The 57,092-nt window shown below is 72.2% G+C and carries 51 protein-coding genes and 7 tRNA genes (2 of these 58 cut by a window edge); 44 read left to right on the forward strand and 14 right to left on the reverse strand.

Annotated features, from left to right (window positions below; genetic code table 11):
* The 8 genes from ABT232_RS13545 to ABT232_RS13580 form a co-directional block, all read left to right on the forward strand.
* Positions 1–207, forward strand: partial view of a methionine ABC transporter ATP-binding protein gene (locus tag ABT232_RS13545; RefSeq protein WP_351839775.1) — the end only. The gene continues 837 nt to the left of window position 1, outside the view; 207 of the gene's 1,044 nt are visible here — the last part of the coding sequence; the start codon falls outside the window, past its left edge; its stop codon occupies positions 205–207.
* Positions 204–941 (forward strand): methionine ABC transporter permease, encoded by a 738-nt coding sequence (locus ABT232_RS13550; protein ID WP_351839777.1) that lies wholly within the window; start codon positions 204–206, stop codon positions 939–941. Before ABT232_RS13545 ends, ABT232_RS13550 begins: the two co-directional genes overlap by 4 nt.
* Positions 942–1,003: 62 nt before the next feature.
* Positions 1,004–1,831 carry a MetQ/NlpA family ABC transporter substrate-binding protein gene (locus ABT232_RS13555; RefSeq protein WP_351839779.1) on the forward strand — a complete coding sequence of 276 codons (828 nt, stop codon included), beginning with the start codon at positions 1,004–1,006 and terminating at the stop codon, positions 1,829–1,831.
* Between the two features lie 139 nt (positions 1,832–1,970).
* Positions 1,971–2,609 (forward strand): GNAT family N-acetyltransferase, encoded by a 639-nt coding sequence (locus tag ABT232_RS13560; protein ID WP_351839781.1) that lies wholly within the window; start codon positions 1,971–1,973, stop codon positions 2,607–2,609.
* 99 nt (positions 2,610–2,708) lie between these two features.
* Positions 2,709–3,920 carry a precorrin-6y C5,15-methyltransferase (decarboxylating) subunit CbiE gene (gene cbiE, locus ABT232_RS13565; protein WP_351839783.1) on the forward strand — a complete coding sequence of 404 codons (1,212 nt, stop codon included), beginning with the start codon at positions 2,709–2,711 and terminating at the stop codon, positions 3,918–3,920.
* A gap of 346 nt (positions 3,921–4,266) precedes the next feature.
* Positions 4,267–8,328 (forward strand): nicotinate-nucleotide--dimethylbenzimidazole phosphoribosyltransferase, encoded by a 4,062-nt coding sequence (gene cobT, locus ABT232_RS13570; RefSeq protein WP_351839785.1) that lies wholly within the window; start codon positions 4,267–4,269, stop codon positions 8,326–8,328.
* A 138-nt stretch (positions 8,329–8,466) separates the two neighbouring features.
* Positions 8,467–9,699, forward strand: a complete 1,233-nt coding sequence (gene cobA / locus ABT232_RS13575; protein WP_351839787.1) for a uroporphyrinogen-III C-methyltransferase — start codon at positions 8,467–8,469, stop codon at positions 9,697–9,699.
* A gap of 59 nt (positions 9,700–9,758) precedes the next feature.
* On the forward strand, positions 9,759–10,577 hold the full coding sequence (locus ABT232_RS13580) for a TrmH family RNA methyltransferase (protein ID WP_351839789.1): 819 nt from the start codon (positions 9,759–9,761) through the stop codon (positions 10,575–10,577).
* A gap of 6 nt (positions 10,578–10,583) precedes the next feature.
* Here the strand turns inward: ABT232_RS13580 and ABT232_RS13585 are convergent, their stop codons facing one another.
* A complete protein-coding gene (locus ABT232_RS13585) occupies positions 10,584–12,158 on the reverse strand; it encodes a serine/threonine-protein kinase (RefSeq protein WP_351839896.1) in 1,575 nt (524 codons plus the stop codon).
* Between the two features lie 571 nt (positions 12,159–12,729).
* On the opposite strand from ABT232_RS13585, the gene ABT232_RS13590 reads away from it, so the two are divergent.
* The 3 genes from ABT232_RS13590 (at position 12,730) to ABT232_RS13600 (ending at position 15,148) form a co-directional block, all read left to right on the forward strand.
* The gene (locus tag ABT232_RS13590) at positions 12,730–12,936 is read left to right on the forward strand and encodes a hypothetical protein (RefSeq protein ID WP_351839790.1); all 207 of its coding nucleotides are present in this window, start codon (positions 12,730–12,732) and stop codon (positions 12,934–12,936) included.
* An 860-nt stretch (positions 12,937–13,796) separates the two neighbouring features.
* Positions 13,797–14,768 (forward strand): phosphotransferase family protein, encoded by a 972-nt coding sequence (locus ABT232_RS13595; protein WP_351839792.1) that lies wholly within the window; start codon positions 13,797–13,799, stop codon positions 14,766–14,768.
* Positions 14,769–14,863: 95 nt separating this feature from the next.
* On the forward strand, positions 14,864–15,148 hold the full coding sequence (locus tag ABT232_RS13600) for a TFIIB-type zinc ribbon-containing protein (RefSeq protein WP_351839794.1): 285 nt from the start codon (positions 14,864–14,866) through the stop codon (positions 15,146–15,148).
* 53 nt (positions 15,149–15,201) lie between these two features.
* On the opposite strand, the gene ABT232_RS13605 is transcribed toward ABT232_RS13600, so the two are convergent.
* The 5 genes from ABT232_RS13605 to ABT232_RS13625 all read right to left on the reverse strand — a co-directional run bounded on the left by ABT232_RS13605 (position 15,202) and on the right by ABT232_RS13625 (position 15,679).
* Positions 15,202–15,276: transfer RNA gene (locus tag ABT232_RS13605), tRNA-Val, on the reverse strand.
* Positions 15,277–15,329: 53 nt separating this feature from the next.
* A tRNA-Val gene (locus ABT232_RS13610) sits at positions 15,330–15,401 on the reverse strand.
* A 20-nt stretch (positions 15,402–15,421) separates the two neighbouring features.
* A tRNA-Val gene (locus tag ABT232_RS13615) sits at positions 15,422–15,493 on the reverse strand.
* Position 15,494: 1 nt separating this feature from the next.
* Positions 15,495–15,568: transfer RNA gene (locus tag ABT232_RS13620), tRNA-Cys, on the reverse strand.
* A 38-nt stretch (positions 15,569–15,606) separates the two neighbouring features.
* Positions 15,607–15,679, reverse strand: a tRNA-Gly gene (locus ABT232_RS13625).
* Positions 15,680–15,858: 179 nt separating this feature from the next.
* Between ABT232_RS13625 and ABT232_RS13630 the strand changes: the two genes are divergently transcribed.
* The 3 genes from ABT232_RS13630 (at position 15,859) to ABT232_RS13640 (ending at position 18,633) form a co-directional block, all read left to right on the forward strand.
* Entirely contained in the window at positions 15,859–16,902 is a 1,044-nt protein-coding gene (locus ABT232_RS13630) for a chorismate-binding protein (RefSeq protein ID WP_351839795.1), read from the forward strand.
* Positions 16,899–17,720, forward strand: a complete 822-nt coding sequence (locus ABT232_RS13635) for an aminotransferase class IV (protein WP_351839797.1) — start codon at positions 16,899–16,901, stop codon at positions 17,718–17,720. The genes ABT232_RS13630 and ABT232_RS13635 overlap by 4 nt, the downstream gene beginning before the upstream one ends.
* An 88-nt stretch (positions 17,721–17,808) precedes the next feature.
* Positions 17,809–18,633 (forward strand): GNAT family N-acetyltransferase, encoded by an 825-nt coding sequence (locus tag ABT232_RS13640; protein WP_351839798.1) that lies wholly within the window; start codon positions 17,809–17,811, stop codon positions 18,631–18,633.
* Positions 18,634–18,658: 25 nt separating this feature from the next.
* On the opposite strand, the gene ABT232_RS13645 is transcribed toward ABT232_RS13640, so the two are convergent.
* Positions 18,659–19,180, reverse strand: a complete 522-nt coding sequence (locus ABT232_RS13645) for a DsbA family protein (RefSeq protein WP_351839800.1) — start codon at positions 19,178–19,180, stop codon at positions 18,659–18,661.
* A gap of 214 nt (positions 19,181–19,394) precedes the next feature.
* Here ABT232_RS13645 and ABT232_RS13650 point away from each other — a divergent pair, with 214 nt between their 5' ends.
* Positions 19,395–19,838: a hypothetical protein gene (locus ABT232_RS13650; RefSeq protein ID WP_351839802.1), complete on the forward strand. Its 444-nt coding sequence runs from the start codon at positions 19,395–19,397 to the stop codon at positions 19,836–19,838.
* Positions 19,839–20,010: 172 nt separating this feature from the next.
* Complete coding sequence (locus tag ABT232_RS13655; protein ID WP_020138043.1) at positions 20,011–20,163, forward strand: hypothetical protein; 153 nt, start codon at positions 20,011–20,013, stop codon at positions 20,161–20,163.
* Positions 20,164–20,229: 66 nt separating this feature from the next.
* Here the strand turns inward: ABT232_RS13655 and ABT232_RS13660 are convergent, their stop codons facing one another.
* Positions 20,230–20,790 (reverse strand): CGNR zinc finger domain-containing protein, encoded by a 561-nt coding sequence (locus tag ABT232_RS13660; protein ID WP_351839804.1) that lies wholly within the window; start codon positions 20,788–20,790, stop codon positions 20,230–20,232.
* Between the two features lie 443 nt (positions 20,791–21,233).
* A complete protein-coding gene (locus ABT232_RS13665) occupies positions 21,234–21,647 on the reverse strand; it encodes an SsgA family sporulation/cell division regulator (protein ID WP_004002642.1) in 414 nt (137 codons plus the stop codon).
* Positions 21,648–21,838: 191 nt separating this feature from the next.
* On the opposite strand from ABT232_RS13665, the gene ABT232_RS13670 reads away from it, so the two are divergent.
* The 7 genes from ABT232_RS13670 (at position 21,839) to ABT232_RS13700 (ending at position 29,384) form a co-directional block, all read left to right on the forward strand.
* Entirely contained in the window at positions 21,839–22,294 is a 456-nt protein-coding gene (locus ABT232_RS13670) for a TIGR02611 family protein (RefSeq protein ID WP_351839806.1), read from the forward strand.
* 78 nt (positions 22,295–22,372) lie between these two features.
* Positions 22,373–22,444 (forward strand) — tRNA-Val (locus ABT232_RS13675).
* Positions 22,445–22,930: 486 nt separating this feature from the next.
* Positions 22,931–24,094, forward strand: coding sequence for an extracellular solute-binding protein (locus ABT232_RS13680; RefSeq protein WP_351839898.1), 1,164 nt, complete (start codon positions 22,931–22,933; stop codon positions 24,092–24,094).
* Between the two features lie 14 nt (positions 24,095–24,108).
* Positions 24,109–25,065, forward strand: coding sequence for a carbohydrate ABC transporter permease (locus ABT232_RS13685; RefSeq protein WP_351839808.1), 957 nt, complete (start codon positions 24,109–24,111; stop codon positions 25,063–25,065).
* Positions 25,062–25,937, forward strand: coding sequence for a carbohydrate ABC transporter permease (locus ABT232_RS13690; RefSeq protein ID WP_351839809.1), 876 nt, complete (start codon positions 25,062–25,064; stop codon positions 25,935–25,937). The genes ABT232_RS13685 and ABT232_RS13690 overlap by 4 nt, the downstream gene beginning before the upstream one ends.
* Positions 25,938–25,947: 10 nt before the next feature.
* A complete protein-coding gene (locus ABT232_RS13695) occupies positions 25,948–26,547 on the forward strand; it encodes a hypothetical protein (protein ID WP_351839811.1) in 600 nt (199 codons plus the stop codon).
* A 101-nt stretch (positions 26,548–26,648) separates the two neighbouring features.
* Positions 26,649–29,384: an exo-rhamnogalacturonan lyase family protein gene (locus ABT232_RS13700; protein ID WP_351839813.1), complete on the forward strand. Its 2,736-nt coding sequence runs from the start codon at positions 26,649–26,651 to the stop codon at positions 29,382–29,384.
* A gap of 93 nt (positions 29,385–29,477) precedes the next feature.
* Here ABT232_RS13700 and ABT232_RS13705 read toward each other — a convergent pair whose 3' ends face one another.
* Positions 29,478–31,802: an SCO7613 C-terminal domain-containing membrane protein gene (locus ABT232_RS13705; protein ID WP_351839815.1), complete on the reverse strand. Its 2,325-nt coding sequence runs from the start codon at positions 31,800–31,802 to the stop codon at positions 29,478–29,480.
* Between the two features lie 102 nt (positions 31,803–31,904).
* Here ABT232_RS13705 and ABT232_RS13710 point away from each other — a divergent pair, with 102 nt between their 5' ends.
* Both ABT232_RS13710 and ABT232_RS13715 read left to right on the forward strand, forming a co-directional pair.
* Positions 31,905–32,351 carry an SRPBCC family protein gene (locus tag ABT232_RS13710; protein ID WP_351839817.1) on the forward strand — a complete coding sequence of 149 codons (447 nt, stop codon included), beginning with the start codon at positions 31,905–31,907 and terminating at the stop codon, positions 32,349–32,351.
* A 39-nt stretch (positions 32,352–32,390) separates the two neighbouring features.
* Positions 32,391–32,462 (forward strand) — tRNA-Val (locus tag ABT232_RS13715).
* 47 nt (positions 32,463–32,509) lie between these two features.
* Here the strand turns inward: ABT232_RS13715 and ABT232_RS13720 are convergent.
* On the reverse strand, positions 32,510–33,238 hold the full coding sequence (locus ABT232_RS13720) for a 3'-5' exonuclease (protein WP_351839819.1): 729 nt from the start codon (positions 33,236–33,238) through the stop codon (positions 32,510–32,512).
* Between the two features lie 167 nt (positions 33,239–33,405).
* On the opposite strand from ABT232_RS13720, the gene ABT232_RS13725 reads away from it, so the two are divergent.
* From ABT232_RS13725 to thrS, 3 genes are all read left to right on the forward strand, one after another.
* Positions 33,406–33,972, forward strand: a complete 567-nt coding sequence (locus ABT232_RS13725) for a DUF4365 domain-containing protein (protein ID WP_351839821.1) — start codon at positions 33,406–33,408, stop codon at positions 33,970–33,972.
* Complete coding sequence (locus ABT232_RS13730) at positions 33,969–35,183, forward strand: hypothetical protein (protein WP_351839822.1); 1,215 nt, start codon at positions 33,969–33,971, stop codon at positions 35,181–35,183. The genes ABT232_RS13725 and ABT232_RS13730 overlap by 4 nt, the downstream gene beginning before the upstream one ends.
* A 90-nt stretch (positions 35,184–35,273) precedes the next feature.
* Entirely contained in the window at positions 35,274–37,250 is a 1,977-nt protein-coding gene (thrS, locus tag ABT232_RS13735; RefSeq protein WP_351839824.1) for a threonine--tRNA ligase, read from the forward strand.
* A gap of 10 nt (positions 37,251–37,260) precedes the next feature.
* On the opposite strand, the gene ABT232_RS13740 is transcribed toward thrS, so the two are convergent.
* A complete protein-coding gene (locus tag ABT232_RS13740) occupies positions 37,261–37,932 on the reverse strand; it encodes a potassium channel family protein (protein ID WP_351839826.1) in 672 nt (223 codons plus the stop codon).
* A 67-nt stretch (positions 37,933–37,999) separates the two neighbouring features.
* On the opposite strand from ABT232_RS13740, the gene ABT232_RS13745 reads away from it, so the two are divergent.
* Entirely contained in the window at positions 38,000–38,560 is a 561-nt protein-coding gene (locus tag ABT232_RS13745; protein ID WP_351839828.1) for an HIT family protein, read from the forward strand.
* Positions 38,561–38,643: 83 nt separating this feature from the next.
* Here the strand turns inward: ABT232_RS13745 and ABT232_RS13750 are convergent, their stop codons facing one another.
* A complete protein-coding gene (locus tag ABT232_RS13750) occupies positions 38,644–40,299 on the reverse strand; it encodes an AbeC-like domain-containing protein (RefSeq protein ID WP_351839830.1) in 1,656 nt (551 codons plus the stop codon).
* Positions 40,300–40,483: 184 nt separating this feature from the next.
* Positions 40,484–42,682, reverse strand: a complete 2,199-nt coding sequence (locus ABT232_RS13755; protein WP_351839832.1) for an elongation factor G-like protein EF-G2 — start codon at positions 42,680–42,682, stop codon at positions 40,484–40,486.
* A 227-nt stretch (positions 42,683–42,909) separates the two neighbouring features.
* Here ABT232_RS13755 and pgsA point away from each other — a divergent pair, with 227 nt between their 5' ends.
* From pgsA to ABT232_RS13830, 15 genes are all read left to right on the forward strand, one after another.
* Positions 42,910–43,674 carry a phosphatidylinositol phosphate synthase gene (pgsA, locus tag ABT232_RS13760; RefSeq protein ID WP_351839900.1) on the forward strand — a complete coding sequence of 255 codons (765 nt, stop codon included), beginning with the start codon at positions 42,910–42,912 and terminating at the stop codon, positions 43,672–43,674.
* The gene (locus ABT232_RS13765; RefSeq protein ID WP_351839833.1) at positions 43,671–44,579 is read left to right on the forward strand and encodes a phosphatidylinositol mannoside acyltransferase; all 909 of its coding nucleotides are present in this window, start codon (positions 43,671–43,673) and stop codon (positions 44,577–44,579) included. Before pgsA ends, ABT232_RS13765 begins: the two co-directional genes overlap by 4 nt.
* Positions 44,576–45,745 carry a glycosyltransferase family 4 protein gene (locus tag ABT232_RS13770; RefSeq protein WP_351839835.1) on the forward strand — a complete coding sequence of 390 codons (1,170 nt, stop codon included), beginning with the start codon at positions 44,576–44,578 and terminating at the stop codon, positions 45,743–45,745. Before ABT232_RS13765 ends, ABT232_RS13770 begins: the two co-directional genes overlap by 4 nt.
* Positions 45,746–45,984: 239 nt before the next feature.
* The gene (locus ABT232_RS13775) at positions 45,985–46,527 is read left to right on the forward strand and encodes a LemA family protein (protein ID WP_351839837.1); all 543 of its coding nucleotides are present in this window, start codon (positions 45,985–45,987) and stop codon (positions 46,525–46,527) included.
* Positions 46,528–46,685: 158 nt separating this feature from the next.
* Positions 46,686–47,600, forward strand: coding sequence for a pyridoxal 5'-phosphate synthase lyase subunit PdxS (gene pdxS / locus ABT232_RS13780; RefSeq protein WP_351839839.1), 915 nt, complete (start codon positions 46,686–46,688; stop codon positions 47,598–47,600).
* A gap of 7 nt (positions 47,601–47,607) precedes the next feature.
* Positions 47,608–48,219, forward strand: coding sequence for a pyridoxal 5'-phosphate synthase glutaminase subunit PdxT (gene pdxT / locus ABT232_RS13785; RefSeq protein ID WP_351839841.1), 612 nt, complete (start codon positions 47,608–47,610; stop codon positions 48,217–48,219).
* A 48-nt stretch (positions 48,220–48,267) separates the two neighbouring features.
* A complete protein-coding gene (locus tag ABT232_RS13790) occupies positions 48,268–49,020 on the forward strand; it encodes a YebC/PmpR family DNA-binding transcriptional regulator (protein WP_351839843.1) in 753 nt (250 codons plus the stop codon).
* Positions 49,021–49,159: 139 nt separating this feature from the next.
* Positions 49,160–49,699, forward strand: a complete 540-nt coding sequence (gene ruvC / locus ABT232_RS13795) for a crossover junction endodeoxyribonuclease RuvC (protein WP_351839845.1) — start codon at positions 49,160–49,162, stop codon at positions 49,697–49,699.
* A complete protein-coding gene (gene ruvA, locus ABT232_RS13800; protein ID WP_351839846.1) occupies positions 49,696–50,301 on the forward strand; it encodes a Holliday junction branch migration protein RuvA in 606 nt (201 codons plus the stop codon). Before ruvC ends, ruvA begins: the two co-directional genes overlap by 4 nt.
* Positions 50,302–50,428: 127 nt before the next feature.
* Entirely contained in the window at positions 50,429–51,502 is a 1,074-nt protein-coding gene (ruvB, locus tag ABT232_RS13805) for a Holliday junction branch migration DNA helicase RuvB (protein ID WP_351839848.1), read from the forward strand.
* 163 nt (positions 51,503–51,665) lie between these two features.
* Positions 51,666–52,142, forward strand: a complete 477-nt coding sequence (yajC, locus tag ABT232_RS13810) for a preprotein translocase subunit YajC (protein WP_351839850.1) — start codon at positions 51,666–51,668, stop codon at positions 52,140–52,142.
* 132 nt (positions 52,143–52,274) lie between these two features.
* Entirely contained in the window at positions 52,275–54,050 is a 1,776-nt protein-coding gene (secD, locus tag ABT232_RS13815; protein WP_351839852.1) for a protein translocase subunit SecD, read from the forward strand.
* Between the two features lies 1 nt (position 54,051).
* Positions 54,052–55,161 (forward strand): protein translocase subunit SecF, encoded by a 1,110-nt coding sequence (gene secF / locus ABT232_RS13820; protein WP_351839854.1) that lies wholly within the window; start codon positions 54,052–54,054, stop codon positions 55,159–55,161.
* Complete coding sequence (locus ABT232_RS13825; protein WP_351839856.1) at positions 55,158–55,697, forward strand: adenine phosphoribosyltransferase; 540 nt, start codon at positions 55,158–55,160, stop codon at positions 55,695–55,697. Before secF ends, ABT232_RS13825 begins: the two co-directional genes overlap by 4 nt.
* Positions 55,698–55,891: 194 nt before the next feature.
* On the forward strand, positions 55,892–57,092 hold the start of the coding sequence (locus ABT232_RS13830) for a RelA/SpoT family protein (protein WP_351839858.1). It continues 1,370 nt past the right edge of the window; only the first 1,201 of its 2,571 coding nucleotides appear in the window; its start codon is at positions 55,892–55,894; its stop codon lies beyond the right edge, outside the window.

Here is a 57,092-nt window from a genome sequence, read left to right on the forward strand (position 1 = left end):
CGCACCTACAACATCGACATCTCGATCCTCGGCGCCGCCATCGACACCGTCGGCGGCCTCCAGGTCGGCCGGATGCGCATCGAACTGCCCGGCCGCTACGAGGACAACGTCGTGCCGATCGGCTTCCTGCGCGAGCAGGGCCTGCAGATCGACGTCGTGGGCCCTGAGGGCGACGCGCCCGTACTGGTGAAGGAAGGTGCCAAGTGACCTGGTCCGAGATGCAGCCCCTGCTGGAGCAGGCCTGTACCGAGACGCTGATCATGGTCGGCTGGTCCACCCTGATCGCGGTGGCCCTCGGCCTGCCCATCGGCGTCCTGCTGGTCCTCACCGACCGGGGCGGACTGCTCCAGAACACCGTGGTGAACAAGCTCATCGGGCAGATCGTGAACATCGGCCGCTCGATGCCGTTCATCATCCTCATGGTCGCCCTGATGGACTTCACCCGGCAGATCACCGGCACCACCATCGGCAGCGAGGCCGCGATCGTGCCGCTCGCCATCGGCGGCATCCCGTTCTTCGCCCGGCTCGTCGAGACGGCCGTCCGCGAGGTCGACCACGGACTCGTCGAAGCCGTGCAGTCCATGGGCGGCAACACCTGGACCATCGTCCGCAAGGCCCTCGTCCCCGAGGCGCTGCCCTCGCTGATCGCCAGCACCACCACCACGATCATCGCCCTCATCGGCTACTCCGCCATGGCCGGCACCGTCGGCGGCGGCGGCCTCGGCGACCTCGCGGTCCGCTACGGCTACCAGCGCTTCGAGACCGGCCTGATGTGGGTGACCGTGGCGATCCTCGCCGTCGTCATCGCCGTCATCCAGTTCGCCGGCGACTACGCCGCCCGCTCCCTGCACCGCCGCGGCGGCCGCTCCGGCCCCGCCCCCAAGCTCCGCCTGCTCAAGGCCAAGGAGCCCGCGACCGCCGACATCGGCAGGACCGCGTAACCCCACAGACCCCCCGTCCACCCACGACGGGGCCGCTCCACCCATAAGGAAAGGCACTTTTCGTGCGTAACACCGCCAAGATCACCACCGCTGTCCTCGCCGCCGGAGCCCTCACCTTCGGGCTCACCGCCTGCGGCTCGGACAAGGACGCCGCCTCCGACACCTCCGGACCGCTGGTCGTCGCCGCGACGCCCGTCCCGCACGCCGAGGTCCTCACCTACGTCAAGGACAACCTCGCCGAGAAGGCCGGCCTCGACCTCGAGGTCAAGGAGTTCACCGACTACGTCACGCCGAACACGGCGACCGAGGACGGCTCGGTGGGCGCCAACTACTTCCAGACCGAGCCCTACCTCGAGGACTTCAACAAGAAGAACGGCACCCACCTGGTGTCCGTCGCCTCGGTGCACCTGGAGCCGCTCGGCCTGTACTCCGAGAAGGCCGACAAGGTCGACGGCCTGAAGAACGGCGCGACCATCGCCGTCCCCAACGACACCGTCACCGAGGCGCGCGCCCTCCAGCTCCTCGCCGCGGACGGCCTGATCACCCTCAAGGACGGCGTCGGCACCGCGGCCACCACCGCCGACATCACCAAGAACCCGAAGAACCTCAAGTTCAAGGAGCTGGAGGCGGCCCAGACCCCCCGCTCCCTGAAGGATGTCGACGCGGCCGTGATCAACGGCAACTACGCGCTGGAGGCCGACCTCGAGCCGGCCAAGGACGCCCTCGTCCTGGAGTCGCCCGAGAACAACCCGAACGTCAACCTCCTCGTCGTCAAGGAGGGCAACGAGGACGACCCGCGCGTCAAGAAGCTCGCCGAGCTGCTGACCTCCCCCGAGGTCAAGAAGTTCATCGAGGACAAGTACGCGGGCTCCGTCATCGCCTCCTTCTGACCCGCCGTCCCGCACACCACACCGCACCACCGGGTCCACTTCCTCACCAGTGGACCCGGTGGTGCGGTTCGGTGCTTTCATGCTGCATGCTGGGCAGTTCAGCAGGCCCTGACGGTCACACAGGTTACGGAGCGGCGCCATGACGAGCACCTTCCCCAACATCTCCATCAGCACGGAGCGGTTGGTCCTGCGCCCCTTCGAGGAGCCGGACGCCGAGGCCTTCACCGAGATGATGAACGACGAACTCGTCGTCGCCTGGACCTCCGTACCGCACCCCTACACCGAGGCCGACGCCCGCGCCTGGATCACCTCGCTCGCCCCCGCCGAACGCGCCGCGGGCCGCGGCATCGTCTTCGCCGTCACCGAGTTCCTGACCCAGCGTCTGGTCGGCACCGTGCACCTGCGCAACACCGACTGGCGGGTCCGCTCCAGCGAACTCGCCTACGTCATCGCCCCCTGGGCCCGCGGCGAGGGCTACGCCTCCGAAGCCGCCCTGGCCACCGCCCAGTGGCTCCTGCACGACCAGCGGTTCGAGCGGCTGGAACTGCGCACGGCCGCCGACAACACCGCCGCCCAGCAGGTCGCCCAGAAGATCGGCTGTATCAGCGAGGGCATCCTGCGCGGCGCCTGGATAGCGCGCGCCCGGACCGCGGCCGGGGCCTGGACCGACGCCCGCACCGACGTCATCCTCTGGAGCCTGCTGCCGGAGGACCTGGCCGGCGTCGCCGAGGAGCTGGCCGACACCAGCGGTTTCGCCGCCTACTCCGACTGGAACTGATCCCACCGGCGAGGCCACCCGCCGCGCCCGTGCTCCCACCAGGTACGCTCACGGAGCCCGCACCGACGACCTGCGCAAACCCACGGGAGACTGACGACGATGGCCGACCGGGTCACGGTGATCGGCTGGGACGGCTCTCCGCTGACCGCCGCGGCACGCTCCGCCCTCGGCGCCGCCACCCTGGTGGCCGGTGCCGCCCACCACCTCGCACTGCCCGAGGTGCCGCCCACCGCCGAGCGCATCCGCCTCGGCAGCGTCGCCCTCGCCGCCCGCCGCATCGCCGCCCACCGCGGCACGGCCGTGGTGTTCGCCGACGGCGACCCCGGATTCTTCGGCGTCGTACGGACCCTGCGCGCACCCGAGTTCGGCCTGGAGGTCGAAGTCGTCCCCGCGGTCTCCTCGGTCGCCGCCGCCTTCGCCCGCGCCGGCATGCCCTGGGACGACGCCCAGGTGGTCGTCGCCCACCCCCGCACCCTGCGCCGCGCGGTCAACGTCTGCCGCGCCCACACCAAGGTCGCGGTGCTCACCGCACCCGGCGCCGGCCCCGCCGAACTCGGCCTCCTGCTGGACGGCGTCCACCGCACCTTCGTGATCTGCGAGGAACTCGGCACCGCCCGCGAACAGGTGAGCGTCGTCACCTCCGACAAGGCCGCCGACCACACCTGGCGCGACCCCAACGTCGTCATCGTCATCGGCGGACGCGGCAGCGCGGCCGAGGGCGGCGGCTGGCTCGCCGGCCGCGACCCGGGCACCGGCCCCCGCGGCTGGACCCTGCCCGCCGAGGCCTACGAGGCCGAACTCGGCGAGGGCGAGACCGAACCGCTGCGCGCGGCCCAACTCGCCCGGCTCGGGCCGCGCGTGGGCGACCTGGTGTGGGACATCGGCTCCGGCTCCGGCGCCTTCGCCGTCGAGGCAGCCCGGGCCGGCGCCGCCGTCATCGCCGTCGACCGCGACCCCGCCGCCTGTGCCCGCGCGGAGGCGGCCGCCCGCCGCTTCGGCGTCCAGCTCCAGGCCGTCCAGGGCATCGCCCCGCACGTCCTGGAGAACCTGCCCGAACCGGACGTCGTCCGGGTCGGCGGCGGGGGAGCGGCCGTGGTCTCCGCGGTCGCCGACCGCCGCCCGCAGCGCATCGTCACCCACGCCGCCACCCGCGACGCCGCCGAACTCGTCGGCCGGGATCTGACCGAACACGGCTACCGCGTCGAGTGCGCGCTGCTGCAGTCCGTGGAGTTGGACACCCGCCACTGGACGGAGACCGAGCGGAGCGTTGCGTTCCTGCTCAGCGGGGTTCTCCCGGATCGCGCCCCGTGATCCTGTTGTCGTACCGCGCGCGGTAGGCTGGCCGATCGCTGCACCGCACTCGGACGTCCGGCGCCCTGCCGTTCAATGTCCGGCAGGCGCGCCCTTTTTGGGACGGGTGTGGTACGGCAGAACCGGAGGACGCGCAACGTGGCGCAGTCCACAGTGTGCCGTCGTGGATCGAGCTGTCCTGACGGCGGAACGACCGGGACAATGCCACTGAATGGCTTTGTCGCCTTTTCCGGGCGGGCCGTTCGTGCCGCAGGGCACGCACGCTCGTTCTTCACTGCGGGGCGGTCGGTGCGCCGTTCCGGGTGAGCTGGTCGTAGAAGCATCAACCGATGGGCGAGGGGTACGCATGACCGACACCGGCCAGGTCCCGGGCGAGGGGCTGCCGGAGAACGCAGGCATGGTGGAGCAGCCGGGCGCCCCCGCGCCCGGCGCGTACACCTACCTCTCCGAGACACCCGCCGAGGACGAAGACCTGCTGCTGCCCGGCGCCCAGGGCGCATGGGGCCACGAGATGGCCCCGCCCGCCCCGGAGCCGGTCGTCGAGGCCGTCCACGAACCCGGCCCGCACGAGCTGTCCGGCCGCGACAGCGGCTCCGTCGACCTCAGCGGCGTCCGGCTGCCCGGCCCCACCCCGCCGCAGGCCCCGACCACACCGATCCCGCCGGTGACCCCGCGCCGCCCCCTGCACCTCGGCCCGCCCATCCCCGACGCCTCCGCCAGCCCGGTCCGCTCCCTCGCCGACCGCGGCCCCGCGGGCGCGCCGGTGCGCCAGCCGGGCTCCCCGGCCGCCGGCCCCGAGTACCTCGACGTCCCGCGCGAGGCCCAGCCGCAGGAGGCGGCGGTGCAGCACGCCGCGCCGCAGGGTGCCGTGCCGTGGGGCGGCCCGGCCCCGGCGCCGGTCGTCGCCGAGGCCATCCCTGCCGAAACGGTTGTCCCGGCGCCCGCGCAGCCCGAGCCCGCGGGCGCGGCCGAGGCGACCATGGCCCGCCTCGCGACCCAGGCGGCCGTGACGGCGCCCGCCGCCCCGACCCCGCCGGAGGCCGTCGCCGAGGCCGTTGCCGAGCCCGAGCCCGAGCCCGAGCCCGAGGCCGTCCAGGCCGGAGATGCCGCGGTCGCGCCCGTGCCGGCGGACGGCGTTGCCGAGCCGGAGGCGGCGCAGGTTCCCGCCCCGGAAGCCGCGGTGTCCGAGGGCGAGCAGCCTGTGACTCCGGTGGCCGGCGGTCCGGAGGCTGCCGGTCCGGAGGCTATGGGTCCGGATGCTGCCGGTCCGGTTCCGGTCGAGGCGGTTGGCGTCCCGGAGACGGTCGCCCCTGAGGGTGTCGCCCCTGAGGGTGTCGGTCCGGTTCCGGCCGAGGCCGTCGCGGAGCCGGTGCCCGTCGGCCCCGAGGGCGCGCAGGCGCCGGTCGACCCGGCCGCCGACCCGCAGGCCATAGAGGTGCCGGCCGACGTGATCGGCGGCCCGGAAGCGGTACAGGTTCCGGCTGACGCCCCCGTGCTCCCGGAGGCCCCGCGGGCAGAGCAGATCCCCGCCGAGCCGGTTGCCGTGCCGCCGCAGGCCGTGCGGGCTCCGGTGGACCCGGCGGTCGCCCCGGAGGCCGTGGCCGTGCAGGAACCGGTGGACTCCACCGACCCTGCCGCCGCTGAGGCCGCGCCCGTGCCCGCGCCGGTTCCGGCCGAAGCCGTCGTGAGCCCGGAGCCCGCCGCCGAGGCCCAGGACGTCATCGCCGTCGCGCCGGAGGCCGAGGTCGAGGCCGAGCAGGCCGCCGCCGCCCCCGCTGTCCTCCCGGACGCCGAGCAGATTCCCGCCGCCCCGGTCGCCGAAGCCGGGCAGGCCCCGGCCGAGCCGATCGCCGAGACCGCCGCTTTCGAGGAACCCGCGCAGTTCGACGAGCCCGCCCCGATCGTCGACCCGGCTCCGGTCGTCGACCCGGCTCCGGTCGTCGACCCCGCGCCGGTCGTCGACCCCGCTCAGACCGTCGAGCCCACCGAGTTCGTCGCTCCGGCTCCGGAAGCCGTGCGGCCCTCGACCGTCGAGCCCGTTCAGGGCCCGGTCACGGTGCCGGTCGCCGTGCCGGACGCCCCCGAGGCGGCCCCCGCACCCGAGGCCGTCCAGGTCCCGGCGGCCCCCGAGACGGCCGTACCCGAGGCGCCGCGGGCCCCCGAAGCAGTCGTGGCGGAAGCCCTTCCCACGCCCGAGGCTCCCGAGGCCCACCTTCCCGCCCCGCAGCCCGTGGCTGCCGAGCGCATCGCCCCGGAGCAGCAGCAGGCCCCCGAGGCCACGCAGCCCGGTGAGCCCGCTGCCACCGTCACCGACGCGCCGGACGCCCCCGAGTTCCCGGCACCCGCGGACGCGGTCGTACCCATGCCCGCCGACGCGGTCGCTCCCGCCGAGGCCGTGGCGGAGCAGGGCGGCGCGGACCAGCCGCTCGGCGAGTTCGTCCCGGTGGCGGGCGCGGTCCCGACCGCCCCGCACCTCGCGCCGACCCCGCCGCACACCGTCGTCACGCTGCCCGCTCCCCGGGAGGCCGAGGCCGCGGCCGTGGCCGCCGCGGCGGACGAGCAGGCGGACGTGGCACTCGTACAGCAGGCCGACGACCTGGACACCCGGGCCGCCGACCAGGAAGACCAGGAAGAAGAAGGCACGGCCCCCGTGGCAGAAGCACGACAGTCCACCGGCCCGGCCGCGCCCGCGTACGACGACGCCGAGCGCGAGGCCGTACTGAAGGTCATGCGCGAGCGCCGTGACATCCGCAACGGCTTCCGCAGCGACCCGATCCCGCACGAGGTGCTGCTCCGCGTCCTGGAGGCGGCCCACACCGCGCCCTCCGTGGGCCACTCGCAGCCGTGGGACTTCGTCGTCATCCGGTCCGCCGACACCCGTCGGGCCATGCACGAACTGGCGATGCGCCAGCGCGACGCGTACGCGAAGTCGCTGCCCAAGGGCCGCGCCAAGCAGTTCAAGGAACTGAAGATCGAGGCCATCCTCGACACCCCGGTGAACATCGTCGTCACCGCCGACCCGACCCGCGGCGGCCGGCACACCCTCGGCCGCCACACCCAGCCGCAGATGGCGCCGTACTCCGCCGCCCTCGCGGTGGAGAACCTGTGGCTCGCCGCCCGCGCGGAGGGCCTCGGCGTCGGCTGGGTCAGCTTCTTCGACGAGCGCGAGATGGTCCGCGCCCTCGGCCTGCCCGAGCACCTGGAGGTCATCGCCTACCTCTGTGTCGGGTACGTCGACGAGTTCCCGGACGAGCCCGAGCTGATGCAGGCCGGCTGGTCCAAGCGCCGCCCGCTGTCCTGGGTGGTCCACGAGGAGACGTACGGCCGCCGCGCACTGCCCGGCGAGGAGCCGCACGACCTGCTCGCCGAGACCGTCGCCCAGATCCGCCCGCTGGACGCCAAGGCGCTCGGCGAGGCGTGGGAGCGGCAGAAGCGCATGACCAAGCCGGCCGGTGCCCTCGGCATGCTGGAGATCATCTCCGCGCAGCTGTGCGGTCTGTCCCGCCAGTGCCCGCCGCCGATCCCGGAGCCCGCGGCCGTCGCGATCTTCGCCGGTGACCACGGGGTGCACGCCCAGGGCGTCACGCCCTGGCCGCAGGAGGTCACCGCCCAGATGGTGGCCAACTTCCTCGGCGGGGGAGCGGTCTGCAACGCCTTCGCCAACCAGGTGGGCGCCGAGGTCTGCATCGTCGACGTCGGTGTCGCCGCCGACCTGCCGGCCACCCCGGGCCTGCTGCCCCGCAAGATCCGCCCGGGCACCGCCGACATGACCACCGGCCCCGCGATGACCCGCGAGGAGGCCAAGCAGGCCATCGAGGTCGGCATCGAGACCGCCCGCGACCTGGTCGCGGCCGGGAACAAGGCACTGCTGACCGGTGAGATGGGCATCGCGAACACCACCGCGTCCGCCGCCCTGATCTCCGTCTTCACGGACACCGACCCGGCCGAGGTGACCGGCCGCGGCACCGGCATCAACGACGAGACCCTGGCCCGCAAGACCGAGGTGGTCCGCCGCGCGATCGAGGTCCACCAGCCGGACCCGGCCGACCCCATCGGTGTCCTCGCCGCGATCGGCGGCCTGGAGCACGCCGCGATGGTCGGCCTCCTCCTCGGCGGCGCGTCCCTGCGTACGCCGGTGATCCTGGACGGTGTCAGCGCCGGTGCCGCGGCCCTCGTGGCCCGCGCCATCGCCCCCGAGGTGCTGGCCGCCTGCATCGCGGGCCACCGCAGCGCCGAGCCCGGCCATGTCGCCGCCCTCAACAAGCTGGGCCTGCGCCCCCTGGTCGATCTGGACCTCCGCCTCGGCGAGGGCACCGGCGCCCTCCTCGCGCTGCCGATGGTCCAGAGCACGGCCAGGGCGATGCACGAGGTCGCGACGTTCGATTCGGCGGGCGTCACCGAGAAGTAGGCGCCGCCCGGGGGCGGTCCGGTGTTCAGCCATCGGACCGCCCCTGCCGCCTGCCCCGTCCGCACTCTAAAATCCGCACGTCAGGGCTGCTCCGATGCCGAAGCGCCCCCGCACGCCCGCACGAGGAGCCGTCCCCTCATGGCCGAACACCCCGCCTACCCCGTAGGCCTCCGCCTCTCCGGCCGCAGGGTCGTCGTCCTCGGCGGCGGCCAGGTGGCGCAGCGCCGCCTCCCGGCCCTCATCGCGGCCGGCGCCGACATCCTTCTCGTGTCCCCGGAGGCCACGCCGTCCGTGGAGGCGATGGCGGACGCCGGCGAGATCACCTGGCAGCGCCGCCCGTACGCCGAGGGCGACCTCGCCGACGCCTGGTACGCGCTGATCGCCACCGGTGACACCGAGGCCAACACCCGCGCCTCGGCCGAGGCGGAGCGCCACCGTGTGTGGTGCGTCCGCTCGGACGACGCCGACGCCGCCACCGCCTGGACCCCGGCCACCGGCCACAGCGAGGGCGTCACGGTCGCGGTCCTCACCACCGACACGAAGTCCCGTGACCCGCGCCACACCGCCGCCGTCCGCGACGCGGTCGTCGAGGGCCTGCGCGACGGCACCCTCGTCGCCCCCCACCACCGCACCCGCACCCCGGGCGTCGCCCTGGTCGGCGGCGGCCCCGGCGACCCGGACCTCATCACTGTCCGCGGCCGCCGGCTGCTCGCCGAGGCCGACGTCGTCATCGCCGACCGCCTCGGCCCGCGCGACCTGCTCGCCGAACTGCCGCCGCACGTCGAGGTGATCGACGCGGCGAAGATCCCCTACGGCCGCTTCATGGCCCAGGAGGCCATCAACAACGCCCTGATCGAGCACGCCAAGCAGGGCAAGTCGGTCGTACGTCTCAAGGGCGGCGACCCCTACGTCTTCGGGCGCGGCATGGAGGAGCTCCAGGCCCTCGCCGAGGCCGGCATCGCCTGCACCGTCGTCCCCGGCATCTCCAGCTCGATCTCGGTCCCGGGCGCGGCCGGCATCCCGGTCACCCACCGGGGCGTCGCCCACGAGTTCACGGTGGTCAGCGGCCATGTGGCCCCCGACGACGACCGCTCCCTGGTGGACTGGGCGTCCCTCGCGAAGCTCACCGGCACCCTGGTGGTGCTCATGGGCGTCGACAAGATCGGCAAGATCGCCGACACTCTCGTCGCGCACGGCAAGTCCCCCGAGACCCCCGTCGCCCTGGTGCAGGAGGGCACGACGGCCGCGCAGCGCCGCGTCGACGCCACCCTCGCCACGGTCGCCGAGACGGTCCGCGTCCAGGAGGTCAAGCCTCCGGCGGTCATCGTCATAGGTGAGGTCGTCGGCGTCGGTCCGGCGCCGACGGTGTGACGCGACAGCGCAACCCGGCGGCACCCCATCGTTCCCCCACAGCAAGGCAGTGTCACCCCGTGGCCGATCTCATCACCGTCGACGACCCCGACGATCCGCGCCTGTCCGACTACACCGGCCTGACCGACGTCGAGCTGCGCCGCAGGCGCGAGCCCGCCGAGGGCCTGTTCATCGCCGAGGGCGAGAAGGTCATCCGGCGGGCCAAGGACGCCGGGTACGAGATGCGGTCGATGCTGCTCTCCGCCAAGTGGGTCGACGCCATGCGCGACGTCATCGACGAGCTCCAGGCCCCCGTCCACGTGGTCAGCCCGGAGCTCGCCGAACGCGTCACCGGCTACCACGTGCACCGCGGAGCGCTCGCCTCCATGCAGCGCAAGCCGCTGCCGACGGCCGCCGGACTGCTCGGGACCGCCCGCCGCGTGGTCGTCATGGAGGGCGTCAACGACCACACCAACATCGGCGCCATCTTCCGTTCGGCGGCCGCGCTCGGCATGGACGCGGTGCTCCTCTCCCCGGACTGCGCCGACCCGCTCTACCGCCGCAGCGTCAAGGTCTCCATGGGCGCGGTCTTCTCCGTCCCGTACGCCCGCCTGGACAGCTGGCCCAAGGACCTGGAGACGGTCCGGGAAGCCGGCTTCACCGTCCTCGCCCTCACCCCGGACGAGAAGGCCGAGACCCTGGACGAGATCGCCCCGCACCGCATGGACCGGGTGGCGCTGATGCTCGGCGCGGAGGGCGACGGCCTGACCGGGCGGGCCCTGGCCGCCGCCGACGCACGGGTGCGTATCCCGATGTCCCACGGCGTGGACTCGCTCAACGTGGGCGCGGCGGCAGCGGTCGCCTTCTACGCGGTGGCGACGGGCCGCCCGCAGGCGTGACGGCCCCTACTCGGCCCCGAAGGACGGATCGAGGTTCGCGTCGAAGGTCGACTCGAGGGTCGACTCGAACCGCTCGGACATGAGCTGCCCGTCGCCCAGCGGGCGATAGCCGGCCGTCTGCTCCCGATCCGGTTGCCGGACCTGCACCTGCTCCTGTCCGCGCCGCTCCGGCCCGCCTCCCGGCTGGTCGCCGAGCCCGCGGGCCGGGCCCTGGCAGCCCTGCACCACGGCGATACCGAGCGCCACGAGCAAGGTCACCACGACGAACACGAACAACCGCTGCCGCAGCAACCGGGGATTGGCCGGCCGCAGCCCGGTCCCGGTCCTCCGGGGCCGCCCGGCACCGCCGCGCGACACGGGCCGGCTGCCCGTGCCGGAACGGGTCGTGCTGCCCGGCCGGGTCCCACCGCGCGGGGCGGGAGTGTTCCGCGGCACGGGGGTGTTGCGGGGGGCCGGCGTGTTCCGGGGCGCCGGTGTGTTCCGCGAGGCGGGCGTGGGCCGAGAGCCGGACCGGGACGCGGGACCGCCGCCGCGGGACGGCAGGGAACCCCGTGACGGGCTCCCGCCCCGCACCGGCGCCGGACCGCGAGCCGCCCCCGCACCCCGAGGCAGGGGCGTGCCGGGGGCGCCGGACGGACCGGGGCGCCGCTGGGACTGCTGGCGCTGCTGGTCGGGGTTGGTGTCGGCGAGCCGACCGGTCGGCAGGTCCGCCTCGCCGCCGCGCGGCGCGGGCGGGCGCCCGTCGAGCAGCCCCTGGGCCTCACGGGCCGCGATCTCCTTCAGCCGCAGCGACAGATCGAGGGTGCTGGGCCGCTCCTCGGGGTCCTTCGCCAGACAGGCCCGCACCAGCGGGGCCAGGGCGTCCGGGACGCCGTGCAGCTGCGGCTCCTCGTGGACCACGCGGTAGAGCATCACCTCGGAACTGCCGTGCCCGAAGGGAGAGTCGCCGGTCGAGGCGTAGGCGAGCGTGGCACCCAGCGAGAACACGTCCGTGGCCGGTGTGACCGCGGCGCCGCGCACCTGCTCCGGGGCGAGGAAGCCGGGGGAGCCGACCGCGGTGCCGACATGGGTGAGCGTCGAGGCGCCGGTCGCCCAGGCGATACCGAAGTCGATGATCCGCGGACCCTTGGGGGAGAGCAGGATGTTCGACGGCTTCAGGTCCCGGTGCACCACCCCGGCCTCGTGCACGGCGACCAGGCCCTCCGAGAGCGCGGCCCCGACCGCGGCGACGTCGGCGGCGAACAGCGGGCCCTCGTCGGCGACCTTGTCGTGCAGGGACGGACCGGGCACGTACTGCGTGGCGAACCAGGGACGCTCCGCGTCGAGATCCGCCGCGACCAGCCGGGCCGTGCACCCGCCGCGGATCCGGCGGGCCGCCGAGACCTCGCGGGCGAACCGCGAGCGGAACTCCTGGTCCTCCGCCAGATCGGGCCGGATCACCTTCAGCGCGACCCGCTGCCCCTTCTTGTCGGAGCCCAGGTAGACAACGCCCATCCCGCCCGCGCCGAGCCGTCGGTGAAGCTTGAACGAGCCGACGACGCGCGGGTCCTCGCGCCTCAGGCGCATCATCGCCATGTTCATCCCCGCTGCCCGGTCCGTGTGACGAGCCACAGCTTACGTTTCCCCGGCCGCCTGCGCGCAGAGGCCGCGCCCTCTCGCCCCGATCGATTGTCAGTGCAGGGTGCGAGACTTGAAAGGCGGTCAGAGAGGGCACGCACAGGGCGACTTCACGCCCGGCCACCCCCCAACCCGCCCTTCCGAAAGGGAGATTGAACCCAAGGACCGCACCCCCGCGAAGCCGTCCCCCGCCGCTGCCGCCCCGACCGCCACCCCACCGGCGACACCCTCGCGCCCCCGCCCACCCGACGTGATCGAAGTCACCGGGTGATCGAGGGGGACGGCTCGGAAAAGCAGGGACACACCGGGCGTCCCCTCCGGGAAGACCCCGAGACGTAGGACCCGCTCTCCACCCAGGGGAGTACTCGGCAGCTCATGGCTCATCCTCCGGGAGGCCAGGCAATCGGTACGAGGGCATGACGTCCCGCGCGCCTCCCACGCCTAGATTTGAGGACAAGCGGCGGGTGCAGCACTCGTCCCCCGAGGTCAGACACCCGCCGCTGCCACAACAACTGAGCAGGTCAGGAGAGGGACCATGGCCCACACGGCATCGCGGACACTGATCCGCACGGGACGCAAGGCCTACGGCGCCGCGTTCCGCCCGCGCCGCACGGGCCGCCGCCACCCGCTGGTGGCCACGGCCATGGCCCTTCCTCTGGCGGTCCTGCTCCTCGTCGTCTTCGACGGCTGGGAGACAGTGGCCACACAGGCGTCGTCCGTGGGAGTGATGCTGGGGCGCTGAGCGGCGACCCCAGGCCCGGAAGAGCGGTCCGGGCGGGGACATCCACCCATAACCCCGTGGGGACGGGGGTGCGGCGGACGGCAAAAATGCCGGCGCAGCTGGGGAGCTGCGCCGGCATTGCTCTTCCTCCACACCGAGCGCCCCCGGGCCCCCGGCCGCCACGTCCCCACCTCACGACCCCAAGCCCTCGCCCGACGCGTCCGCGCCAAGCCTCGCCACGTGCTCTTCTCCGGGGCGTTCGGGGTGAACCTGCCGGCCCATCGTGGCCAGGACACCGCGAGGCCTACGCCCTGTCCGATGCGTCCCCGGCGAGCCCCGCCGCCCGATGCGTCCCCCAGGCCGGCGCATCCACCCTGCTAACCGACTGGCTCAGCCGCCCCGGCTCCGCATGTCCGTTCGGCGGAAAGGCGTCGCTGTCGTGCGCGGCCGTACGCAGGTGCCGCCCGTCCGGCGCGTCCCCGGCGAGCCCGTCCCGGCACCCACGTCCCTGTCCCGCGCACTCGCCCGTCTCGGGCGACGGCCCCCTCCCTGCACGTCCACTCGCGGAGGTGCACCGACGCCCTGCTCAGACCTGCACGGCTGCCACCCGTCCCCCTCGCTCAACCGGCGAAGCGGCACCACGAGGCCTGGCGCACCTCACCCTGCCGAGGCAGCCTCGCCAACCCGGCACAGCCGCCACCCCGCACCGCGCGTCCGCCCCGCTACGCCTCTCTCCTCTCCTCTCCTCTCCTCTCCTCTCCGCCGGCGCCGCACCACCGCCCCGCTCGCCCAACGAACCCAGCCACCCTCACCCCCCACTCCTGGGCCCCCGCCCCGCCCCGACATACCCTCACCCACAACACCCCCACCCCAAGGGACCCATGACGACGACCGCGCCGACACCGCCGACGACGCCGCCCCCCGCTCCGCTGCTCGCCGCCCTGACCGCCAAGGCGCGTGCCGTCGCGCACCCCCGGCAGGGGGCCTGCGTGTGCCGTGCCGGAGGCGTCCGCACGCTCGCCGACCGGGACGACGCGACCGTCGTACGCCACGCGGACACCGTCGCCAAGGCCCATGCCCCCGGCACGGACGAGCAGCACCTGGCCGCCCGCCTGGCCACGGCCGCGCACCTGCCCGGCGTCCTGCTGCCCCCGCTCGACCCGTCCCCGGTGACCCTGCACGGCCGCCCGGTCACCCTGTGGCCCTACGGCACACCCGTGGACCCCGACCACCCGGACGCCGCCCCCTGGGAGGCCGCGGGCACGCTCCTCGCGCTGCTCCACCGCGCTCCCGCCCCGCCGTCGACCGAGCTGCCGCCCATGCGTGGCCCGGCGAAGGCCGCCCGCGCGGTGGACCGCCTCGAGCAGGCCGGCCCGCACCCCGCCACGCCCACCGTCCTGCGAGCCTGGTCCACCCTTCCCGCCTGGGCCCGCGCCGAGGCGCCGATGCCGGACACCACCACCGTCTGCCACGGAGACCTCCACCTCGGCCAGCTGGTCCGTCATCCGGCCCCGGACGGCCGGTGGCTGCTGATCGACGTGGACGACCTGGGCGTGGGCGTGCCGGCCTGGGACCTCGCCCGCCCCGCCGCCTGGTACGCCTGCGGGCTGCTCCCGCCCGACGAGTGGACCCGCTTCCTGACTGCCTACCGTGCCGCCGGCGGCCCGGCGGTCCCCGCGGCCGGCGACCCGTGGCCCGCCCTGGACGTCGCGGCCCGTGCCCTGACCGTCCAGTCCGCCGCCCAGGCGGTCACCAAGGCGCTCGCGGCCGGCGGGCGCCCGCTGGACGAGGTCGAGCGGTGCCTCGTGGACGCCTGTGAGCGAATGGCCGCCCTCCCCGCGGACTTGGCGTGAAACTTCGCGAAGTAGGGTGCAACCGACCGCAGCCGGACAGAGTCTGTGCTGGCGACACGGGAAACAGGATCTACCGGCGAGGAGTTGAGCCGAGCATGCAGTGTCCGAAGTGCCACGCCCCCATGCACACCTACAACCGCAACGGCGTCCAGATCGAGCAGTGCAGCAACTGCCGGGGAATCTTCCTGGACTACGGCGAGCTGGAAGCCCTGACCCGCCTGGAGTCACAGTGGGCCCAGCCCGCTCCGCCGGCCCCGCCCGCCCCGCAGGCCTACCCCGCCCAGCCCGCCGCCCCCGCCTGGGGCGCCCCGCACGGCGGCCACGGTCACTACGGCCACCAGCGCCACAAGAGCTTCGGGCGCATGCTCTTCTCCAGCTGAGGCGCCCGGCACGACGAAGCCCCCGGCCGTTCGAGACGGCCGGGGGCTCCGGGTGGTGGACGATACTGGGATTGAACCAGTGACCTCTTCCGTGTCAGGGAAGCGCTCTCCCGCTGAGCTAATCGTCCTCGGGACCACGATCGTTCCGCATCACCATCTGTGATCGATCATGGGCACTGCGTGCGCGATACTGGGATTGAACCAGTGACCTCTTCCGTGTCAGGGAAGCGCTCTCCCGCTGAGCTAATCGCGCGGGAGGATCCGAAGATCCAGTGGACGATACTGGGATTGAACCAGTGACCTCTTCCGTGTCAGGGAAGCGCTCTCCCGCTGAGCTAATCGTCCTTGGAGGTGGAGACGGGATTTGAACCCGTGTAGACGGCTTTGCAGGCCGTTGCCTCGCCTCTCGGCCACTCCACCAGGAGTGTAGGGGATCGGGAAGACCCCTTCTTCCTTCGAGCGGACGACGAGGTTCGAACTCGCGACCTCAACCTTGGCAAGGTTGCGCTCTACCAACTGAGCTACGTCCGCCTGTCGTTTCGGGGCGCTTCCGCGTCCCGGCGACGTGTTGAACTCTAGCGGATTCCCGGGCCAGCACAAAAACGCGTTTGTGCAGCGTGCTGCGGTGCGCCCGGCGGACGACCCGGCCGAGGCGTCGCGCGGGGACATGCCGGGACCACCCGCAGGTCACCCGCCATAGACTCGACAGCGTGCTCGACCTCGCTCCTCTCGCCCGCTTCGGCGACCGCCTCGCCACCGGCCTCCTCGACGTCACCAGTGATCCCGAGGCCCTGGACTCCACCGGCTTCTGGGCCGTCGCCGCGGACTTCGAGGGCCGTCTGACCTGCGCCCGCTTCGCGGACGTCCGCGAGGAGCCGGTGCCGGCCCCGGTGCCGGGCGCCTGGCGGGGACCGGCGGCGGAGGACTGGACGTCCTCGCTGGACCGTGCCGCGTACACGGCGGGCGTACGGCGGATCCGTGAGCACATCGCGGCCGGCGAGGTCTACCAGGCGAACCTCTGCCGGGTGCTCTCCGCGCCGATCGCGCCCGGCGCCGATGTGGACGCCCTGACCGCGCTGCTGGCCCGCGGCAACCCCGCGCCGTACGCAGGAACGATCCGGCTGCCGGAGTACGGCGTGGAGATAGCCACCGCCTCTCCCGAGCTGTTCCTGCGCCGGGAGGGCCGGACCGTCGAGTCCGGACCGATCAAGGGCACCGGCCGCACCGAGGCGGACCTGCTGGAGAAGGACTACGCCGAGAACGTGATGATCGTGGACCTGGTCCGCAACGACATCGGACGGGTCTGCGCCACCGGCAGCGTCACGGTCCCCGACCTGTGCGCGGTGGAGAAGCATCCCGGACTGGTGCACCTGGTCTCCACCGTGCGCGGCGAGCTGCGGGCCGGCGCCGGCTGGCCGGAGCTGCTGGCCGCCGCCTTCCCGCCCGGTTCGGTCACCGGCGCCCCCAAGTCCAGCGCCCTGCGGATCATCGACGCCCTGGAGACGGCCCCGCGCGGCCCGTACTGCGGCGGTGTCGGCTGGGTCGACGCCGACCGGGGCGTCGGCGAGCTGGCCGTGGGCATCCGCACCTTCTGGATCGACCGGGCGGAGGGCGCGCTGCGGTTCGGCACCGGGGCCGGCATCACCTGGGGTTCGGACCCCGAGGGGGAGTGGCGGGAGACCGAGCTGAAGGCCGCCCGGCTGCTCGCGGTAGCGTCGGGAGCGTACGAGGTGAGTGGAGAGGTACTGACGTGAAGATCTGGCTCGACGGCGGGTTGCAGGACATCGAGTCCGCCCGCGTGTCCGTCTTCGACCACGGGCTGACCGTGGGCGACGGCATCTTCGAGACGGTGAAGGCGGTGGACGGCCGGCCCTTCGCGCTCACCCGCCATCTCGACCGGCTGACCCGCTCGGCCCGCGGCCTCGGCCTGCCCGACCCGGACCTCGACGAGGTCCGGCGCGGCTGCGCGGCCGTCCTGGAGGCCAACCCGATGCCGCTCGGCCGGCTGCGGATCACCTACACCGGCGGCCACGGCCCGCTCGGCTCCGACCGAGGCGAGCACGGCCCGACCCTGGTCGTCGCGCTCGGTGAGACCACCCGCCGCCCCGACTCCACGGCTGTGATCACCGTCCCGTGGACCCGCAACGAACGCGGCGCGCTCACCGGACTGAAGACCACCTCGTACGCCGAGAACGTGGTCGCCCTCGCCCGCGCCCATGAACACGGCGCCTCCGAGGCGCTGTTCGCCAACACCGTCGGACAGCTCTGCGAGGGTACCGGGTCGAACGTCTTCGTCGTCCTCGACGGTGAGGTCCACACCCCGCCGGTCGCCTCGGGCTGCCTCGCCGGCATCACCCGCGCGCTGACCGTCGAGTGGACCGGCGCCAAGGAGACCGACCTCCCGCTGGACGTCCTGGAGCGGGCCGACGAGGTCTTCCTCACCTCGACCCTGCGCGACGTCCAGGCCGTGCACCGCGTCGACGACCGCGAACTGCCCGGCGCGCCGGGCCCGGTGACCGCGAAGGCCATGCGGATCTTCGACGAGCGCGCCGGCGACGACCTCGACCCCTGACCGTCCCGCGGGTCAGACCCGGAGATCTCCCGGGCAGTCCTGGATATTCGGCTGACCCGGGGCTCCGGCGCGGGTAGAAACTCCGGTGATGACCACGACCCTGCGGCCGTCCGAGCCGCTCCAGCACCACGCCGACGGGACGCGTTCACGCCACTACCAGGTGTGCGTGAACAGCCGGCCCGTCGGCGTCATCCACCTCGGCACCTCCGCCGCCTTCGGCGACTCGGTGGCGCGCGTGCACCGGCTGCGCATCGAGGAACCCGACCGCAGACGCGGCCGGGGCACGATCGCCATGCTCGCGGCCGAGGAGGTGGCGCGCGGCTGGGGCTGCACCCAGATCGAGACGACCGTCCCGGCGGACGCGGAGCCCGCTCTGCGGCTCGCCCAGGCGCTCGGCTACACCGTCCGCAATCGCGGCATGGAGAAGCGGCTCGGCGACACCCCGCCGTCACTGCCCGCCGGCAGCCGGGGCCGTCGGATGACGGAGGCCGAGTTCGACGCGTGGCACGCGCACGAGTCGGAGCAGTACGCGCGCACCTGGATCGAGCGGGGCGTGCCCGAGGCCGCCGCCTACGCCAAGGCGCGGCGTGACCACGAGCAGCTCCTGCCGCGTGGCCTGGCCACCGAGAACATGCTGTTCAGCGTCCTGGAGCACGAGGGCGACCGGGCGGGCACGCTCTGGGTGGCCCTCCACGAGGACAGCGCGTTCGTCTTCGACGTCGAGGTCGACCCGGGGCACCGGGGCCGCGGCCACGGCCGCACCCTCATGCTGCTGGCGGAGACCCAGGCGATCTCCGCCGGCCGGCGCGTCCTCGGCCTGAACGTGTTCGCCGGGAACACCCCGGCCGAACGGCTCTACGACTCGCTCGGCTACCGGACGACGCGGTACGCCGTGCAGAAGCCGCTGCTGTAGCGCTGTTGTAGCGCTGCCGCAGCGGTCAGGCCTGCCGCTCGGCGAGCAGCCGGTCCGCGATCTCCTCGATGCGCTCGCGCAGGCCTTCCTGGCTCTTGCCGCCGTCGAGGCGTTCGCCGCCGATGACGTAGGTCGGGGTGCCGGTGACGCCGATCGCCTTGCCCTCGGCCTGGTCGGCGTCCACGATCAGGATGTGCCGGCCGTCGATCAGAGCGGTGTCGAACTCCTCGGCGTCCAGGCCGAGTTCGCCCGCCACCTCGACGAGGAAGGACTCGCCCGCGCGGTCCAGCTGCTCGACCCGGCCGAGCACCGCCTCGACGTACTCCCATCCCTTGCCCTGCTCCACGGCCTCCTCGGCGGCCTGGGCGGCGGCGAAGGCGTGCTTGTGCTTCTCCAGCGGGAAGTGCCGCAGCCGCAGCTCCAGCCGGTCGCCGTAACGGGCGCGCAGCGCGCGCAGATCGTCCAGGGCGCTACGGCAGTCCGGGCACTGGAGTTCGCACCAGACGTCGAGAACAGGGGCCGGAAGGGCGGGGGAGGTGTCGCTCATGGTGCCAGTCTCCCAGCCCGCCACCGCCCGGCCCAACCGGGACCTACAGCGGCCCCTACGCCACCCTGAGACGCCGCTCGCCTCCATGCCCGAGGAGGGGCGGACCCGGAGATGTCCCTGATGTCCGCCCGGGAGCATGGCCCGGTGGGGGCCGGGCGGTGCAGGATGGAGAGGGGCGAAGCGCTCCCGCCGACGAGCCCAGCTGGAGGACCGGATGATTGCCGAGACCGTCTGTTCCGCCGTCTCCGCGGCCGGCCTGGGCATCGCGGTGATCACTGCGTACCGCAGGCGCTTCCTCGCGGCCGCGCGGATCGCCGCCTACTCCCTCGTGCCCATCGGGCTGGTGATGACCGGAGCCGTCGAGTGGGCGGCCGACACCGCCTTCAGTCCCACCGCCTGGGCCGGCTTCGGTGTGCTCGGTGCCGCCTGGCTGCTGTTCATGGGCACCCGCGCCGTGGAGCGCCGACGCGGCGGCGGCCGACGGGACCGCAAGGCGGCAGCGGCGGCGGCCCAGCCGGGGCCGGTGGCCCCGCAGCCGTCCGCGCCCTCGCTCGGCCGGGCCTCCGGGCCGGCGGCGTCCCGCGGGCAGTCGGCGGCCCGCACCGACGGGGACGACTTCAGCGACATCGAGGCCATCCTGAAGAAGCACGGCATATGACGGCCGCCTAGCGCGGTGAAACGTCACAGGGGGTTCGCGGGGGTGCGGGGCCCAGGCGCGCGCGAAGTGTAGAGAGTGGGCCGCGCACCAGGCACCGGATCGGATCACGTCACCCGTTCGGCGGGGGAGCGGCGCGAGTCGCCAGACTCTTCTGCGCCATCATCACCGGGAGATGCTGGACACGACACAGAGCGATGCCGCGCCGCCTCAGGACGAACCGCGCGGATGTCTCTTCGCCCTTTCCCAGCCACCGCTGATGATCTTCCTTGCGGTGATCGGGTGTCTGCTGCTCATGGCTGCGCTGCACGATCTGCTGCTGCTGTGAGCCGTACCCGGGGTCCCCGGCGCCACCCGCCGGGGGCCGCGACGGCATCGGCGTCCGGCCCGGTCGTCAGCCGGCCGCCTCCTTGCGGCGGGCGCGGTAGGCGGCCACGTGCAGGCGGTTGCCGCAGGTCCGGCTGTCGCAGTACCGCCGGGACCGGTTGCGGGAGAGGTCGACGAAGGCGCGCCGGCAGTCCGGCGCCTCGCAGCGCCGCAGCCGTTCCTGCTCCCCGGCGACCACGAAGAACGCCAGCGCCATCCCGCAGTCGGCCGCCAGATGATCCGCCACGGAGGCACCGGGAGCGAAGTAGTGGACATGCCAGTCGTAGCCGTCGTGGTCGGTCAGGCGGGGCGTGGTGCCCGCGGCGGCGACCAACTCGTTGATCATCACGGCGGCGGCCCGGGCGTCCGGGGCCGCGAAGATCCCGGCGAACCGGCCGCGTATCTTCCGCACGGCCGAGAGGTCGAACTCCGAGAGCACGCCGACATCGCTGATCTTGTGCCCGCGGACGAACTCGTCGAGGGCCGCGACATCCGGCAGCCCGTCGGGTGTCGTGTCGTCCTCCGGTGCGGTGTTCACCAGATCCACCACGGTGTCGAGCGCGCACCGGGCATCGTGGGTGATCAGCACATTTCGCTCCCTGGCCTGGGGGTCGGGCGGACGCCCGTCGATGCTGGCCGATGGTAATGGCTCCCCAGGAGCCCCTTGCCCGCGCCCACCCGTGGATGCCGGTACAACGGGGCTGTGGCCTGCGGTGTTCCCGGCCAGGACCGGTTTTTCGTGGGACCGGCCGGGTCTCGGCCACGAGGCATATGCACCGGCGTGCGCCGGCCACGAGGCCTCACCGCGGGACGAGTCACCCTGACCTCACGTGACGCCGCTTACACACGGGGTGAACAGCACTCTCAGGCCATCGTCACGCACAGTCACCTCCTCCGTGCCGCAAGAACGCACACCGGCGCCGCTCCCCGCTGGCTGCGGGAGCGACGCCGGTGATGTGCCGTATGCGGTTGTCCGGGCCCGAGCCGTCTCCCCGAGTGGACGGCGCCGGGCGGCTCTGAGGGATCTCGCGTCTAGCTCTCCGCCAGGATGTGAGAGAGCTCCTGATCCAGGTCGAAGTGCCGGTGTTCCGTGCCGGGGGGCACGGCGGCGTCCGTCCGCTTCAGGAAGGACTCCAGGGCCCGCGCAGGGGCTTCGAGCAGTGCTTCCCCCTCCGGGGAGCTCAGGGCGATGCACACCACGCCCTGACCATGGCTGCGCGACGGCCAGACGCGGACGTCGCCGGTACCCGTGGGCCGGTGCAGGCCCTCGGCGAGGAGGTCGCGGGCGAACACCCACTCGACGGTCTCCTCGGCTCCGGTGTGGAAGGTGGCGTGCACGGCGTAGGGGTCGGCCGTGTCGTACCGCAGGCCTGCGGGGACAGGCAGGGAGGACTCGCTCGACACAACGAGGCGCAGGTGCAGCTCGCAGCTGACCGTGGTGTTCATAAGCGCCAGGGCCTTTCGCTCAGTGTGCGCTCGGGGATTCGCACGTCGGCGAAATCGACATGCCACCTACGGTGCCGTTGTAAACCCCTCTGAGGGTTTTGCGTGTGTTTACGTAACTCTTCCGGCCGAGATCCAGTTCGCCCGGTGCGCCCATTTCGGTGACTGGTTTCGGTCCGGTAGGGTTTGGCCGTATGAATACGGGGAGTAACGAGTCTGGCGACGTCGCCATGGCTATGACGGACGAGACGGGAACGAGGCGGGTGCAGAGCGAGCGGGGACTCGGCTCCCGGGCGCCGGAATTCATCAAGGCGCGCCGGGTGCTGCACCTGAGCTGGCAGGTCGGCGTCTTCATCGTGGGCCTGGCGGTGGTGGGCGCCGGCATCGTCATGCTGCCGCTGCCCGGGCCGGGCTGGGTCGTGATCTTCGGCGGGATGGCGATCTGGGCGACCGAGTTCGTCTGGGCCCAGCTGGTGCTGCGCTGGACCAAGCGCAAGGTCACCGAGGCGGCCCAGCGCGCCCTGGATCCCAGGGTGCGGCGGCGCAACATCATCCTGACCGTGACCGGCCTGGTGATCGTGGCGGTGCTGGCCGGGATCTACCTGTGGAAGTTCGGTCTCGTCATGCCGTGGAAGATCAAGGACCAGTGATCCGCGGCCGGGGGCGCCAGGTGGGACGGGGCTGGTCACAGGTACCCCCTGACATGGGGTAATGTTCTTCCTGCGCCCGGGCGATTAGCTCAGTGGGAGAGCGCTTCGTTCACACCGAAGAGGTCACTGGTTCGAACCCAGTATCGCCCACCCGGATACGGCGGCCCGTCTGCGACAACGCGGACGGGTCGCCGTCGTTGTGTCCGCCGTCGGGCCGCCGGCGCGGGTATGCCTGTCATGTCCCCGCCTTGCGATGAGTTTCGGCCGGGCGGTGCCTTCGCCCGGCGGGCCACATTCTGTTCGAGGGGTCGGTCGCGCCCGCTCCCACCTGCGGTGTCGTCCTGTGCTGTCCATCGGCTGCGGAGGGTCTTCCGGCCGTCGGCGGATCTCGGCTGGGAGAAATTCCTGTCCGAATCATTGACGCACCCCGAAGCCCTTCGTACCTTGTGCCAGCAAGCGCTTACTTGAAACGATTCATGCAGCGGCAAGGACGCCGCGGGGAGGGGTCTGACGGTGGCAGGCAGAAATCTGGAGAGGCGCACGATCCTCAAGGTGGCGGGAGCCTCGGCGGCCACGCTCGGGCTCGGCGCGACGACCGGCTGCGGCGGCGACGACGGTGTCTCCGCGGACGGGACCGTGACCCTCCGTTACGCATGGTGGGGTGGCGAGCCGCGCACCATTGCCATGAAGAAGGCGATCGCGGTCTTCGAGAAGAAGTACCCGAAGATCAAGATCAAGCCGGAATTCACCGACTACGCCGCGTTCTGGGAGAAGTTCCAGACGCAGGCCTCCGGTGGAAATCCGCCGGACGTTTTCCAGAATGCGGTCGGGTTCCTGCGCAAGTACGACCAGCGCGGCGTTCTGATGGATCTCAAGACCCAGGCGGACGCCGGGAATCTGGACCTCGAGAACTTCCGCAACGGTGTTCTGGCGAACGGTCAGGTCGACGGCAAGCAGCTCGGTGTTCCCGTCGGCGCCAACACGATGGCGCTCGTCATCGACCTCAAGGCCTTCAAGAAGGCGGGCGTCGAGGCGAAGATGGGCTGGACCTGGGACGACTACTTCGACGCGCTCCAGAAGATCCAGGACAAGCTGAAGATCTCCGGTGACACCGGCTACTTCGGCATCATGTACCTGTACGACCTCTACCTGCGCCAGAACGGCAAGGCCTTCTTCACCGACTCCGATCTCGGCTTCACCCAGGACGATCTGACGCAGTGGTGGGAGGACGGCTACAAGCGCGTGCGCTCCGGGCTCGTCGCCGACCCCAAGAAGATCGAGCAGGTCGCGCCCAAGTCCGGTCTGTCGGCGGGCCTCGCCGCGTCCGAGTTCACCTGGGACAACTTCTCCATCCGTTACGAGGGTGAGGGAGAGTCGGACTACGGGCTCGCGCCGATCCCCACCACCAACGGCAAGGACACCGGCCAGTACCTCGGCTCGCTGATGCTGAGCGGCTTCTCCGGGACCAAGCACCCCAAGGAAGTCGCGCAGTTCATCTCCTTCATGGTCCACGACCCCGAGGTCGGCAAGATCATGGGCTACGACCGCGGCATCCTCCCCACGACCGAGCAGTACGAGGCGTTCACGCCCACCGACGACAACAACAAGGGCGTCAAGGCGTACGAGGAGGAGGTCGCGGCGGCCGGCGTGCTCGGGAAGATCACTCCGCATCCGTCCGGCGCCGATGTCATCGAGGCGGCGTTCCTGCGTCTCGGCGGTGAGGTCGCCCAGGGCAAGACCAAGCCGGCCGACGCCGCGAAGGCGCTGTTCAGCGAGGCCAAGGCCGCGTTCGCGGGCTGAGGGGACGTACCACCATGACGCTCGTCAAGGAAGCGCCCGCGCGCCCGGCCGGGAAGCGGTCCGTCGCTCCCGCCGCGGGGCCGCGCGGGCGGCGCCGCGAGAACCTCGCCGGCTATCTGTTCATGTCGCCGTGGATCGTGGGATTCCTGCTGCTCACGGCGGGGCCGATGATCGCGTCGCTGTACTACGCGTTCACCAGCTACAACCTGTTCACGCCACCGAAGTGGGTGGGGCTGGACAACTTCACGACGATGTTCCAGGACCCGCGCTGGCAGAAGTCGGTCGAGGTCACCCTGAAGTACGTCGTCGTGGCCACACCGCTGAAGCTGCTGCTCGCCCTCGGTGTCGCGCTGCTGCTCGCGCAGAAGCGGCGCGGACAGGGCCTGTACCGGGCCGCGTTCTACATGCCCTCGCTGATCGGTGCCAGCGTCTCCGTGGGCTTCGTGTGGCGGGCGCTGTTCTCGGACGACGCGGTCGTGGACCGTACGCAGAAGGTCTTCGGGTTCGACGTCGGAGGCTGGATCGGCAACCCGGACTACGTCCTCTACTCCCTTGTGGCCCTGAGCATCTGGCAGTTCGGCGCGCCGATGGTCATCTTCCTGGCCGGCCTCAAGCAGGTCCCGCAGGAGCTGTACGAGGCCGCCGAGGTGGACGGGGCCGGACCGCTCAGGCGGTTCTGGAACATCACGCTGCCGATGATCTCCCCGGTGCTGTTCTTCAACGTGCTGCTGGAGTCCATCCACGCGTTCCAGGTGTTCGGCTCCGCGTACGTCGTCTCCGACACCCGGTGCGGACCGGCCGACGCGACGCTCGTCTACACCTGTTACCTGTATCAGAAGGGCTTCAAGGAAGCCCAGATGGGCTTCGCCTCCGCCATGGCCTGGACGCTCGTGGTCGCGGTGGCGCTCGTCACCGCGGTGCTGTTCTGGTCCCAGAAGAAGTGGGTGCACTACGAGGAGGCCGCCAAGTGACCACTGCCACCACTCCTGTCGTCCGTGCCGACGGTGAACGGCGGCGCTTCGGAGCGATCGCCTGGCACGTGGGCGCGCTCGCCGTCCTCGCGGTCGTCCTGTACCCGGTGATCTGGGTCGTCGGTGCCTCGTTCAAGCCGAGCAAGGACATCATCGCCAGCCTCGACCTGCTGCCCACCGAGCCGGTCTGGGCGAACTTCTCCGGGCTCGCGGACGGCATCTCCGGCATCTCCATCAGCAGCTTCTTCTGGAACTCGCTGATGTACGCGGCCCTCGCCGTCGCCGGGGTCGTGCTCTCCAGCTCGCTGACCGCTTACGCCTTCGCCAAGATCCGGTTCGCCGGGCGGAACCTGCTCTTCACGCTGATGATCGGCACCCTGCTGCTGCCCTACCACGTGCTGCTCATCCCGCAGTACGTGCTCTTCCGGAACCTGGAACTCACCGACACCCTGGTGCCGCTCGTCGCGGGCAAGTTCCTGGCCACCGAGGCGTTCTTCGTCTTCCTGATGGTGCAGTTCATGCGCGGGCTGCCGCGTGAGCTGGACGAGGCCGCCAAGCTCGACGGCTGCGGGCACCTGCGGACCTACTGGGCCATCGTGCTGCCGCTGAGCCGCCCCGCCATCATCACCAGCGCCATCTTCACCTTCATCAACGCCTGGAACGACTTCATGGGGCCGTTGATCTACCTCAACACCCCCGAGAAGTACACGGTGTCGCTGGGCCTGATGATGTTCCGCGACCAGGAGGGCATCTCCAACTACGGCAGCATGATCGCGATGTCGCTGGTGGCGCTGGTGCCGGTCATCGCCTTCTTCATGGCCTTCCAGCGCTACCTCATCGACGGCATGGCGACGTCCGGACTGAAGGGCTGAGGCGGTCACCATGGCGCAAGCACGCGTACAAGCCCGCTCCCGGCGCAAGGAGCCGATCCTCGGCGAGCGGTTCGGTGTCTTCGCCGAGTGTCTGCTCACCGGCGTGTGGATCGCCGTGGCCTGCCTCGGGCTGGTCACCTATCCCGCCGCGTTCGCGGCCGGGGCGCGCCATCTGCGCCGTCGTACCTCTCATACGGCCGGCGGGGTCCGGGAGTTCGTGCGGGACTTCCGGGCCGCCCTGCGCGGTGGCTGGATCGTCGGGCTGGCCGGCTGGGCGGTGGCGGCCGCGGTCTGGGTGGACGTCCTGGCCGCGCGGGCCGGGCTGCCCGGCGGGCCGCTGGTCGGGGCGGTCGGACTGTTCGCGCTGATCGCCGTCGCCGTCGCCGGACTGCGCGCGGCGGCGGCCTGGACGCCGGGCGCGGCCTGGCGCTCGCTGCTCGCCGAGGCGGGCCGCCGGACGGTGCTGGATCCCGTGGGGTCCTTCCTGCTCGTCGGCGGTCTGGCCGTCGTCGCCTGCTCGGGCTGGATCGTCCCGCCGCTGGCGGTGCCCGTCCTCGGGGCCGTCGCGGCGGCCGCCGTGGCGGTGGAGGAGCGGTACCGGCACCGCTGACGCGGTGCCCTCTCATCAAGGGCGGCGCCCCCGGGCGCCGTACCTCTTTCTGTCATGCCCTTGGCAACCCGTACCCGTACGGAAGGAAAGGCTGGCCTCTCATGTCTCCCATCCCCCGCAGGTCCATCCTCAAGGCGGCCGCCGTCGCCGGAGCCGCCGCCCAGTTCAGCTGGGCCCTCGGGGCGCAGGACGCCCAGGCCGCGCCCGGAGCCGAGAACGCCGAGGCGGAACCGGTGACCCTGGACTGGCTGGAGGACGGCGGCCTCGGCGCCGCGCCCGGCTCCACCCTCGGTGTCCCCTGGCCCAAGGGCCTCCACCAGGAGGACCAGACCTTCGCGCTCACCGACGAGAGCGGCACCGCCGTCCCCGTCCAGTCCTGGCCGATCGCCTACTGGCCCGACGGCTCCCTGAAGTGGACCGCGCACGCCGTCAGCTCCGGCACCGGCAAGCTCACCCTGACCGCCGGCGAGCCCGCCGCACCCGAGAAGAAGGTGACCGTCGACAAGAGCGGCGGCACCATCGACATCTCCACGGGCGTGATCACCGCGAAGATCGGCAAGTCCGGGTCCACGCTGGTCAAGTCCGTCACCCGCGGCTCCACCGAGATCGCCAAGAACGGCCGCCTGGTGCTGCTGCGCCAGCCGGAGATCGAGGACGGCGACCAGGGCACGGTCAAGTACGAGCGCTTCGACAGCGCCATCTCCGAGGTGACGGTCGAGCAGGAGGGACCGGTCCGCGCGGTCGTCCGCATCGACGGCAAGCACCGCAAGGGCACCCGCAGTTGGCTGCCGTTCTCCATCCGCCTCTACTTCTACGCGGGCGCCGACTCCTTCCGCATGGTGCACACCATCACCTACGACGGCACCCAGGAGCCCGGCAGCGCCGGCGGCGACTTCATCCGCGGCATCGGCGTCCGCTTCACCGTCCCGATGCGCGACGCCGCCTACGACCGTCACATCCGCATCGGCGGCGAGGGCACCGGCATGCTCCGCGAAGCCGTCAAGGGCATCACCGGCCTGCGCCGCGACCCCGGCGCGGCGGTGCAGACCGCGCAGTTCGAGGGCCAGAAGCTGCCCGACCCGTCGACCTGGGACCAGCGCGTCACCACCCGCCTGCAGTACATCCCCGAATGGGGCGACTACACCCTCTCCCAGCTCTCCGCCGACGGCTTCGGCGTCCGCAAGCGCACCAAGAAGGGCCACGGCTGGATCGGCGCCGGCGGCGGCCGGCGCGCCTCCGGCTTCGGCTACGTCGGCGGGGTCAGCGGCGGCCTCTCCTTCGGCCTGCGCGACTTCTGGGAGAAGTTCCCGGCCCAGCTCGACATCCGCGACGCCCAGACCGACGAGGCCGAGGTCACCATCTGGCTCTGGTCTCCCGAGGCGCAGCCCATGGACCTGCGCTTCTACCACGACGGCCTGGGCCAGGACACCTACCCCGAGCAGCTCGAAGGCCTCAACATCACCTACGAGGACTACGAGCCCGGCTTCGGCACCCCCTACGGCATCGCCCGGACCTCCGAACTCCTCTTCTGGGCCAACGAGTCCACCCCCGCCTCCGACCGGCTCGCCGAGCAGGTCGAGGCCGTCCGCGTGCTGCCGCAGCTCGCCGCCCCGCCCAAGCAGCTCATCACGGCGGGCGTCTTCGGCAAGGGCCTGTACGCCGAGCCCGACCGGTCCACCCCGGCCAAGGCGAAGATCGAGGACCACCTCGACTTCCTCTTCACCTATTACAAGGACCAGGTGGAGATGCGCCGGTGGTACGGCTTCTGGGACTACGGCGACATCATGCACACCTACGACACCGTCCGGCACCAGTGGCGGTACGACATCGGCGGCTACGCCTGGGACAACTCCGAACTGTCCCCGGACCTCTGGCTCTGGTACGCCTACCTGCGCAGTGGCCGCGCGGACATCTTCCGCTTCGCCGAGGCCATGACCCGGCACACCGGTGAGGTCGACGTCTACCACCTCGGCAAGTGGGCCGGCCTCGGGACCCGGCACGGCGTCCAGCACTACGCCGACAGCGCCAAGCAGCAGCGCATCGCCAACACCACGTACCGCCGCTACTACTACTTCCTCACCGCGGACGAACGCGTCGGCGACCTCATGCACGCCAACGTCGACTCCGACGAGACCTTCCTCGTCCTCGACCCGCAGCGCAAGGTGCGCACCGACACCTACACCCCGGACCGGCACGCCCTGTCGATCGGCTTCGGCACGGACTGGAGCGGCCTGGTGTCGGCCTGGCTGACGGAGTGGGAGCGCAAGGGCCCGAAGTGGGAGAAGGCCAAGGCGCGCGTGCTGTCGACGATGGAGGGCATCGCCGCCCAGCCCAACGGCTTCGTCCAGGGCAGCGGCCTGTACGACCTCGACACCGGCACGTTCGCCGTCGCCGAGAAGCCGGTCGTCGGTGTCTCGCACCTGTCGGCCGTCTTCGGCCTCAACGAGCTGTGCGCCGAACTCATCGACCTCGTCGACATGCCGAAGTTCAACGAGGCCTACTTCGACTACTGCCGCTACTTCAACGCCAGCAAGACCGAACAGGCCGCCCGCTACGGCTCCAACTTCGGCAGCCTGATCCTGTTCCAGGGACACTCCCGCCTCGACGCCTACGCGGCCGTCAAGACCGGCGACGAGAAGCTGGCCAAGCGGGCCTGGGAGAAGTTCTACAACTCCGACGGCTACAAGGAGTCCGCGCCGTGGAAGACCGAGAAGGTCAGCGGCCCCACGGCACTGGTCGCCGGCAGCGAGGCCACCTGGGTGTCGACCAACGACACCGCGCTGTACGGCCTCGCCGCCATCGAGAACCTGGCCCTGCTCGGCGACAGGATGCCGTGACGCCCCACTGAGGCTGCCGGGGAACCGCGCCGACCGCCCGCTCCGCGGGGCGCGTGCGGCCGTCGCGCGGTTCCCCGCGCCCCTTCGGGAGCGTCAGCGCATCCCGCGGAGCATCTCCCGCGCCCGCCGGACGTCCCGCAGCCGCTGCTCGTACGTCGCCCCGAGAGCGAGCAGCAGCAGTCCGGCCAGCGCGGGAGGCACCCAGCGGGGCAGCGCCCCGGCCACCTGCACGAGATACGGGGCCAGCTCGTGCAGCACGACCAGCACCAGCACCGAGCCGCCCAGCAGCAGCGGTGCCCGCAGCGAGTGCCCGGCGCCGAGCAGCGTCACCGCCAGCGCCCCCAGCCCCAGCAGCAGGGGGCGCTGCCAGTGCGCGTCGCCCCAGACCGCGAGGAGGCTCGGCAGCAGACCGGCGGCGAGCCCGGGGCCGTACGCCGTCCAGGACGAGGCCTGCGGATCGCGGCGCCGCCGCGCCAGGCCCACCAGCAGCGCGGGAACGGCCACCGGCAGCGTGTAGGCCTCCGGGACGGTCACCTCCCAGGCCGCCAGCCGCACCCACGCGGCCAGGACGAACAGCGCGGCGGCCACGTACCCGACGGGCCGCCGGTCGGCGCGCACGGCGATGCCCGCGGCGATGACTCCGGCCAGGGCCAGTACCAGCGCCAGCATCGGCGCGTCCGGCACCGCGAGACCGACCGCGACCAGCGCCGCGACCGCGCCGGAAACCTCCGCGGTCACCCGCGTCGCCCGCTCGGTGCGCGGCGCCCACGCCGCCGCCGCCACCGGCACCAGCAGCACCGCCAGAGCGGTGTGCGAGGACGGCAGATCCAGCGCCGCGCCCGCCGCGCAGACGAGGGCGGTGGCGTACCCGGCCGCCGCGGCCACCGGCACCGGCCTGCGCGCACCGGTCGCGAACAGGGCCGTGAGCAGGGCCAGCACGGTCAGCGTGGCCGGTTCGGCGGCGAGCGAGAGCAGCGCGAGCACGAACGAGGCGAGCAGCGCGAGCACGGTCGGCACGACCCGCCGCAGCAGCAGGAGCCCCACCGTCATCGCGCCCAGCACGACCAGGCCGACGGCGTACGGCAGGCGCAGCACCGGCGGCACGACCAGCACCGCCGCCGCGAGCAGGGCCGTCGCCGCGTCGAGCGCCCGCGACCGCCAGGCCTCCCCGCGCACCGCGAGCGCCAGCACCCCGGCGACCACGGCCAGCACCAGCGGCGCCGTCGCGGCGTCCGGCGGCCACGGCACCTCGGCCGTCACCGCCTCCCGCGCGTCCGCCGGCACGCCCGACCAGATCCGCGGCAGCAGACCGACCGGCCCGAGCAGCGCCACGGCCACGACCGGCAGCGCCGCCAGCACCGCCAGCGCCTGCACGGCACCCGAGGCCCACGTCAGGCCCCGGCGCACGACCTCCGGGACACGCTCCACGCGCAGCAGGGCCGGCAGCGCGATCCCGGCGAGCAGATGAACCGGCACCGCCCACACGTCCGGCAGCACGGCACGCGGCACCCCGCCCAGCGCGGCCACCGCGAGCAGGCCCGCCGCGACGGCGTTGCCCAGCGCGACGGCCGGGCGCCACGCCCACGCCCCGGCCAGCGCGATCGCGGTGCCGAGCAGCAGCAGCCCCGCCGCACGGGCGGCGGCGCCCGGACCGTCGGCCGTCCACGACAACCAGCCGGCCGCCAGCACACCCCAGCCGCCGACGCCGTACGCGCCCACCGCGGCGACGATCCGGACGGGCCCGGCGGTCATCCGCAGCGCCGCCACCGTGTCGGCGGCCGCCGTCACCAGCAGAGCCGCCGCGATCCCGTAGGCGTCCGCGCCCGCCGCCACCGCCCACAGCGGCAGCGGGAGTTGGGCCACGACCAGCGCGGCCGGGACCGGCAGCACCGCCGGCCGGCCGGTCACCCGCGGGAGCAGCAGACCGTACGCGGCCCAGAGCGCGGCGAGCGCCGCCGTCGCGGCGGCCGTGTACCCGGTGGCGTCCGCCTCCGGGAGAGCGGCCGCGTACAGCGCGTACGCGTCCAGCACGGTCAGGGCCAGGCCCAGGCCCACCACCGACTCGGCCGTCGAGCGCAGGCCCCGCTTCAGCAGCGGCACCGGCACCGCCAGCGCCGCCGCGGTCACCGCGCCGAGCACCGCGGCCCGCCCGGCGATCCCCAGGTGACCCCAGCTGACCAGCGTGAACGCGGCCGCCGCGAGTGTGAGCAGCACCCCGCCCAGCACCAGCAGCACGTTCTGCACCCGGGGCCCGGCGGCCTCCGGGTGCGCGGCGGGAGCAGGCAGCGGCCGGACCGGCTGGAGCTGCGAGAGCAGCCAGCCGCGGCGCGCCAGCAACTGGGAACGGCGGGCGTCCAGTCGGTACAGCTCCGCGTCGAGGAGCCGCAACTCCTCGGCGGGGGACGGAATGTGCGTCATGATCCGGAGTGTGGCCGCCCTCACCCCGCGGGACATGAGTGCGGGTACTCAGAACCTACTCAGGTACGGGTGACACCGCCCTGAGCAGGACAGACTCCGATCATGGACTGGACCCACCACCGCTTCCTCAGCCTCTGGGAGCTGCCCGCCCCGCCCACCGCCGTCTATGCCGCGCTGGAGCGCGTCGAGGACTACCCGCGCTGGTGGCCGCAGGTGCGCGAGGTGAGACAGCTCGACGGCACCACCGGCGTCATCCGCATCCGCTCGCTCCTGCCGTACGACATGACCTTCACCGCCCGGGAGGTGCGCCGCGACCCGGCGGACGGGGTGCTGGAGGCCGCGCTCTCGGGTGACGTGGACGGATGGTCGCGCTGGACCGTCACCGCCCGCGGCCCGGGCAGCCTGGTGCGCTACGAGCAGGAGGTCCGGGTGCGCAAGGCGCTGCTGCGGCGGCTCGCGGTGCCGGGACGGCCGTTCTTCCGGGCCAACCACCGGCTGATGATGCGCGCCGGACGGCGCGGACTGACGGCCCACCTGGCAGCGGTTTGAACGAAGCCCGCCCGGACCTGTATTGTTCAGTGCGTTCCCGGGCGATTAGCTCAGTGGGAGAGCGCTTCGTTCACACCGAAGAGGTCACTGGTTCGAACCCAGTATCGCCCACCGGGAAAAGCCGGTCCGCAGCAGCGGGCCGGCTTTTTTGCATCCCCTCACGCCGCGGCGGCCGGCAGGTCCGGACGCAGCGGCCACGCCGGGTCCACCGCCTCCTCGCTGCCGTTGCGCGCGAACCAGGCCTGCAGTCCCCGCGCCTGCGCCGCGTGCCACACCGCCTGCAAGGTGTGCAGCTCGGCGGGGGAGAGGCGCTCCAGGCGGGACGCGAACCGCCGCCCCACCGCCCGGACCACCTCCAGCGACGCCAGCGCGTCCGCCGCCGCGTCATGGGCGCCGTCCAGCTCGACCCCGTAGTGCGCGCACAGGTCGGTCAGGGTGCGGCGGCCCTTGCGGTAGCGGTCCAGGTGCTTGTCCAGCACCCGCGGGTCCAGCACCAGCAGCGGCGTCGACTCGAACCAGCGGGCCAGCGACGAGGCCCGGTGGCGGCGCAGCTCGCGGTCGAGCAGCGTCAGATCGAACGGCGCGTTCATCACCACCAGCGGACGCCCGACGCCGGCCTGTTCGGCCAACGCCATGGCTATCTCCTGCATCACCGGCGCCGGCCAGCGGCCGTTGCGCGCCAGGTGATCCTCCGTCAGTCCGTGCACCGCCGTCGCCTCGGCGGGCACCGGCACGCCCGGGTTCACCAGCCAGCGGCTCATCCGCGGCCGGGTGCCCGGAGCGTCCTGGACGACGAGGGCGGCCGACACGATCCGGTCGGTCTCGACGTCCACACCCGTAGTCTCCGTGTCGAATGCCGCCAGCGGGCCCTCGTACCAGCACGTCATAGCCAACAACTCCTCGTTCACCCACGGCAGCTGACGTCCCGTCTTCTGCCCGTTTGGTGATACCCGGGCCGTTTGCGCCGTACGCCGCGAGGAGACAACAGTTGTACGGGTCCTTGCAGTTCAGCGGCTCGACTGGGTAAGACGACGTGCTCGGAAGGCTGTTGGCCATGGCCATAGCGCAGCCCGAGCGGGGCGGGCTGCTGCCCGACCGCGCGGGCCCCCTTCGCGGTTCCCTCGCCACCACCGCCTGCATGGAGACCTTGCAGGTGGGCTATCTGCACGCGGTCGCCGCGGCCGCCGGCTGCTCGCTGTCCCAGCCCTTTCCCGACAACGGCATCGACTGGCACGTCAGCCACAGCGCCCCCGGCCACGTCGTCGACGACGAGGTCACCATCAAGGTGCAGCTGAAGGCGACCTACCAGGTCGCCCCCAACCCGCCCGGCCGCTCCTTCTCCTTCACGCTCGACAACGACCACCTGGCGAAGCTCGCCCGCACCCCGGTCTCGGTGCACAAGATCCTCGTCGTGATGCTCGTGCCCCGGTCCCGGGACGACTGGCTGCGCGCCAGCCACGACCGCCTCGACCTGCGGCACTGCTGCTACTGGACCAACCTGGCCGGACAACCGATCACGGGCCGGAACCGGACCACCGTGCGGATCCCGACCGCACGCATATTCGACGACCGGGCGCTGTGCGAGATCATGACGCGGGTCGGGACCGGAGGCAGACCATGACGCACCGTCCGCTCGACGAGCCCTTGCGCCCGGTACGACCGCACCCCGAACCCCGCCTTCAGCAGCCGCCCGAGCCCGGCCGGGTCGACCCCGCCGTGCTCGGCGCCCTGCTGCGCCGGCACGGCTGGCAGCGCCGCGGCGGCGCCGCCGGACGCTACGGCCGCTGGACCCCGCCCGGACCCGACGGCAGCGGCACCAGCCTCCTCGTCCCGGAGAGCCGTGCCTTCCCCGACAGCGACGACCTGCTCGGCGAGGCCCTGACCGCGCTCGCCCGCAGCGCCGCCCCCTCCGCCCGCGAGGTGCTGATCGGTCTCACCGTGCCCAGCGACGAGGTCCGCTGGTGGCGGGACGTGCCCGGCGGCCCCGCCGGCGCCGACCCCTGGACCGCCGAGGAACAGCTGCGCACCGCCGCCCGCCGCACCCTGCTCGCCGGCGCCCTCGCCACCCGCGCCCGGGCCGGCTACCACGGCGCCCGGCACCGCCGCGCGGCCGCCGCCCTGCTCGACGGCGTGCTGGTCGGCCCCGCGGCCGGCGGCCGCCGGCTCACCGCCTTCGTGCCCGTCGACACCGGCCGCCCGCTCGCCGTCCGCCTCCAGCAGGCCCTGTACGCCGCCCGCGAGGCCGTCGACTACCGGCGGGCCACCGGCGGCATGGACGCCTTCGACGGTGCCGTCGAGGCGGGCGTCAGCCGGGAACTCACCGAGGCCCTGATCGCCCTCGTCCGCGGCACCGAGGGCGCCCGTGTCGCCGTCGCCTGGTCGCCCGCCGCCGGCACCCCCGAGGGCGCGGTGGCCGCCGCCGAGGCCGTCGAGTTCTCGCCCGGCGACCTGCCGGCCCTGCGCGAGGCCGGGGCCCGCTACCAGCGCGTCGAACCGTCCGTGCCCGTGCGGATCACCGGGGCCGTCGTCCGCCTGCGCCGGTCCGGGCCGCGCGGCGAGGGGGTGGTACGGCTGCGGGTGCTCGCCGGGGCCGAGGTGCCGCACGTCCGGCTCGTCCTCGACGAGGAGGACTACCGGATCGCCGGCCAGGCCCACCTGGTCGGACTGCCGGTGCGCGTGCACGGCCGGCTGGAGAGCCGGGGCGGCTTCCGGCGGCTCAGCGAGGCCGGCGGAGTGGTTCCGGTGCAGGTGGACGAGACGGAACGGGACCGGCTGATGAAGTCCTTGCAGGAGAACCTGGACTTCTTCGAGGAGGCGTGCGGCGGGGAATGATTTCGCGGAGGGCGGGCCGGGGTCGGTACGATCCCCTAATGCGCGCGCTCTCGGTATGGCGCCGCATCCACCTTCAGTCAGGAGAGACCGGTGTCAGACGTCCGTGTGATCATCCAACGCGATTCCGAGCGGGAAGAGCGCGTGGTGACGACGGGCACCACGGCCGCCGAGCTCTTCGCCGACGAGCGCTCGATCATCGCCGCGCGCGTGGGCGGTGAGCTCAGGGACCTGTCGTACGTGCTCTCCGAGGACGACGAGGTCGAGGGCGTCGAGATCTCCTCCGAGGACGGGCTGGGCATCCTGCGCCACTCCACCGCGCACGTCATGGCCCAGGCCGTGCAGGAGCTGTTCCCCGAGGCCAAGCTCGGCATCGGCCCGCCCGTCAAGGACGGCTTCTACTACGACTTCGACGTCGAGAAGCCGTTCACGCCCGAGGATCTCAAGGCCATCGAGAAGAAGATGCAGGAGATCCAGAAGCGCGGGCAGAAGTTCGCCCGCCGCGTCGTCACCGACGAGGCCGCCCGCGAGGAGCTGGCCGACGAGCCGTACAAGCTGGAGCTGATCGGCCTCAAGGGTGCCGCCTCCAGCGACGACGGCGCGGACGTCGAGGTCGGCGCCGGTGAGCTGACGATCTACGACAACCTCGACGCCAAGACCGGCGAGCTGTGCTGGAAGGACCTCTGCCGCGGTCCGCACCTGCCCTCCACCCGCCTGATCCCGGCGTTCAAGCTGATGCGCAACGCGGCCGCCTACTGGCGCGGCAGCGAGAAGAACCCCATGCTCCAGCGCATCTACGGCACCGCCTGGCCGTCCAAGGACGAGCTGAAGGGCTACCTGGACTTCCTCGCCGAGGCCGAGAAGCGCGACCACCGCAAGCTGGGCTCCGAGCTCGACCTGTTCTCCATCCCGGAGCAGATCGGCTCCGGCCTCGCCGTCTTCCACCCCAAGGGCGGCATCATCCGCCGCGTGATGGAGGACTACTCGCGCCGCCGGCACGAGGAGGAGGGCTACGAGTTCGTCTACACCCCGCACGCCACCAAGGGGAAGCTCTTCGAGACCTCGGGCCACCTCGACTGGTACGCCGACGGCATGTACCCGCCCATGCAGCTCGACGAGGGCGTGGACTACTACCTGAAGCCCATGAACTGCCCGATGCACAACCTGATCTTCGACGCGCGCGGCCGCTCGTACCGTGAGCTGCCGCTGCGCCTGTTCGAGTTCGGCACCGTGTACCGGTACGAGAAGTCCGGCGTCGTGCACGGCCTGACCCGCGCCCGCGGCTTCACCCAGGACGACGCGCACATCTACTGCACCCGTGAGCAGATGTCGGAGGAGCTCGACAAGACGCTCACCTTCGTCCTCGGCCTGCTGCGCGACTACGGCCTGACCGACTTCTACCTGGAGCTGTCCACCAAGGACCCGGAGAAGTACGTCGGCACGGACGAGGCCTGGGAGGAGGCGACCGAGACGCTGCGCCAGGTCGCCGAGAAGCAGGGCCTGCCCCTGGTTCCCGACCCGGGCGGCGCCGCCTTCTACGGCCCGAAGATCTCCGTGCAGGCCAAGGACGCCATCGGCCGCACCTGGCAGATGTCGACCATCCAGCTCGACTTCAACCTGCCCGAGCGGTTCGACCTGGAGTACACCGGCGCGGACGGCGCCAAGCAGCGGCCGGTCATGATCCACCGCGCGCTGTTCGGTTCCATCGAGCGGTTCTTCGCGGTCCTCCTGGAGCACTACGCGGGCGCGTTCCCGGCGTGGCTGGCGCCGGTGCAGGCGATCGGCATCCCGATCGGCGACGCGCACGTCGAGTACCTGGAGAAGTTCACCGCGGCCGCCAGGAAGAAGGGCCTGCGGGTCGAGGTCGACTCCTCGTCCGACCGGATGCAGAAGAAGATCCGCAACGCCCAGAAGCAGAAGGTGCCCTTCATGGTCATCGCGGGCGACGAGGACATGGCCAACAACGCCGTCTCCTTCCGCTACCGGGACGGCTCGCAGGAGAACGGCATCCCCTTCGACGAGGCCATCGCGAAGATCGCGAAGGTGGTCGAGGAGCGCACGCAGATCTGATCCGGCACGCTCACGAGGCCCCCGGGGTTCCCCCCGGGGGCCTTTCGTCGTCCTCGCGGGAGAAGACCTGCAGCAGCCACGACGAGAACGACCCCGTCACCGCCCCCAGCAGCGCCAGCCCGCAGGCCATCATCGCCACCGCGATCACCCGGCCCATCGGGGTGACCGGCACGACATCGCCGTATCCCACCGTCGCCAGGGTCGCGCAGGCCCACCAGACCGCGTCCCCGAAGGTCCGCATGCTCGCCCCCGGAGCGCCGTACTCCTGCTGGTACACGGCGAGGGAGCCGGCGAAGCCGAGGAGCACGGTGGACAGCCCCGCGTAGGCGCTCACCCGGCCGTGCAGAGGCAGGCGGGGACGGCCGTGCCGGCGTTGCACGGCCTCGTACACCTTCACCACCCGCAGCGGCCGCAGCAGCGGCAGCACCAGCACCACCGTGTCGAGCACATGCGAGCGCACGAAGCCCAGCCGCCGCCCGCTCAGCCGCCAGCGCACCCCGTAGTCGACGGCGAACAGCGCCCACGCTACGGACATCACGGACAGGCAGAGCGCCCGCCAGCCCTCGGGCAGCCCGTGCGCCAGCACCAGGACCGCGTACGCCGTGAAGAACACCAGTGACGCCACGGCGAGCGGCACCTCGGCGCGGCGCTCCCAGCGGGCCTGGCGGCTGTCGTCGTCCACCGGCCCAGCTTCGCCCGGACCGGCTTCGCCGGAGCCCCGGCGACACGCCGCGAACGGGCGAAGCCATATGCTGCACTGCATGACGAGTGAGCCGGAACAGCAGATCGGAGTGGGGACGCAGGACGCGTTCCAGCGCCTGTGGACGCCCCACCGGATGGCCTACATCCAGGGCGAGAACAAGCCCACCGGTCCGGGGGCCGACGACGGCTGTCCCTTCTGCTCGATCCCGGCCAAATCCGACGAGGACGGGCTGATCGTCCGCCGTGGCGAGCAGGTGTACGCGGTGCTGAACCTGTACCCGTACAACGGCGGTCATCTGATGACCGTGCCCTACCGGCATGTCGCCGACTACACCGACCTCACGGCCGCGGAGACCGCCGAGCTGGCCGAGCTGACCAAGCAGGCGATGACGGCGCTGCGCACCGCCTCCGGCGCCCACGGTTTCAACATCGGGATGAACCAGGGGACGGTGGCCGGCGCGGGCATCGCCGCCCACCTCCACCAGCACATCGTGCCCAGGTGGGGCGGCGACACCAACTTCATGCCGGTCGTCGGCTACACCAAGGTGCTGCCGCAGCTGCTGGCCGACACCCGCAAGATGCTGGCCGAGGCCTGGCCGACGGTGTGACGCCGAGCGCCGTGTGACGCCGAGCACGAGGGTGCCCCCGGCCGGACCGGCCGGGGGCACCGTCATGCTCGGCGCGGGTGGTGCTACGCGTCGTACAGGTCCGCCTTGCGGGGGCTGAGGTCCTGGACCGCGGTGCTCAGGAACGCCGAGCGGTTGCCGAACTTCTCGGTGTCGACACCGTTCTCCTCCAGCACCTTGATCGCCGCCGAGTGCACCACGCGCAGCACCGGGGTCGCGGCGCGCAGGGCGTCGTCGGCCATGAAACGGTGCCGCCAGGGCTGGTCGGCCCAGGCGTGCCGCAGGCCGAACGGCTCCGGCAGCGCGATCGAGCCGCCGAGCCAGTTCAGCAGCGGCGGGTACCAGGTGATCGGCGCGCGCACGGCCAGCCGGACCACCTCGTCGCTGGTCACCAGCGGAAGGTTCACCGTGCGGCTCTCCCACGGCTTGAACGACTTGCTGACCGACTTGGTCGGCGCCTCCGACTTGGTGGTGAACAGCGAGTTCACCGGGCCCAGGGCGTGGCCGGTGACCTCGATGCGCAGGGTGGCGTGCAGCACGGTGACCGTGATCAGCATGGTGAGCACCAGCTGGCCGTCCCACAGCGTCCACTGCACCCCGAGGTAGTGCCGGTCGCCCGCGCCGAACTGCTGCTTGTTGCAGATCTCCTGTATGGCGTGCGACTTGACCTGGTACGCCTCGACGTCGGTGCCCTCCGGCCGGGAGACCGCCTTGGCGTTCTCGCCGACCGGGGTGACGATCCAGTGCCGTATCGACGGGGTCGGGAAGCCGCCGGTGTTCAGCGGGCCGCGCTCCAGCATCCGCAGCTGGTCGTGGATCGACCGTACGACGTCCCAGCTGCGGAACGGGTGGATCTCGCGGTCCGCGACGGCCGGCACCAGCTCCTCGGCGAGCTGCCAGGACCCCCAGCGGGTGCCCATCCCGAGGATGCCCTTGGGCCCGGCGTAGAACACGGAGTTCGACTGCTGCTCGGCGCTGAGCCTGGCCAGGGACTGGCGCAGCTGCTCCGCCGCGGTCTCGCCCGGGTTGCTGGGCACCGCCTCGGGGACCTTGGCGCCGATGCTGCTGCCCGACAGCAGGCCGTCCCAGCGGTCCCTGAGGTCCTTCGCGGTGCCCTCGCAGAGCCGCTTGGCCAGGAACCAGCCCACGATCGGGGCGACGACCGCCGCCCGCGCGTACCAGCCCCAGAAGCCGCCGAAGGGCATCCGCAGCAGGAAGACCACGGCCAGCGCGCCGACCGCCACGAGCAGCACGGTGGCCATCACGGAGGTCCGCCGGGCGTCCGTCCTGGTCATGGTGGTGCGCAGCTGGAACACCAGCAGCCACACCAGCAGGCCGGGCAGGAAGACCAGACCGCACAGGACCATGATCGCGGTCAGCTTGTTGTCGCGCTCGCGGCGCAGCCGGTTGGCGGCCAGGCAGTGCTCGACGACCACCTGCGGCTGGGTGCCGAAGGACTGGATGAGCGGCTTGCGGCCGCCGCCCAGCATGCGGTCGATCACCGCGCGGGAGAACGCCTCGCCCAGATTCGGCTTGAACAGCGCCAGCTTGCCCGCGTTCACGGTGGACTGGTGCCAGTCGTTGTCGGCTTTCTTGATGTCCTCCACGGGGTTGTCCCGATAGGCCGCCGAGGCCAGCGCGAAGGTCGCCGTCTGGCCCTCGTCGCCCGTGCGCGGCACCTGCGGTCCGAAGCTGTCCGCGTAACCGCCGTCAACGGTCATTCCCGCCCCCGATCGCCGCAACTGTCGTCCTGCGGCCTTCCCGACTTCCTTGCTTCGCACACCTGTTGATCAGGTCATCAGCGTATCCGCAGCCACTGACAGACGTTCGGCGGACGGCCGAAGCCGCCCGCCGAACCGGCAGGAAACCCTTCCCGGAGGCCACTTGGGCCCCCTCACACCCCAACTACGAGGCGAGCCGTTCCTGTTCGCGCAGGCGCGCGGCGATCTGCTGAGGCATCGGCTCGTGCCGGGCGTACCGGCGGTCGAAACGCGCCGTGCCGTGCGACAGGGAGCGCAGATCCACCGCGTAGCGCCCGATCTCGATCTCGGGTACCTCGGCGCGCACCAGCGTGCGCCCCCCTGGGGTCTGCTCGGTGCCGAGCAGCCGGCCGCGCCGGCCCGACAGGTCGCTCATCACGGCGCCCACGTACTCGTCGCCGACCAGGACGCTCACCTCGGCCACCGGCTCCAGCAGATGGATCCGGGCGTCCGCCGCGGCCTCCCGCAGCGCCAGCGCGCCCGCGGTCTGGAACGCGGCGTCGGAGGAGTCCACCGAGTGCGCCTTGCCGTCCCGCAGCGTGACCCGCACGTCGATGAGCGGATGTCCGGCGGCCACGCCCTTGGCGGCCTGGGCCCTGACGCCCTTCTCGACGGACGGGATGAACTGGCGCGGCACCGCGCCGCCGACCACCTTGTCCACGAACTCGATGCCCGAGCCGCCCGGCAGCGGCTCCACCTCGATCTCGCAGATCGCGTACTGGCCGTGCCCGCCGGACTGCTTCACATGCCGGCCGCGCCCGGCGGACCGCGTCGCGAACGTCTCGCGCAGCGACACCCGGTGCGGTACGACGTCGACCTGGACGCCGTAGCGGCTGCGCAGCCGCTCCAGGGCGACGTCCGCGTGGGCCTCGCCCAGGCACCACAGCACCACCTGGTGGGTGTCCTGGTTCTGCTCCAGGCGCATCGTCGGGTCCTCGGCCACCAGCCGGGCGAGCCCTTGGGACAGCTTGTCCTCGTCGGCCTTGCTGTGCGCCTGGATGGCGACCGGCAGCAGCGGGTCGGGCATCTCCCAGGGCTCCATCAGGAGCGGATCGTCCTTGGCGGACAGCGTGTCGCCGGTCTCCGCGCGGCCCAGCTTCGCCACGCACACCAGGTCACCGGCGACGGCGTGCGTCACGGGCTGCTGCTGTTTGCCGAACGGGGTGGTCAGCGCGCCGATCTTCTCGTCGACGTCGTGGTCCTCGTGGCCGCGGTCGGCGAGGCCATGCCCGGAGACATGGACGGTCCGGTCGGGGCGCAGGGTGCCGGAGAAGATCCGCACCAGGGAGATCCGGCCGACGTAGGGGTCGGAGGAGGTCTTGACGACCTCCGCGACCAGCGGGCCGTCCGTGTCGCACGGCTTCAGCTCGCGCCGCCTGCCGTCGATCGTGGTCACCGCGGGCGTGGGGTGCTCGAACGGGGTCGGGAAGCCGCCGGTGATCAGCTCCAGCAGCTCCACCGTGCCGATGCCCTGGCGGGCGATCCCGGCGGCCGGGGCCGCGGCCAGGACCGGGAAGAAGGTGCCGCGCGCGACGGCCCGCTCCAGGTCGTCCACGAGCGTCTTGAGGTCGATCCGCTCGCCGCCGAGATAGCGGTCCATGAGGGTCTCGTCCTCGCTCTCGGCGATGATGCCCTCGATCAGCCGGCCGCGGGCCTCCTCGATCAGCGGCAGCAGGTCCTCGCCCGGCTCGGACTCCTTGCGCTCCCCGCCGGCGTAGTCGAACAGCTTCTGCGAGAGCAGCCCGATCAGACCGGTCACGGGCGCGTGCCCGTCCGGCGCCTCGGGGCCGTGCAGCGGCAGGTACAGCGGCAGCACGGCGTCGGGATCGTCACCGCCGAAGGCCTCGGCGCAGATCCGGGTCATCTCCTCGAAGTCCGCGCGGGCGGCCTCCAGGTGCGTGACGACGATCGCACGGGGCATGCCGACGGCCGCGCACTCGTCCCACACCATGCGGGTGGAGCCGTCCACGCCGTCGGAGGCGGAGACGACGAAAAGGGCCGCGTCCGCCGCACGCAGACCGGCCCGCAGCTCCCCGACGAAGTCGGCGTATCCGGGGGTGTCCAGCAGATTAACCTTGATCCCGTCCCATTCGACGGGCACCAGGGACAGCTGCACCGAGCGCTGCTGGCGGTGCTCGATGTCGTCGTAGTCCGAGACGGTGCCGCCGTCCTCCACACGGCCCGCCCGGTTCACCGCTCCCGCGGCCAGCGCGAGAGCTTCCACCAGCGTCGTCTTGCCCGATCCGGAGTGGCCGACCAGCACCACATTCCGTACGGACGCGGGGTGGTCGGCCGCCGTAGCCCTGCCGGCGGCTCCGGGATGTAGGTTCGTCTTGTCGCCCATGATCCTGCCTCCCGTGCACGGTGAGGTCACTGTGGGCGCGGACACGCGGGGGCCGCGTGCGGGGCGGCTCCGGCGACGCCCGCGATCCTTCGAGCTTTCCACTCCCGTCACGGTGCGTCCATACGAGGGACGCGAACCCGCGGCCCGCGGCCGGCCGCGGGCCGTTCGCCGGATCCCGCCGGCCGGTGCGGGTGCCCGGCCGTCGCACACACACGCGCGTGGCTACGATGGGCCAGCCGGCGGCCAGCAGGGGACGCGCGGCGACACCGACCCTCGGGAAGGCCATGCTGAACAAGTACGCGCGTGCATTCTTCACGCGTGTCCTCACACCGTTCGCCGCGTTTCTCATCCGCCGGGGCGTGAGCCCCGACACGGTCACGCTGATCGGTACCGCCGGTGTGATCGCGGGCGCGCTGGTCTTCTTCCCCAGGGGCGAGTTCTTCTGGGGCACGATCGTCATCACGCTGTTCGTCTTCTCCGACCTGGTCGACGGCAACATGGCACGCCAGCTGGGCCGCACCAGCCGCTGGGGCGCCTTCCTGGACTCCACCCTGGACCGCGTCGCCGACGGCGCGATCTTCGGGGGCTTCGCCCTGTGGTACGCGGGCGGCGGCGACGACAACATGCTGTGCGCGGTGTCGATCTTCTGCCTCGCCAGCGGCCAGGTGGTCTCCTACACCAAGGCGCGCGGTGAGTCGATCGGGCTGCCGGTCGCGGTCAACGGGCTCGTCGAGCGCGCCGAGCGGCTGGTGATCTCCCTGGTCGCGGCGGGCCTCGCGGGCCTGCACGGGTTCGGCGTGCCGGGCATCGACGTGCTGCTGCCGATCGCGCTGTGGATCGTCGCCGTGGGCAGCCTGGTCACCCTGATCCAGCGGGTCGTCACGGTCCGCCGGGAGTCCGCGGAGGCCGAGGCCGCGGAGGCGCGGGCGGCGGAGTCCGGGCCCGGGGACGGCCGGCCGAACGCCTCCCAGGGCAGCGAGGCGGCCACGTGAGCCTCCAGGACCGCCTGGCGGACGGGCTCTACGGGCTCGGCTGGAGCACCGTGAAGAAGCTCCCGGAGCCGGTCGCCGTACGGCTCGGCCGCACCATCGCCGACGCCGCCTGGAAGCAGCGCGGCAAGGGCGTGCTGCGGCTGGAGAGCAACTACGCGCGCGTGGTGCCCGACGCCGGCCCGCAGCGGCTCGCGGAGCTGTCCCGCGCGGGCATGCGGTCCTACCTGCGCTACTGGATGGAGTCCTTCCGGCTCCCCGCGTGGAGCGCCGAGCGCGTGGCGCGCGGGTTCGAGGCCGAGGACCTGCACCACCTCACCGACGGTCTCGCCGCCGGCAAGGGCGTCGTCCTCGCCCTGCCCCACCTGGCGAACTGGGACCTGGCGGGTGCCTGGGTCACCACCAAGCTGAACATCCCGTTCACGACGGTCGCCGAGCGCCTGAAGCCGGAGACGCTCTACGACCGCTTCGTCGCCTACCGCGAGGGCCTCGGCATGGAGGTGCTGCCGCACAACGGCGGCTCCGCCTTCGGCACCCTCGCCAGGCGGCTGCGCGACGGCGGCCTGGTCTGCCTGGTTGCCGACCGCGACCTGTCCGCGTCCGGCGTCGAGGTCTCCTTCTTCGGCGACACCGCGCGGATGCCCGCCGGCCCCGCGCTGCTGGCCCAGCAGACCGGTGCGCTGCTGCTCCCGGTGACGCTCTGGTACGACGACTCGCCCGTCATGCGGGGACGGGTGCATGCCCCGATCGAGGTACCCGAGACAGGCACCCGGGCCGAGAAGACGTCTGTCATGACACAGGCGCTGGCAGACGCCTTCGCCCAGGGAATCGCCGAACACCCGGAGGACTGGCACATGCTCCAGCGCCTGTGGCTCTCGGACCTCGACCCCGCGAAGGGCCCCTCGTGAGAATCGGCATCGTCTGCCCCTACTCCTGGGACGTCCCGGGCGGGGTCCAGTTCCACATCCGCGACCTTGCCGAGTACTTCATCCGCCTCGGCCACGAGGTGTCCGTCCTCGCCCCCGCCGACGACGACACCCCGCTGCCGCCGTACGTCGTCTCGGCAGGCCGCGCGGTGCCGGTGCCGTACAACGGCTCGGTGGCCCGGCTCAACTTCGGCTTCCTGTCGGCGGCCCGGGTGCGGCGCTGGCTGCACGACGGCGCGTTCGACGTGATCCACATCCACGAGCCGACCTCACCCTCGCTGGGCCTGCTGACCTGCTGGGCGGCGCAGGGCCCGATCGTGGCCACCTTCCACACCTCCAACCCGCGCTCCCGCGCGATGATCGCCGCGTACGCGATCCTCCAGGCGGCCCTGGAGAAGATCAGCGCCCGGATCGCGGTGAGCGAGTACGCCCGCCGCACCCTGGTGGAACACCTCGGCGGCGACGCCGTGGTCATCCCCAACGGCGTCGACGTGGACTTCTTCGCCAAGGCCGAGCCGAACCCCGCCTGGCAGGGCGACACCATCGGCTTCATAGGGCGTATCGACGAGCCCCGCAAGGGCCTGCCGGTGCTGATGCGCGCCCTGCCGCGGATCCTCGCCGAGCGCCCGCGGACCCGGCTGCTGGTCGCCGGGCGCGGTGACGAGGTGGAGGCGGTGGCCTCGCTCCCGGCCGAGCTGCGCTCGCGCGTGGAGTTCCTCGGCATGGTGAGCGACGCGGACAAGGCGCGCTTCCTGCGCAGCGTCGACCTGTACGTCGCCCCCAACACCGGCGGCGAGAGCTTCGGCATCATCCTCGTCGAGGCGCTGTCGGCGGGCGCCCCGGTCCTCGCCTCCGACCTCGACGCCTTCGCCCAGGTCCTCGACCAGGGCGCGGCGGGCGAGCTGTTCGCCAACGAGGACGCGGACGCGCTCGCGGAGGCGGCGGTGCGCCTGCTGGGCGACCCGGACCGGCGCGCGGAGCTGAGCGAGCGGGGCAGCGCCCATGTCCGGCGCTTCGACTGGTCGACCGTCGGCGCGGACATCCTCTCGGTCTACGAGACGGTGACGGCCGGCGCGGCGGCGGTGGCGGCGGACGAGCGCCCCGGCGGCAGTGGCCTGAGGGCACGGTTCGGCCTGGCGCGGGACTGAGGCGGCGGGGCGGCTCGGGCGCGCGCTCGCACTGACCTGCGGGACCGCTCGGGCGTGCGTGCGCCATCCGGCCCGTCCTGCGCTTGCGGACGAGGCCGTCGGGGCCGAAGCGGGGGTCCGTGGACGGCAGCCCCCGGTGAGGGCCACCGCAGCTCCGCCCGCAGCCGCGCCCGGAGTCCCACCACCCCGCGACCCCGGTCGACCCGGCCGGGCGCAGCGCCCCGGTAGCCTTGCCGCCCGTGACGCAAACCCTCATCTGGATCCTCGTCGGCCTCGTCGCCATCGGCCTCTACCTGAGCTGGACGGCTGGCCGGCTGGACCGGCTGCACGCCCGGATCGACGCCGCCCGCGCCGCGCTGGACGCCCAGTTGCTGCGCCGGGCCTCGGTGGCGCAGGAGCTGGCGACCTCCGGTGTGCTGGACCCGGCCGCCTCGATCGTGCTCTACGAGGCCGCGCACGCCGCCCGGCAGGCCGAGGAGGAGCACCGGGAGGTCGCCGAGAGCGAGCTGAGCCAGGCGCTGCGGGCCGTCTTCGGTGACCCGCCCCAGGTGGAGGCCGTACGAGAGGTCCACGGGGGCGAGGCGGCGACCCGTGAGCTGACGGAGGCGGTCCGGCGGGTCCCGATGGCACGGCGGTTCCACAACGACGCGGTGGGTGCCGCGCGCCGGCTGCGGGAGCACCGCAAGGTCCGCTGGTTCCGGCTGGCCGGACACGCCCCGTTCCCGCTGGCCTTCGAGATGGACGACGAGCCGCCCGCGGCCCTGGTGGACCGGGTCGCCTGAGCCTGAATCGGGCGTCCGCGGACACGATCGGGCCAGGTCAGGCCGGTGCATGGCGGAAAAACGATCCACCGCCTTTCCATTGGCCCTTGCTGTGGCCTGCGTCCCTCGCGTTTCCTCTGTGAGGCAGTCACCCTCTTTTCCCCGAGTGAGGTCATCCCGTGTCCACCACGCTCCCCAACTCCGCCCAGACCCCCGAGACCGGCACCGCCCGCGTGAAGCGCGGCATGGCCGAGCAGCTCAAGGGCGGTGTGATCATGGACGTCGTCACCCCGGAGCAGGCGAAGATCGCCGAGGACGCGGGCGCCGTCGCCGTCATGGCGCTGGAGCGCGTGCCGGCCGACATCCGCAAGGACGGCGGTGTGGCCCGTATGTCCGACCCGGACATGATCGAGGGCATCATCGACGCCGTCTCGATCCCGGTCATGGCCAAGTCCCGCATCGGCCACTTCGTCGAGGCCCAGGTCCTGCAGTCCCTCGGCGTCGACTACATCGACGAGTCCGAGGTGCTGACCCCGGCCGACGAGGTCAACCACTCCGACAAGTGGGCGTTCACGACCCCCTTCGTCTGTGGTGCCACCAACCTGGGCGAGGCCCTGCGCCGCATCGCCGAGGGCGCCGCGATGATCCGCTCCAAGGGCGAGGCCGGCACCGGCAACGTCGTCGAGGCCGTCCGCCACCTGCGCCAGATCAAGAACGAGATCGCCAAGCTGCGCGGCTTCGACAACAACGAGCTGTACGCCGCCGCCAAGGAGCTGCGAGCCCCGTACGAGCTGGTCAAGGAAGTCTCCGAGCTCGGCAAGCTCCCGGTGGTGCTGTTCTCCGCCGGTGGCGTGGCGACCCCGGCCGACGCCGCCCTGATGCGCCAGCTGGGCGCCGAGGGTGTCTTCGTCGGCTCCGGCATCTTCAAGTCGGGCGACCCGGCCAAGCGCGCCGCCGCCATCGTGAAGGCCACCACCTTCTACGACGACCCGAAGATCATCGCGGACGCCTCCCGCAACCTGGGCGAGGCCATGGTCGGCATCAACTGCGACACCCTCCCCGAGGCCGAGCGCTACGCCAACCGCGGCTGGTAATCACCCGATGAAGAACGAAGCCCCTGTCATCGGCGTCCTGGCCCTCCAGGGCGACGTACGGGAGCACCTGATCGCCCTGGCCGCGGCCGACGCCGTGGCCAGGCCGGTGCGGCGCCCCGAAGAACTCGCCGAGGTGGACGGCCTCGTCATCCCCGGCGGCGAGTCCACCACGATCTCCAAGCTGGCCATCCTCTTCGACGTGATGGAGCCCCTCCGCGCGCGCGTGCGGGACGGCATGCCGGTCTACGGCACCTGCGCGGGCATGATCATGCTCGCCGACAAGATCCTCGACCCGCGCTCGGGCCAGGAGACCGTCGGCGGCATCGACATGATCGTGCGCCGCAACGCCTTCGGGCGCCAGAACGAGTCCTTCGAGGCGTCCGTCGACGTCCGGGGCGTCGACGGCGACCCGGTGGAGGGCGTCTTCATCCGGGCCCCCTGGGTGGAGTCCGTCGGCGCGCGCACCGAGGTGCTGGCCGAGCACGACGGCCACATCGTGGCGGTCCGCCAGGGCAACGCCCTGGCCACGTCGTTCCACCCGGAACTGACCGGCGACCACCGCGTGCACGGGCTCTTCGTCGACATGGTGCGCGCGAACCGGACGGCGGAGTCCTTGTAGGATCTCTGGCGTTCGTATCTGGATGGGTTACGCGAAGGAGACAGGCAGATGTCCGGCCACTCTAAATGGGCCACGACGAAGCACAAGAAGGCCGTGATCGACGCCAAGCGCGGCAAGCTCTTCGCGAAGCTGATCAAGAACATCGAGGTCGCGGCGCGCATGGGCGGCGTCGACATCGAGGGCAACCCGACGCTGTACGACGCCATCCAGAAGGCGAAGAAGCAGTCGGTCCCCAACAAGAACATCGACTCCGCGGTCAAGCGCGGCGGCGGCCTCGAGGCCGGCGGCGCCGACTACGAGACGATCATGTACGAGGGCTACGGCCCGAACGGCGTCGCCGTGCTGATCGAGTGTCTGACCGACAACCGCAACCGCGCGGCCTCCGAGGTCCGCGTCGCCATGACCCGCAACGGCGGCTCCATGGCCGACCCCGGTTCGGTGTCGTACCTGTTCAACCGCAAGGGCGTCATCATCGTGCCCAAGGGCGAGCTGACCGAGGACGACGTCCTCGCGGCCGTCCTGGACGCGGGCGCCGAGGAGGTCAACGACCTCGGCGAGTCCTTCGAGGTGCTCAGCGAGGCCACCGACCTGGTCGCGGTCCGCACCGCCCTCCAGGAGGCGGGCATCGACTACGACTCCGCCGAGGCCAACTTCGTCCCGACCATGCAGGTCGAGCTGGACGAGGAGGGCGCCAAGAAGATCTTCAAGCTGATCGACGCGCTGGAGGACAGCGACGACGTGCAGAACGTCTTCGCCAACTTCGACGTCAGCGACGAGATCATGGAGAAGGTCGACGCCTGACGCCGACAGCAGCCGAACGGGCCGACGGGACACCCCGTCGGCCCGTCGCTGTGTGCGGCGTTGTCGGTGGCACCCGATAGCCTGCACAAACTGGGGTACCGCCCAGCGAAGCTGGGGGAGATCGAAGGAGGGGCGGCGGGTGCGCGTACTGGGGGTGGACCCGGGTCTGACCCGGTGCGGTGTCGGAGTCGTGGAGGGCGTGCCCGGCAGACCGCTGACCATGCTCGGCGTCGGTGTCGTGCGCACACCGGCCGACGCCGCACTGGGCGACCGGCTCGTCGCGGTCGAGCAGGGCATCGAGCAGTGGCTCGACGAGCACCGGCCCGAATTCGTGGCGGTCGAGCGGGTCTTCAGCCAGCACAACGTCCGTACGGTGATGGGCACCGCCCAGGCCAGCGCCGTCGCCATGCTGTGCGCCGCCCGCCGCGGCATCCCCGTCGCGCTGCACACCCCGAGCGAGGTCAAGGCCGCCGTCACCGGCTCCGGACGGGCCGACAAGGCCCAGGTCGGCGCCATGGTCACCCGCCTGCTGCGGCTGGCCGCGCCCCCCAAGCCCGCCGACGCGGCCGACGCCCTCGCGCTCGCCATCTGCCACATCTGGCGCGCCCCCGCCCAGAACCGCCTCCAGCAGGCGGTCGCCCAGCACGCAAGCCACGCAACGAAAGGCCGTACGACATGATCGCCTTCGTCAGCGGCACGGTCGCCGCACTCGCCCCGGACGCCGCGGTGGTCGAGGTCGGCGGGGTCGGCATGGCCGTCCAGTGCACGCCGAACACGCTGTCCACGCTCCGCCTGGGCCAGCCCGCCAAGCTCGCCACCTCCCTGGTCGTGCGGGAGGACTCCCTCACGCTGTACGGCTTCGCGGACGACGACGAACGCCAGGTGTTCGAGCTGCTCCAGACGGCGAGCGGCGTCGGCCCCCGCCTCGCCCAGGCCATGCTCGCCGTGCACACCCCCGACGCCCTGCGCCGCGCGGTCTCCACCGGTGACGAGAAGGCGCTCGTCGCCGTCCCCGGCATCGGCAAGAAGGGCGCCCAGAAGCTGCTGCTGGAACTGAAGGACCGCCTCGGCGAACCCCTCGGCGCCCCCGCCGTCGGCGCCCCGGTCAGCTCCGGCTGGCGCGACCAGCTGCACGCCGCCCTGATCGGCCTGGGCTACGCCACCCGCGAGGCCGACGAGGCCGTCGCCGCAGTGGCCCCGCAGGCCGAGGCGGCCGAGGGCACTCCTCAGGTGAGCCAGTTGCTGAAGGCGGCGCTCCAGACCCTGAACCGGGCCCGCTGAGGCCCGCGCCGCCCGCCGCCGCGGCCCGCCGACGTGATTCGACCGGAAACCACTCCCGTGGGCGGCGCTCCCACCCCCGCACCCCACCCGAGCCCCCCATCCGACCGCGACCCCCGAGGCACACTCCATGAACTGGGACGACACGACCGACACCTCCGCCGCCGAGGAGCGGCTGGTGGGCTCTGTCGCCGACCGTGAGGACCAGGCCGTCGAGGCCGCGCTGCGCCCCAAGGACCTGGGCGAGTTCATCGGCCAGGAGAAGGTCCGCGAACAGCTGGACCTCGTGCTGCGCGCCGCGCGCGCCCGCGGCGCCACCGCCGACCACGTGCTGCTCTCCGGCGCCCCCGGCCTCGGCAAGACCACCCTCTCCATGATCATCGCCGCCGAGATGGGCGCCCCCATCCGCATCACCTCCGGGCCCGCCATCCAGCACGCCGGTGATCTCGCCGCGATCCTCTCCTCCCTCCAGGAGGGCGAGGTGCTGTTCCTCGACGAGATCCACCGCATGTCCCGGCCCGCCGAGGAGATGCTGTACATGGCGATGGAGGACTTCCGCGTGGACGTCATCGTCGGCAAGGGCCCCGGCGCCACCGCCATCCCCCTGGAACTGCCGCCGTTCACGCTGGTCGGCGCCACCACCCGGGCCGGCCTGCTGCCGCCGCCGCTGCGCGACCGCTTCGGCTTCACCGCGCACATGGAGTTCTACGAACCGGTCGAGCTCCAGCGTGTCGTCCACCGCTCGGCGCACCTGCTCGACGTGGAGATCGACGGCGACGGCGCCGCCGAGATCGCCGGCCGCTCCCGCGGCACGCCCCGGATCGCCAACCGCCTGCTGCGCCGGGTGCGCGACTACGCCCAGGTCAAGGCGGACGGGAACATCACCAAGGAGATCGCCGCGGCGGCCCTCGCCGTCTACGAGGTCGACGGCCGGGGGCTGGACCGCCTCGACCGCGCCGTCCTGGAGGCCCTGCTCAAGCTGTTCGGCGGCGGACCGGTCGGCCTGTCCACCCTCGCCGTCGCGGTGGGGGAGGAGCGGGAGACCGTCGAGGAGGTCGCCGAACCGTTCCTGGTCCGGGAGGGCCTGCTGGCCCGTACACCCCGGGGGCGGGTCGCCACTCCGGCCGCATGGGCGCATCTCGGCCTCACCCCGCCGCGCTCCCAGGGCGGGGGAAACGGACAACAGGACCTGTTCGGGACGTGACGGCGGGGGATTCGCCGCACCAGGAACCCTGGTGCCATGCTGAGCGTTGTTCCATGCGCGCGGACTCGCTTAGACTCCGCCGATGCCGCCTAAGTCGGCGGCGCACACACCCCCAACCATCAGGCCGCTCACCATCGCGGTCGTGTGAAGGAAGTACCGACCCGTGAGTCTCGTGACCCTCCTCCCGTTCATCGTGCTCATCGGGGCCATGATCCTGATGACGCGGTCGGCCAAGAAGAAGCAGCAGCAGGCCGTCGACATGCGGAACCAGATGCAGCCCGGTTCCGGTGTCCGCACCATCGGGGGCATGTACGCAACGGTCAAGGAGGTCAGCGAGGACACGGTCCTCCTCGACGCCGGGCCGGGCGTCGAACTGCTCTTCGCCAAGAACGCGATCGGTGCCGTGCTGTCCGACGACGAGTACAACCGCATCGTCCACGGCATCGAGCACGACCTGAAGTCCGACTCGGACCTCGTCCCGGACGATGCCTCCGCCCTCACCGAGAACGACGGCGACTCCGACGCTGCCGCCGCCTCCGACGACAAGGCCGTCGACCTCGGCAAGAAGGACGCGGAGCCCTCCGACGCCACGGCGGCCGAGGAGCCGAAGAAGACCGACGGCGACGCCGACGCGAAGTAGTGATGTCCCGGAGCGCGCGGGCGGGACTCGCGCGCACCGGGACATGCGCATCCCGCGCGGGATCCCGACACCATGTCATGGCCGCCGGCACGCCCACCCGGCGCGAGGCGGCCCGAGAGGGAGTACGAGAAGGTGGCAGCACCTAAAAGGGGCCGGAACGCGAGCGCCCAGAGCAAGCCGGGGCGCTCGCTGGCCCTGATCCTGATCGCCATCGTGGCGCTCACCGGTGGCATGTTCGCCTCCGGTCACACCACTCCGCGGCTCGGCATCGACCTGGCCGGCGGCACGAGCATCACGCTCCGCGCCGTCGCGGAGGACGGTAACGAGGCAGCGATCAACAAGACCAACATGGACACCGCGGTCTCCATCATGGAGCGGCGTGTCAACGGTCTTGGCGTCTCCGAGGCGGAAGTCCAGACGCAGGGCGATCGCAACATCATCGTGAACATTCCCAAGGGCACGAATTCCAAGCAGGCCCGGGATCAGGTCGGCACCACCGCCAAGCTGTACTTCCGTCCGGTGCTCGCCACCGAGCCCTCGGGCGGCGCCGCCGCCAGCCCCTCGCCCAGCGGATCCCCCAGCGCCGCCGCCTCCGAGAAGGCCACCGACACGGCGAGCCCGTCCGCGTCCGCCTCCGTGAGCGCGTCGACCCCCTCGGCCTCCGCCACCTCCCAGGGCCGCGCCGTCAGCGAGGCCCTGAAGGCCGACCCGACGCCGTCCGGCAGCGCCTCCGGCTCCCCGTCGGCCAGCGCCTCCCCGTCGGCGAGCGCGAGCGGCGGCACCGGCACCGACACCGAGGCCCAGGCCGCGTACGCCGCGCTCGACTGCAGCAAGCAGAGCGCCCGCACCGCGGCCGGCGAGGGCGCCAAGCCGGAGGACACCACCGTCGGCTGCGGTGAGATCGACGGCGTCTGGTACAAGTACCTGCTCGGCCCGGCCGGCGTCGACGGCACCGAGGTCGAGGACGCCCAGGCCGTCTACGACACCCAGAGCGGTGCCGGCTGGAAGGTCCAGATGGACTTCACCGGCGGCGGCTCCAAGAAGTTCGCCGACATCACCGGCAAGCTGGCGCAGAACCCCCAGCCGCAGAACCAGTTCGGCATCGTGCTGGACGGCGAGGTCGTCTCCAGCCCGTTCGTCAGCCAGGCCATCACCGGCGGCAACGCCGAGATCTCCGGCAGCTTCACCCAGCAGGAGGCCCAGGGCCTCGCCAACATGCTGTCGTACGGCGCGCTCCCGCTGACCTTCAAGGAGGACAGCGTCACCACGGTGACCGCGGCCCTCGGCGGTGAGCAGCTGCACGCCGGTCTGATCGCGGGCGCCATCGGCCTCGCCCTGGTCATCCTGTACCTGGTGATCTACTACCGCGGCCTGGCGCTCATCGCGATCGCCTCGCTGCTGGTCTCCGCCGCCCTCACCTACGTGATCATGGCCCTGCTCGGCCCGGCCATCGGCTTCGCGCTGAACCTGCCGGCCGTCTGCGGCGCCATCGTCGCCATCGGCATCACGGCGGACTCGTTCATCGTCTACTTCGAACGGGTCCGGGACGAGATCCGCGAAGGCCGCTCGCTGCGCCCCGCGGTGGAGCGGGCCTGGCCGCGCGCCCGGCGCACCATCCTGGTCTCCGACTTCGTCTCCTTCCTCGCCGCGGCGGTGCTCTTCATCGTCACCGTCGGCAAGGTCCAGGGCTTCGCGTTCACGCTCGGCCTGACCACCGTGCTCGACGTGGTGGTCGTGTTCTTCTTCACCAAGCCGATGCTGACGCTGCTGGCCCGCCGGAAGTTCTTCGCCGAGGGTCACCCGTGGTCCGGCCTCGACCCCAAGCGGCTCGGTGCCCGGCCGCCGCTGCGCCGCACCCGCCGTCCCTCTCCCACCGCCGCAGGCCCTGTCGACACGAAGGAGGCGTGAGATGTCGAAGCTCGGCAACCTCGGCGCCCGACTGCACCGTGGCGAGGTCAGCTACGACTTCGTCGGCAACCGCAAGATCTGGTACGGCATCTCGATACTGATCACCATCACGGCCATCGTCGGCCTGGCGGTGCGCGGCCTGAACATGGGCATCGAGTTCCAGGGCGGTGCCGTCTTCACCACCCCGAAGACCGCCGTCTCGGTCTCCCAGGCCCAGGAGTACGCGGAAGAGGCCTCCGGCCACGACGCGATCGTCCAGCAGCTCGGCAACGGCAGCCTGCGCATCCAGGTCGCCGGTATCGAGACCGAGCGGTCCGACCAGATCAAGAACTCGCTCGCCGAGGACCTGAAGGTCGACACCGAGAAGATCAACGCCGAGCTGGTCGGCCCCAGTTGGGGTGATCAGATCGCCGACAAGGCCTGGCAGGGTCTCGGCATCTTCCTGGTCCTCGTCGTGATCTACCTGGCGATCGCCTTCGAGTGGCGGATGGCGCTCGCCGCGTTCGTCGCCCTGATCCACGACATCACCATCACGGTCGGCATCTACGCCCTCGTCGGCTTCGAGGTCACGCCGGGCACGGTGATCGGTCTGCTGACGATCCTCGGTTACTCGCTCTACGACACGGTCGTCGTCTTCGACAGCCTCAAGGAGCAGACGAGAGACATCACCAAGCAGACCCGCTGGACCTACAGCGACATCGCCAACCGCTCCATCAACAGCACCCTGGTCCGCTCGGTCAACACCACGGTGGTCGCGCTGCTGCCGGTGGCGGGCCTGCTGTTCATCGGCGGCGGTGTGCTCGGCGCGGGCATGCTCAACGACATCTCGCTGTCGCTGTTCGTCGGCCTCGCGGCCGGTGCGTACTCCTCGATCTTCATCGCCACGCCGCTCGTCGCCGACCTCAAGGAGCGCGAGCCGCAGCTCAAGGCGCTGCGCAAGCGCGTCCTGGCCAAGCGGGCGCAGGGCGGCGAGCCCGACGAGGCGCAGACCGAGCAGTTCACCGACGAGGAGTACGACGACGAGGACGCCGCCCCCGCGGTCGTCGGCCCGCGCAGCCAGTCCGCGTCCCGCAGCCGGGGCCGCGGCCGTCCTTCCGGGAAGCGCCGATGACCGACGTCAAGGAGCTGCTGCTCAGCCGCATCCGCGATGTGGCCGACTATCCGGAGCAGGGCGTGATGTTCAAGGACATCACCCCGCTCCTGGCGGACCCGGCGGCCTTCACCGCGCTCACCGACGAGCTGGCCGCGATCGTGGAGCGCACCTCCGCCACCAAGATCGTCGGTCTGGAGGCCCGCGGCTTCATCCTCGGCGCCCCGGTCGCCGTCCGCGCGGGCGTCGGCTTCATCCCGGTCCGCAAGGCCGGCAAGCTCCCCGGAGCCACCCTGCGCCAGGCCTACGACCTGGAGTACGGCTCGGCGGAGATCGAGGTGCACGCCGAGGACCTGACCGCGAACGACCGCGTGCTGGTGATCGACGACGTGCTGGCCACCGGCGGCACCGCGGAGGCCTCCCTCCAGCTGATCCGCCGGGCCGGCGCCCAGGTCGCCGGTGTGGCCGTGCTGATGGAGCTGGCCTTCCTCGACGGCCGCAGCCGCCTGGCACCGGCCCTCGACGGCGCCCCGCTGGAGGCGCTGCTCATCGTCTGAGCACGGCGCACGCCGCGCGCACGGTCGTGGCACACCGCTGAGGCGGGCCCGGAGGGAATCCGGTGCCCGCCTCCCGCGTTCTCCCCGGTAGACGGCCCTCACTTTGGCCTGAAGGCGATCCTGGCGCCCGGGATCGCTACCATGGGGTTTCCGGAGCCTGACCGGGGGACCCGGATCGCGCACGAGGAGCCCTCTTGCCAGACGAGGCCCAGCACCTGACCGCCGCCAAGCCCGAGCGCGCCTCGGACGCCGCGGCCACGCCCCACGCGAAGGACGACTCGCGCGGGACGGCCCAGCCCGGCCAGTCCGCGCCCGGCGCCGAGGCAGCCGGGCAGGCGAGCCCCAAGCCGGCCCCTCCCGAGCGCCCCCAAGGGTCTTCGACAAGCTCCTCCTCCGGAGGGACCACCGCCTCGCCGAGCGCCCCGACGCCGATCCGTCCGGCCACGCCGCCGCAGCCCGCGCGCACCGGCTCCTCCAACCGCGTCCGCGCCCGCCTCGCCCGCCTCGGAGTGCAGCGCGCGAACCCGTACAACCCGGTCCTGGAGCCGCTGCTGCGGATAGTCCGCAGCAACGACCCGAAGATCGAGACGGCCACGCTCCGCCAGATCGAGCGGGCCTACCAGGTCGCCGAGCGCTGGCACCGCGGCCAGAAGCGCAAGAGCGGCGACCCTTACATCACGCACCCGCTCGCCGTCACCACCATCCTTGCCGAGCTGGGCATGGATCCGGCCACTTTGATGGCGGGCCTGCTGCACGACACCGTCGAGGACACCGAGTACGGCCTGGAGGACCTGCGCCGCGACTTCGGTGACGTGGTCGCCCTGCTCGTGGACGGCGTCACCAAGCTCGACAAGGTCAAGTTCGGCGAGGCCGCGCAGGCCGAGACCGTGCGCAAGATGGTCGTGGCGATGGCCAAGGACCCGCGCGTCCTGGTGATCAAGCTCGCCGACCGCCTGCACAACATGCGCACCATGCGCTACCTCAAGCGTGAGAAGCAGGAGAAGAAGGCGCGCGAGACCCTGGAGATCTACGCGCCGCTCGCCCACCGCTTGGGCATGAACACCATCAAGTGGGAGCTGGAGGACCTCGCCTTCGCGATCCTCTACCCGAAGATGTACGACGAGATCGTCCGTCTCGTCGCCGAGCGCGCCCCCAAGCGGGACGAGTACCTGGCCATAGTGACCGACGAGGTCCAGCAGGATCTGCGCGCGGCCCGCATCAAGGCGACCGTCACCGGCCGCCCGAAGCACTACTACAGCGTCTACCAGAAGATGATCGTCCGCGGCCGGGACTTCGCGGAGATCTACGACCTGGTGGGCATCCGCGTCCTCGTGGACACCGTCCGCGACTGCTACGCGGCCCTCGGCACCGTGCACGCGCGATGGAACCCGGTCC

Origin of the sequence: Streptomyces sp. NPDC001532 (genome assembly GCF_040298625.1) — a bacterium.
Taxonomy (GTDB): Bacteria; Actinomycetota; Actinomycetes; order Streptomycetales; family Streptomycetaceae; genus Streptomyces.

Bases quoted from the DNA above. Each gene is read 5' to 3' on its own strand.
- ABT232_RS13730 (WP_351839822.1), top strand. From the start codon at position 33,969: ATGACGCACCGTCCGCTCGACGAGCCCTTGCGCCCGGTACGACCGCAC.
- ABT232_RS13595 (WP_351839792.1), top strand. From the start codon at position 13,797: ATGACGACGACCGCGCCGACACCGCCGACGACGCCGCCCCCCGCTCCG.
- pdxT (WP_351839841.1), top strand. From the start codon at position 47,608: ATGAAGAACGAAGCCCCTGTCATCGGCGTCCTGGCCCTCCAGGGCGAC.
- ruvB (WP_351839848.1), top strand. From the start codon at position 50,429: ATGAACTGGGACGACACGACCGACACCTCCGCCGCCGAGGAGCGGCTG.
- ABT232_RS13590 (WP_351839790.1), top strand. From the start codon at position 12,730: ATGGCCCACACGGCATCGCGGACACTGATCCGCACGGGACGCAAGGCC.
- ABT232_RS13585 (WP_351839896.1), bottom strand. From the start codon at position 12,158: ATGAACATGGCGATGATGCGCCTGAGGCGCGAGGACCCGCGCGTCGTC.
- ABT232_RS13600 (WP_351839794.1), top strand. From the start codon at position 14,864: ATGCAGTGTCCGAAGTGCCACGCCCCCATGCACACCTACAACCGCAAC.
- ABT232_RS13640 (WP_351839798.1), top strand. From the start codon at position 17,809: ATGACCACGACCCTGCGGCCGTCCGAGCCGCTCCAGCACCACGCCGAC.
- ABT232_RS13655 (WP_020138043.1), top strand. From the start codon at position 20,011: ATGCTGGACACGACACAGAGCGATGCCGCGCCGCCTCAGGACGAACCG.
- cobT (WP_351839785.1), top strand. From the start codon at position 4,267: ATGACCGACACCGGCCAGGTCCCGGGCGAGGGGCTGCCGGAGAACGCA.
- ABT232_RS13745 (WP_351839828.1), top strand. From the start codon at position 38,000: ATGCTGCACTGCATGACGAGTGAGCCGGAACAGCAGATCGGAGTGGGG.
- ABT232_RS13750 (WP_351839830.1), bottom strand. From the start codon at position 40,299: ATGACCGTTGACGGCGGTTACGCGGACAGCTTCGGACCGCAGGTGCCG.
- ABT232_RS13645 (WP_351839800.1), bottom strand. From the start codon at position 19,180: ATGAGCGACACCTCCCCCGCCCTTCCGGCCCCTGTTCTCGACGTCTGG.
- ABT232_RS13710 (WP_351839817.1), top strand. From the start codon at position 31,905: ATGGACTGGACCCACCACCGCTTCCTCAGCCTCTGGGAGCTGCCCGCC.
- ABT232_RS13720 (WP_351839819.1), bottom strand. From the start codon at position 33,238: ATGACGTGCTGGTACGAGGGCCCGCTGGCGGCATTCGACACGGAGACT.
- ruvA (WP_351839846.1), top strand. From the start codon at position 49,696: ATGATCGCCTTCGTCAGCGGCACGGTCGCCGCACTCGCCCCGGACGCC.
- ABT232_RS13695 (WP_351839811.1), top strand. From the start codon at position 25,948: ATGGCGCAAGCACGCGTACAAGCCCGCTCCCGGCGCAAGGAGCCGATC.
- ABT232_RS13790 (WP_351839843.1), top strand. From the start codon at position 48,268: ATGTCCGGCCACTCTAAATGGGCCACGACGAAGCACAAGAAGGCCGTG.
- ABT232_RS13665 (WP_004002642.1), bottom strand. From the start codon at position 21,647: ATGAACACCACGGTCAGCTGCGAGCTGCACCTGCGCCTCGTTGTGTCG.
- ABT232_RS13825 (WP_351839856.1), top strand. From the start codon at position 55,158: ATGACCGACGTCAAGGAGCTGCTGCTCAGCCGCATCCGCGATGTGGCC.
- ABT232_RS13705 (WP_351839815.1), bottom strand. From the start codon at position 31,802: ATGACGCACATTCCGTCCCCCGCCGAGGAGTTGCGGCTCCTCGACGCG.
- cbiE (WP_351839783.1), top strand. From the start codon at position 2,709: ATGGCCGACCGGGTCACGGTGATCGGCTGGGACGGCTCTCCGCTGACC.
- ABT232_RS13725 (WP_351839821.1), top strand. From the start codon at position 33,406: ATGGCCATAGCGCAGCCCGAGCGGGGCGGGCTGCTGCCCGACCGCGCG.
- ABT232_RS13685 (WP_351839808.1), top strand. From the start codon at position 24,109: ATGACGCTCGTCAAGGAAGCGCCCGCGCGCCCGGCCGGGAAGCGGTCC.
- ABT232_RS13560 (WP_351839781.1), top strand. From the start codon at position 1,971: ATGACGAGCACCTTCCCCAACATCTCCATCAGCACGGAGCGGTTGGTC.
- pgsA (WP_351839900.1), top strand. From the start codon at position 42,910: ATGGGCCAGCCGGCGGCCAGCAGGGGACGCGCGGCGACACCGACCCTC.
- ABT232_RS13670 (WP_351839806.1), top strand. From the start codon at position 21,839: ATGAATACGGGGAGTAACGAGTCTGGCGACGTCGCCATGGCTATGACG.
- secF (WP_351839854.1), top strand. From the start codon at position 54,052: ATGTCGAAGCTCGGCAACCTCGGCGCCCGACTGCACCGTGGCGAGGTC.
- cobA (WP_351839787.1), top strand. From the start codon at position 8,467: ATGGCCGAACACCCCGCCTACCCCGTAGGCCTCCGCCTCTCCGGCCGC.
- ABT232_RS13755 (WP_351839832.1), bottom strand. From the start codon at position 42,682: ATGGGCGACAAGACGAACCTACATCCCGGAGCCGCCGGCAGGGCTACG.
- ABT232_RS13650 (WP_351839802.1), top strand. From the start codon at position 19,395: ATGATTGCCGAGACCGTCTGTTCCGCCGTCTCCGCGGCCGGCCTGGGC.
- ABT232_RS13700 (WP_351839813.1), top strand. From the start codon at position 26,649: ATGTCTCCCATCCCCCGCAGGTCCATCCTCAAGGCGGCCGCCGTCGCC.